This window comes from Knoellia aerolata DSM 18566 (genome assembly GCF_000768695.1).
Taxonomy (GTDB): Bacteria; Actinomycetota; Actinomycetes; order Actinomycetales; family Dermatophilaceae; genus Knoellia; species Knoellia aerolata.
This window is the reverse complement of sequence record NZ_AVPL01000028.1, coordinates 1-43,625: the sequence shown is the minus strand read 5'-3', so window position 1 is coordinate 43,625 and position 43,625 is coordinate 1. Positions and strand designations below refer to the sequence as shown.

General features: G+C 71.4%; 37 protein-coding genes and 1 pseudogene. 21 read left to right on the top strand and 17 right to left on the bottom strand.

The window, feature by feature from the left end; all coding sequences use genetic code 11:
• Positions 1 to 251 precede the first annotated feature (251 nt).
• Genes N801_RS11335 through N801_RS11315 form a run of 5 tightly spaced genes read left to right on the top strand, consistent with a single transcriptional unit; the run spans position 252 to position 5,266 of the window.
• Positions 252 to 1,259, top strand: coding sequence for a glycosyltransferase family 2 protein (locus N801_RS11335; protein ID WP_052112890.1), 1,008 nt, complete (start codon positions 252 to 254; stop codon positions 1,257 to 1,259).
• Positions 1,259 to 2,458 carry a glycosyltransferase gene (locus N801_RS11330; protein ID WP_052112888.1) on the top strand — a complete coding sequence of 400 codons (1,200 nt, stop codon included), beginning with the start codon at positions 1,259 to 1,261 and terminating at the stop codon, positions 2,456 to 2,458. Before N801_RS11335 ends, N801_RS11330 begins: the two co-directional genes overlap by 1 nt.
• A gap of 60 nt (positions 2,459 to 2,518) precedes the next feature.
• Positions 2,519 to 3,406 carry an ABC transporter permease gene (locus N801_RS11325; protein WP_052112887.1) on the top strand — a complete coding sequence of 296 codons (888 nt, stop codon included), beginning with the start codon at positions 2,519 to 2,521 and terminating at the stop codon, positions 3,404 to 3,406.
• Positions 3,384 to 4,187, top strand: a complete 804-nt coding sequence (locus tag N801_RS11320) for an ABC transporter ATP-binding protein (RefSeq protein ID WP_052112886.1) — start codon at positions 3,384 to 3,386, stop codon at positions 4,185 to 4,187. The genes N801_RS11325 and N801_RS11320 overlap by 23 nt, the downstream gene beginning before the upstream one ends.
• Positions 4,184 to 5,266, top strand: coding sequence for a glycosyltransferase (locus N801_RS11315; RefSeq protein ID WP_052112885.1), 1,083 nt, complete (start codon positions 4,184 to 4,186; stop codon positions 5,264 to 5,266). Before N801_RS11320 ends, N801_RS11315 begins: the two co-directional genes overlap by 4 nt.
• Here N801_RS11315 and N801_RS21050 read toward each other — a convergent pair.
• Both N801_RS21050 and N801_RS11305 read right to left on the bottom strand, forming a co-directional pair.
• Complete coding sequence (locus tag N801_RS21050) at positions 5,247 to 5,726, bottom strand: hypothetical protein (RefSeq protein ID WP_035937763.1); 480 nt, start codon at positions 5,724 to 5,726, stop codon at positions 5,247 to 5,249. The two genes, N801_RS11315 and N801_RS21050, sit on opposite strands and share 20 nt — an antisense overlap.
• Positions 5,723 to 7,024, bottom strand: coding sequence for a glycosyltransferase family protein (locus N801_RS11305; RefSeq protein ID WP_245618400.1), 1,302 nt, complete (start codon positions 7,022 to 7,024; stop codon positions 5,723 to 5,725). Before N801_RS11305 ends, N801_RS21050 begins: the two co-directional genes overlap by 4 nt.
• A gap of 182 nt (positions 7,025 to 7,206) precedes the next feature.
• Between N801_RS11305 and N801_RS11300 the strand changes: the two genes are divergently transcribed.
• Genes N801_RS11300 through N801_RS11290 form a run of 3 tightly spaced genes read left to right on the top strand, consistent with a single transcriptional unit; the run spans position 7,207 to position 9,886 of the window.
• Positions 7,207 to 7,806 (top strand): acyltransferase, encoded by a 600-nt coding sequence (locus N801_RS11300; protein WP_035937761.1) that lies wholly within the window; start codon positions 7,207 to 7,209, stop codon positions 7,804 to 7,806.
• Positions 7,803 to 8,900: a DegT/DnrJ/EryC1/StrS family aminotransferase gene (locus N801_RS11295; RefSeq protein WP_035937759.1), complete on the top strand. Its 1,098-nt coding sequence runs from the start codon at positions 7,803 to 7,805 to the stop codon at positions 8,898 to 8,900. Before N801_RS11300 ends, N801_RS11295 begins: the two co-directional genes overlap by 4 nt.
• The gene (locus N801_RS11290) at positions 8,900 to 9,886 is read left to right on the top strand and encodes a Gfo/Idh/MocA family protein (protein WP_035937757.1); all 987 of its coding nucleotides are present in this window, start codon (positions 8,900 to 8,902) and stop codon (positions 9,884 to 9,886) included. The genes N801_RS11295 and N801_RS11290 overlap by 1 nt, the downstream gene beginning before the upstream one ends.
• 4 nt (positions 9,887 to 9,890) lie before the next feature.
• On the opposite strand, the gene wecB is transcribed toward N801_RS11290, so the two are convergent.
• Positions 9,891 to 10,958 carry a non-hydrolyzing UDP-N-acetylglucosamine 2-epimerase gene (gene wecB, locus N801_RS11285; protein ID WP_035937755.1) on the bottom strand — a complete coding sequence of 356 codons (1,068 nt, stop codon included), beginning with the start codon at positions 10,956 to 10,958 and terminating at the stop codon, positions 9,891 to 9,893.
• A 100-nt stretch (positions 10,959 to 11,058) separates the two neighbouring features.
• Between wecB and N801_RS20240 the strand changes: the two genes are divergently transcribed.
• Entirely contained in the window at positions 11,059 to 11,733 is a 675-nt protein-coding gene (locus N801_RS20240) for a class I SAM-dependent methyltransferase (RefSeq protein WP_169744255.1), read from the top strand.
• A complete protein-coding gene (locus tag N801_RS11275; protein WP_035937754.1) occupies positions 11,733 to 12,476 on the top strand; it encodes a hypothetical protein in 744 nt (247 codons plus the stop codon). The genes N801_RS20240 and N801_RS11275 overlap by 1 nt, the downstream gene beginning before the upstream one ends.
• Before the next feature lie 7 nt (positions 12,477 to 12,483).
• Here N801_RS11275 and N801_RS11270 read toward each other — a convergent pair whose 3' ends face one another.
• From N801_RS11270 to N801_RS11260, 3 genes are read right to left on the bottom strand one after another with little or no spacing between them, the layout of a single operon-like run.
• Positions 12,484 to 13,929, bottom strand: coding sequence for a glycosyltransferase family 4 protein (locus N801_RS11270; protein ID WP_169744254.1), 1,446 nt, complete (start codon positions 13,927 to 13,929; stop codon positions 12,484 to 12,486).
• Between the two features lie 2 nt (positions 13,930 to 13,931).
• Entirely contained in the window at positions 13,932 to 15,662 is a 1,731-nt protein-coding gene (locus tag N801_RS11265) for a glycosyltransferase family 4 protein (protein ID WP_035937751.1), read from the bottom strand.
• Between the two features lies 1 nt (position 15,663).
• Complete coding sequence (locus tag N801_RS11260) at positions 15,664 to 16,911, bottom strand: hypothetical protein (RefSeq protein ID WP_052112882.1); 1,248 nt, start codon at positions 16,909 to 16,911, stop codon at positions 15,664 to 15,666.
• Positions 16,912 to 17,087: 176 nt separating this feature from the next.
• On the opposite strand from N801_RS11260, the gene N801_RS11255 reads away from it, so the two are divergent.
• Positions 17,088 to 18,398 carry a nucleotide sugar dehydrogenase gene (locus N801_RS11255; RefSeq protein ID WP_035937749.1) on the top strand — a complete coding sequence of 437 codons (1,311 nt, stop codon included), beginning with the start codon at positions 17,088 to 17,090 and terminating at the stop codon, positions 18,396 to 18,398.
• Between the two features lie 44 nt (positions 18,399 to 18,442).
• Positions 18,443 to 20,995, top strand: coding sequence for a glycosyltransferase (locus tag N801_RS11250; RefSeq protein WP_035937784.1), 2,553 nt, complete (start codon positions 18,443 to 18,445; stop codon positions 20,993 to 20,995).
• A 21-nt stretch (positions 20,996 to 21,016) separates the two neighbouring features.
• Here the strand turns inward: N801_RS11250 and N801_RS19775 are convergent, their stop codons facing one another.
• The 3 genes from N801_RS19775 to N801_RS19770 form a co-directional block, all read right to left on the bottom strand.
• A complete protein-coding gene (locus N801_RS19775) occupies positions 21,017 to 22,270 on the bottom strand; it encodes an FG-GAP repeat domain-containing protein (RefSeq protein ID WP_052112880.1) in 1,254 nt (417 codons plus the stop codon).
• 282 nt (positions 22,271 to 22,552) lie between these two features.
• Positions 22,553 to 22,762 (bottom strand): hypothetical protein, encoded by a 210-nt coding sequence (locus N801_RS11240; protein ID WP_035937747.1) that lies wholly within the window; start codon positions 22,760 to 22,762, stop codon positions 22,553 to 22,555.
• Entirely contained in the window at positions 22,711 to 23,658 is a 948-nt protein-coding gene (locus N801_RS19770) for an acyltransferase (RefSeq protein ID WP_052112879.1), read from the bottom strand. The genes N801_RS11240 and N801_RS19770 overlap by 52 nt, the downstream gene beginning before the upstream one ends.
• Positions 23,659 to 24,040: 382 nt before the next feature.
• Between N801_RS19770 and N801_RS19765 the strand changes: the two genes are divergently transcribed.
• Positions 24,041 to 25,753 (top strand): FG-GAP-like repeat-containing protein, encoded by a 1,713-nt coding sequence (locus tag N801_RS19765; RefSeq protein WP_211254719.1) that lies wholly within the window; start codon positions 24,041 to 24,043, stop codon positions 25,751 to 25,753.
• A 15-nt stretch (positions 25,754 to 25,768) separates the two neighbouring features.
• Here N801_RS19765 and N801_RS11225 read toward each other — a convergent pair whose 3' ends face one another.
• Both N801_RS11225 and N801_RS11220 read right to left on the bottom strand, forming a co-directional pair.
• Positions 25,769 to 26,413, bottom strand: a complete 645-nt coding sequence (locus N801_RS11225) for a CoA transferase subunit B (protein ID WP_035937744.1) — start codon at positions 26,411 to 26,413, stop codon at positions 25,769 to 25,771.
• A 1-nt stretch (position 26,414) separates the two neighbouring features.
• Positions 26,415 to 27,197: a CoA transferase subunit A gene (locus tag N801_RS11220; RefSeq protein ID WP_035937742.1), complete on the bottom strand. Its 783-nt coding sequence runs from the start codon at positions 27,195 to 27,197 to the stop codon at positions 26,415 to 26,417.
• A 294-nt stretch (positions 27,198 to 27,491) separates the two neighbouring features.
• Here N801_RS11220 and N801_RS11215 point away from each other — a divergent pair, with 294 nt between their 5' ends.
• Entirely contained in the window at positions 27,492 to 29,339 is a 1,848-nt protein-coding gene (locus tag N801_RS11215) for a peptidoglycan-binding domain-containing protein (protein WP_035937739.1), read from the top strand.
• Between the two features lie 3 nt (positions 29,340 to 29,342).
• Here N801_RS11215 and N801_RS11210 read toward each other — a convergent pair whose 3' ends face one another.
• Both N801_RS11210 and N801_RS11205 read right to left on the bottom strand, forming a co-directional pair.
• Positions 29,343 to 30,050, bottom strand: coding sequence for a TIGR03089 family protein (locus N801_RS11210; protein ID WP_035937737.1), 708 nt, complete (start codon positions 30,048 to 30,050; stop codon positions 29,343 to 29,345).
• Positions 30,051 to 30,116: 66 nt separating this feature from the next.
• Positions 30,117 to 31,058, bottom strand: a complete 942-nt coding sequence (locus N801_RS11205) for a hypothetical protein (protein WP_035937735.1) — start codon at positions 31,056 to 31,058, stop codon at positions 30,117 to 30,119.
• Between the two features lie 172 nt (positions 31,059 to 31,230).
• Between N801_RS11205 and N801_RS11200 the strand changes: the two genes are divergently transcribed.
• Positions 31,231 to 33,336, top strand: a complete 2,106-nt coding sequence (locus tag N801_RS11200; protein WP_035937732.1) for a hypothetical protein — start codon at positions 31,231 to 31,233, stop codon at positions 33,334 to 33,336.
• 1 nt (position 33,337) lies between these two features.
• On the opposite strand, the gene N801_RS11195 is transcribed toward N801_RS11200, so the two are convergent.
• Together N801_RS11195 and N801_RS11190 are read right to left on the bottom strand one after the other, a co-directional pair.
• Positions 33,338 to 34,126 carry an inositol monophosphatase family protein gene (locus tag N801_RS11195; RefSeq protein ID WP_035937775.1) on the bottom strand — a complete coding sequence of 263 codons (789 nt, stop codon included), beginning with the start codon at positions 34,124 to 34,126 and terminating at the stop codon, positions 33,338 to 33,340.
• A gap of 44 nt (positions 34,127 to 34,170) precedes the next feature.
• Positions 34,171 to 34,938, bottom strand: coding sequence for an alpha/beta hydrolase family protein (locus tag N801_RS11190; RefSeq protein WP_035937728.1), 768 nt, complete (start codon positions 34,936 to 34,938; stop codon positions 34,171 to 34,173).
• Positions 34,939 to 34,981: 43 nt separating this feature from the next.
• Here N801_RS11190 and N801_RS11185 point away from each other — a divergent pair, with 43 nt between their 5' ends.
• From N801_RS11185 to N801_RS11160, 6 genes are all read left to right on the top strand, one after another.
• Entirely contained in the window at positions 34,982 to 35,611 is a 630-nt protein-coding gene (locus N801_RS11185; protein WP_052112877.1) for a trimeric intracellular cation channel family protein, read from the top strand.
• 90 nt (positions 35,612 to 35,701) lie between these two features.
• Positions 35,702 to 36,760, top strand: a complete 1,059-nt coding sequence (locus tag N801_RS11180; RefSeq protein ID WP_245618398.1) for a glycosyltransferase family 2 protein — start codon at positions 35,702 to 35,704, stop codon at positions 36,758 to 36,760.
• A complete protein-coding gene (locus N801_RS11175; protein WP_035937726.1) occupies positions 36,753 to 38,690 on the top strand; it encodes a glycosyltransferase family 4 protein in 1,938 nt (645 codons plus the stop codon). Before N801_RS11180 ends, N801_RS11175 begins: the two co-directional genes overlap by 8 nt.
• Before the next feature lie 12 nt (positions 38,691 to 38,702).
• The gene (locus N801_RS11170) at positions 38,703 to 39,632 is read left to right on the top strand and encodes a lysylphosphatidylglycerol synthase domain-containing protein (RefSeq protein ID WP_035937722.1); all 930 of its coding nucleotides are present in this window, start codon (positions 38,703 to 38,705) and stop codon (positions 39,630 to 39,632) included.
• The gene (locus tag N801_RS11165) at positions 39,629 to 40,450 is read left to right on the top strand and encodes a class I SAM-dependent methyltransferase (RefSeq protein WP_035937719.1); all 822 of its coding nucleotides are present in this window, start codon (positions 39,629 to 39,631) and stop codon (positions 40,448 to 40,450) included. Before N801_RS11170 ends, N801_RS11165 begins: the two co-directional genes overlap by 4 nt.
• A complete protein-coding gene (locus N801_RS11160) occupies positions 40,447 to 41,451 on the top strand; it encodes a DNA-3-methyladenine glycosylase family protein (protein ID WP_245618396.1) in 1,005 nt (334 codons plus the stop codon). The genes N801_RS11165 and N801_RS11160 overlap by 4 nt, the downstream gene beginning before the upstream one ends.
• A gap of 83 nt (positions 41,452 to 41,534) precedes the next feature.
• Here N801_RS11160 and N801_RS11155 read toward each other — a convergent pair whose 3' ends face one another.
• Together N801_RS11155 and N801_RS21045 are read right to left on the bottom strand one after the other, a co-directional pair.
• Positions 41,535 to 43,088, bottom strand: coding sequence for a vWA domain-containing protein (locus N801_RS11155; RefSeq protein ID WP_052112876.1), 1,554 nt, complete (start codon positions 43,086 to 43,088; stop codon positions 41,535 to 41,537).
• A 96-nt stretch (positions 43,089 to 43,184) separates the two neighbouring features.
• Positions 43,185 to 43,625, bottom strand: a pseudogene (locus tag N801_RS21045) (hypothetical protein); the annotation flags it as partial.

Sequence of the window (43,625 nt, the reverse complement as noted above, 5' to 3'; positions counted from 1 at the left end):
CCCGGCGGGGGGGCCTGGCGGCCGGCGCGCGTCGCCGGCCGCGGGTGTCGACGGTGAAGACGCCGTCGGCGTCGTCGAGGTCGGGCCGAGGCGCGCGCGGACGTCCCTGCCGAGGGATCGGCCGGGCGTCGTCGTCGCGGGTCGGGCGTTCGGGCATTCGTCCATACTCCGCTCCGGGCCGCCGCCGACGCAAAACGGCGCGCCGACCCTGTGTGCGTCGTCCACGGCGGCGCTGGGGGATGATCGTCGCGATGAGCGAGCCCTCCCCCCCTGACGACGCCTCGGTCGGGACCCCTCCCGTGAGCGTGGTCGTCCCCGTGCTCAACGAGGGACGTCATTTGCGTGACGCGGTGGCGCAGGTGCTGTCGCAGGCGTATGCCGGCGAGCTCGAGGTGGTCCTCGCGCTCGGGCCGTCGGCCGACGGCACCGACGCGGTCGCCGCCGACCTCGTGGCCTCCGACGCCCGGGTGCGCACCGTCGCCAACCCGACCGGTCGCACCCCGGCCGCCCTCAACGCGGCGATCCGCGCGGCCCGCCACGACGTCATCGTCCGGGTCGACGGGCACGCGGAGATCCCCTCCGACTACGTCGCGACGGTGGTGCGCACCCTCCGCGAGACCGGGGCCGACAACGTGGGCGGGCTGATGAAGGCCGTCGGCCGGTCGGCCTTCGAGCGGGCCGTCGCGTGCGCGATGCGCAGCCGGATCGGCGTCGGCGGTGGCACGTTCCACGTCGGTGGGGGCGCCGGACCGGTCGACACGGTCTACCTCGGTGCGTTCCGGCGCAGCGCCCTCGAGCGCGTCGGCGGCTACGACGAGCGCTACACCCGCACCCAGGACTGGCACCTCAACCTGCGGCTGCGCCAGAGCGGCGGCACCGTCTGGTTCACACCCGACCTCGAGGTGACCTACCGGCCGCGCTCCAGCGTCACGGCCCTGGCCCGGCAGTACTTCCAGTACGGCCGGTGGCGGCGCGTCGTCGCCCGCGAGCACCCGGAGACCGTCAACGCCCGCTACCTCGCCCCGCCCGTCATGGTGGTCGGCACGACCGCCGCGACCCTGCTGGGTCTCTTCTGGCCGCCCGCGCTCCTCGTTCCCACGGCCTACGCGGTGGGTGTCGTCGTCGGTGGCGTGGCCATCAGCGGCGGCGAGCCACCCCGGACCCGGGCCCTCACGCCCGTGGCCCTGGCGACGATGCACTGGTCCTGGGGGGTCGGCTTCCTCACGAGCCCGCGGTCCCTGGGGCGGGGGAGCGCCTGATGCCACCCCCGCCCGGAGCCGGCCTCTCGGGGCGAACGGTCCTCATGCTCGTCTGGACCGGCGTCGCCACCGACACCCGGGTCCTGCGCGAGGCCGCCACCCTCGTCGCCGCGGGTGCGCGGGTGCACATCATCGGGCGTGCCGTCCCCGAGGACTTCGTGCCCCCGCGGGGCATCACCGTCGAGGGCGCGGGCCGGGCCCCGCAGGCGGCGACCCGCTCGCGGCGCCTGTCGCGGCCCGAGCGCGCCGGCCGCTGGCTCCTCCTGCCGCTCCATGTCCGGCGTCGCTACCTCGCGTGGCAGCGCGAGGCCACGGACCGCGCCTTCGAGTGGTCGGGTGCCACCGGGCTCGTGCCGGACGTCGTCCACGTCCACGACTTCACCGCCCTCGGGGCGGGCCACACCCTCGCCGACAGCTGGGGAGTGCCGTTCGTCTACGACACCCACGAGTACTGGGTGGGGCGGCCGGTCGAGGGGCGCCCGGCCCCGCTCCTGCGACGTCGCGAGCGGCTCGAGGAGCACCGCCTCGCCCTCGATGCGGCCGCGGTGGTCACCGTCGGCGACGGCGTCGCGGACGCGCTGCGCGCGGACCATCCCGACTGGCCGGAGGTCACCGTCGTGCGCAACACGTTCCCGCTGCGCGACGACGTCGCACCGGCGTCGACGGTGACCGGCCCCCCGACGGGACTGGTCTACGGGGGCCGGCTCGCGGCATACCGGGAGCTCGAGGTCATCGCGGACGCGAGCCGGCGCTGCGCGCTCCCGATCACCGTCGTCGGCCCCGGCGACGACGAATGGCTGCGCACGTTCGACCCCGGACGGGTGGAGGTGCTGCCCGCCGAGCCGCTCCCCGCGCTCGACGAGCGGCTGCGCCGCGCCGGCGCCGCCCTCGTCACCCACAGCGACGCCTGGCTCAACCACCGCCTCGCGATGCCCAACAAGCTCTTCCACGCCGTGAGCCTGGGGCTCCCCGTCGTCGCGACCGACGTCGGCGACCTCGGCGCCCTCGTGCGGGCCCACGACCTCGGCACCCTCTACGCGCCCGGCGACGCGGACGGCCTCGTCCGCGCGATCGACCGGCTCGTCGAGGAGTACCCGCGGTTCGTCCGCGCCGTGGCGGCGGCGCGGCCGTCCCTGTCGTGGTCCGCGGACGGCGACGCGCTGCTCGCCGCGCACCTCAGGGTTCTCGGTCCGGGGTGAGACTCCACTACACTCGCTGGGTCGAGGGGCGCTGCCGCTCCGACCGAGAGAGCGAGGACGATGAGCACCGACAAACAGGTCGTGGACAGTGAGCGTGAGAACGAGTTCACGACCACTCACCACGTCTACGTGCCGCACAAGGCCGGGATCCCTCCGCTCGCCAACTATGCCCGAGAGCTCTGGCGCCGCCGCGAGTTCGCAACGGAGATGTCGCGCGCCAGCCTCCGGGCGGCCAACACCCTGACCCTGTTCGGCCAGGTATGGCTCGTCCTCAACCCCCTTCTCCTCTCGGGCGTGTACTTCCTGCTCGTGCAGGTGCTGTCCGGTGGACGGCACGGCTGGGAGTTCTTCGCACAGCTCACCGCCGGCCTGTTCACCTTCTACTTCATCTCGGGCTCCATGGGCACGGGCGCGTCCTCCGTCGTCGGCGGCGGCAAGCTCCTGCTCAACACGGCGTTCCCGAGACTCCTCATGCCCTTCTCGGCCATCCGGACAGCGTTCTTCAGGTTCTTGCCCACGCTGCCGGTCTATCTCATCTTCCACGTCATCGCCGGGCTCGGTTTTCACTGGGCCGTCTTCATTGCGGTGTTCTTCCTCTTCCTTCTCGTCGTCTTCGCACTCGGCCTCGCGGCGCTGTTCGCCACCCTCCAGGTCTACTTCCGGGACACCACGAGCTTCCTGCCGTACCTCACCCGCATCTGGCTCTACGCATCGCCCGTCCTCTGGTCCATCGAGACCATTCCGCCCCGCTTCGAGAAGGTCATCACCGTTCTCGAGTTCGTGAACCCGTTGCACTCGCTGCTGGGCGGATTCACCCAGTGTCTCGTCAACGGGGACATTCCGTCCTTCACGACGTTCGCGACGGCCACCGTATGGGCCTTCGGGGTCTTTGCCATCGGGTCGTTGTTCTTCATGTCAAGGGAGCGTGAGTTCGCTGTCCGCCTCTGAGTCCGTCCCGACCAAGGGTCTTTCCGTAAAGGTCGAGAACCTGTCGGTCACCTACCGCACGACCTTCGAGCGAGTTCCCACGTTCAAGAACGCCATCACCCGCTTCGGCCGTGGGCAGCGTGCCGTCCGTGAGGTTGAGGCGCTCAAGAACGTCACGTTCGACGTCCCGGACGGAACCGCCCTCGGGATCATTGGAAACAACGGTGCCGGCAAGTCGACCCTCATGCGAGCACTTGCGGGCATCCTCCCGCCCACCGAAGGTCGGATCGAGGTCAACGGGCGAATCAGCCCGCTGCTCTCCCTCGGCGTCGGTTTCAACCCCATGCTCTCGGGTCGCGAGAACATCATCCTGGGCGGCCTGGCGAGTGGTCTGTCCCGTGCCCAGGTCGTGGCTCGCGCCGAGGAGGTGACGGCTTTTGCTGGGCTCGAGGAGTTCATCGACGCACCCATGCGCACCTACTCCTCCGGCATGTACAGCCGCCTCGCCTTCTCGGTCGCGGTCCACATGGACCCTGACATCCTCATGATCGACGAGGCGCTGTCGGCCGGTGACGCCACCTTCAAGACCAAGGCGGCCGAGAAGATGGGTGAGCTTCGCGAGAGTGCGCGGGCCTTCTTCCTCGTCAGCCACTCGCTGGCGTCGATCAAGCAGCTGTGCAACGACGCGATCTGGCTTCACAAGGGCACCCTCATGATGCGAGGCACTCCCGAGGAAGTCACCGCGGCCTATGCGGACTTCGTCAACGTCGGGGAGTCGGCGGTCATCCTCGAGGACCTGTGACGCGGACGGTCGACGTCAGCTTCGTCACGAGTGGTCACGACGTCGCCGATGCCCGGCTTCACCGCCTCGTCTCGGCGGCCCGTGCCGCCGACCTCGAGGTCGAGGTCCTCGGCCTCGGTGACGTGTGCGACGGTCCGCCCGGCGTCCGTGTCCACACGGTCGCCCGAGGCAGTATGGCCGGTCGTGTCATGACCGCGCTCCGGTACGCACGCGCCGCCCGGGGCTCGGTGCTGGTGGCCCTCGACCCCGACTCGTTGGTCGCCTGCTCGGTGGTCGCCCGGGTGCGGAGGCGCCGCTTCGTGGCCGACGTCCACGAGGACTACCTCGCGCTGCTGCGAGATCGGGCCTGGGCCCAAGGGTGGAAAGGAACCCTCGGTGGCGCGCTCGTCCGCGTGGCCACCGCCGTCGCCGCCCGTGCCGACCTCGTGGTCGTCGCCGACCACCACGTCCCGCCCGTCGAAGCCCGGCACCGTTTGGTCGTGACCAACCGCCCCGACGTCGAGATGCTGCCCGGTCCCACTGATCGCTCACCAGAACCTCGAGCCATCTACGTCGGAGACGTCCGGTCCAGCCGCGGCCTGTTCACCATGGTTGAGGCGGTCAGGCTGGCACCAGGCTGGCGCCTCGACATCGTGGGTCCTGTGGCCGCGGCTGACCGAGAGGAGCTGGACGTGCGCCTCGGGGATCCTGAGCTGGCGGCCAGAGTGCGTCTCGTCGGTCGCAAACCCCCGCGCGAGGCGTGGGAGCACGCCCGGGGTGCGTGGTGCGGGCTCGCCCTGCTCGACCGAACCCCCGCCTTCGTTGACGCACTCCCGAGCAAGCTCTCCGAGTACCTCTCGGCTGGGCTCGCCGTCATCGTGTCCGACCTGCCGCGACAGGCCGAGCTCGTCCGGGCGAGCGGGGCGGGAGCCGTCGTCGAGGCCGATCCGGCGCGGGTCGCCGAGGTGCTCCGCGACTGGGCCGCTCACCCCGATGTCGTCGACGAGCACCGGAGCGCGGCCCGGAGCTGGGTCAAGCGGGAACTTCCGCCCAAGCCCTACGCAGTCCTCGGAGAGAGCCTCAGGAAGCTGGCTCGCTGACTCCGGGTTCCGTCCCCCGGGCGTGAACCTGCGCCACGATGCGGGCGCCAGCCGAGGTGCCGGCCACGACTGCACAGGAGCGCGGCAGGCGTCGGGCCACGAGCCACGCTGCGAGGTGGGTGTCGGCGTCGGCCGCCACGACGAGGTCGGCCCCATCGAGAGCAGCCCTCGGGCCCGGGCCGAGCACCTCGCGCGCGAACCTCAGGGCTGAGACCCCGGGTGAGACTGCACGCACCGCCCTGCGCACCCGCTGAGCGGCCGATCGCGACGCGGGCGCGGCCGGCCGCGACACCAGACCTCCGGCGGGGACGGGTGCTGGCGTCGCCCGCGCCCGCCCACGCGTCCGGGCGCCGCCGGACTGGCGGACGACCACGAGCTCGTCCTCGTCGTTCAGTCCGAGCTCGGACGCGCCAGCCGTGGGTGGTGCGGAGCGCAACGACGAGAGGAGGACGACCTTCACGTTGGGTCACCCCCGCCCGTCACGTGCTCACGCAGCCGGTGCACCCTGGGGACGAGCTGCCTGTCCCGCGAGTAGTCCCGTGCGAAGTCCCGGCAGGCTGCGCGCTCGGCGGGGGTCGCCTCACGGGCCGCGGCGGCTGCCGCCTCCAGGACTCGGGCCACCGACTCCGCGGACAGGTCGGTGACGGGAAACCACAGGGGATACCCCGCGAGGATCCTGCCGACGGCGTTGCCCGGGTCGTGCACCGAGACGATGGGGAGCGCGCTCGCGAGGTACTCGAAGACCTTGCCGCTCGTCACATAGCGGCCGGCTCCAAGGATGAGGAGCAGGCAATCGAAGGTCTCGTAGACGGAGGCCACGTGCTGCTTGGGGAGCGGACCGGCGTACGACAGGCCCGAGTCCGCGTGGCTCTCGATGACATCGAGCAGAGCTGGGTTCGGGGCGGCGTAGAACCCGAGATAGCCCCAGATCTGGGCAGAGGCCCCGTGGAGTCGGGCGCTCCGTGATCGGGCCCGGACCCAACCGTCGACGAACTCGCTGATCGGGACCTTCGCGCTCACGGTCCCGATGTAGCCGAAGGTGAGGGGAGCGTCCCGCTCGCGGGATTCCAGGCGTGGGTGTGGCGCGAAGTCGGAGTCGTAGCCGTTGGCGACGACGTGCATCCGCTCGCGCGCATCGGGATAACGTTCCGCGTGCCAGGCGTGGATCGGCTCGTTGACGAACCACACCTCGGTGGCGCTGGTGACGAGGGCGGACTCGAGCCGTCCGACGCGGGACTCGCGCGGATGGACCTCGCGCCCGTTGAAGACGTCGAGGGACCACGCGTCTCGGTAGTCCATGACGTAGGGCACGCCTTGGGTCCGGTGCAGGTGGTCGGCGGCCATGAAATCGACATTGGGGTTGGCCGAGGCGACGACGAGATCGACCGGTCGCGCGGCGTGGACGCTCGCTGCGGCACGCTCGAGTCGTCGTCGCCACGGGCCGTACCCGACCTCGGGGAAGTCCTTGACGTCACGCCGCCTGCGCCACTGCCACCACACCCGAGGGAGGAACGCCCGCACCGGACTCCACTGTCGGATGTCCGTGTCAAGGGCGGGCCAGTCGAAGGGCACGCGGACGACATCGATGCGGTCGTCGATCAGCTCCTCGAGGGAGGGATCGGAGCCTGTGTACTTCTCAAACGTCTCCCGCGTGGCCGTGAGGACGGTGACGGCCCAGCCGTCGTCGGCGAAGGCGCGTGCTGTGGCGAGGGCGCGGTAGACGCCGCCGCTGCGGCTGGGTGGGAACCCCCAGGCCACGTACAGGACATGCGGTCGACGTTCGGTGAAGCTGATGGCTCCTCCTCCTCTCGCGGCATGCAGGCCGACGCGTTGGCGAGGCCGGGAGACCGAGGTTAGTCGAACGGGCGTCACGCAGGCTCGACTAGGGTGGCCTCGCCGGCCATCGGGCGCGGCGGGGCGACAACCAGGAAAGGTCCGGCATGGCGATACGAGTCGTGGACAGTGCGGACGTCTCACCCGACGCCCACCTCGGCGACGGCACCTCGGTGTGGCACCTCGCGCAGGTGCGCGAGCAGGCCGTCCTCGGCGAGAACTGCATCGTCGGTCGCGGCGCCTACGTCGGCACCGGCGTACGGATGGGCGACAACTGCAAGCTGCAGAACTACGCCCTTGTCTACGAGCCGGCCGTCCTCGAGGACGGCGTCTTCGTCGGGCCGGCCGTCGTCTTCACCAACGACTACTTCCCGCGGGCCGTCGAGCCCGACGGCACCCTCAAGCGCGGTGACGACTGGGAGGCCGTCGGGGTCACGTGTCGCACCGGCTCCTCCATCGGCGCCCGGTCCGTGTGCGTCGCGCCGGTGACGATCGGGCGCTGGGCGCTCGTCGCCGCCGGGTCGGTCGTCACCAAGGACGTCCCCGACTTCGCCCTCGTCGCCGGGGTCCCCGCCCGGCGGATAAGGTGGGTCGGCCGCGCCGGCGTCCCCCTCGAGGCCGGAGACGCGCCGAACACGTGGGTCTGCCCCAAGACCGGCGAGACCTACATCGAAGACCACGAGAGCCTGACGGAGGCCCCGAAGTGAACGAGTTCATCCCCCCGGCCAAGCCCCTCATCGGTGACGAGGAGCGCGCCGCCGTCGACCGCGTCCTGCGCAGCGGCATGCTGGCCCAGGGCCCCGAGGTCAAGGCGTTCGAGGAGGAGTTCTCCGAGCACTTCAACCTCGGTCGCGCCTGCGTCGCGGTCAACTCCGGCACGAGCGGCCAGCACCTCGGCCTGCTCTCGAGCGGCGTCAAGGCCGGTGACGAGGTCATCGTCCCGTCCTTCACCTTCGCTGCCACGTGCAACTCGGTCGCCCTCACCGGTGCCGTCCCCGTCTTCGCCGACATCGACGCCGACGACTTCTGCATCTCGCCCGCCGCCATCGAGGCCGCGATCACCGAGCGCACCGTCGGGATCATGCCGGTCCACCTCTACGGCCACCCGGCGAAGATGAACCAGATCATGGCCATCGCCGACAAGCACGGCCTGCAGGTCTACGAGGACGCGGCCCAGGCACACGGCGCCTCGCTCGGCGGCACCCCCGTCGGCGCGTTCGGCACCTTCGCGATGTTCTCGCTGTACCCGACGAAGAACATGACCTCCGGTGAGGGCGGCATGGTCTCGGTGGCCGACGCCGAGGTCGAGCGCCTCATGCGCCTCTACCGCAACCAGGGCATGGAGAAGCAGTACCACAACGAGGTCGTGGGCTTCAACACCCGCATGACCGACATCCACGCCGCCATCGGTCGCGTCCAGCTGACCAAGGTGGGCGCCTGGACCAAGGCCCGCCAGGACAACGCGGCCTTCCTCACCGCCAACCTCGAGGGCGTCACGACGCCGCCGGTCGCCGAGGGCGCCGTGCACGTTTACCACCAATACACGGTGCGCATCCCCGAGGGCCGCGACGGCTTCGCCGCCGCCCTCAAGGAGCAGTACAACGTCGGCTCCGGGATGTTCTACCCGGTGCCCAACCACCAGCTCAAGCCCTTCGCCGGCACGGCGAACGACGCGGACCTGCCCGAGACGATGAAGGCCGCCGCCGAGTGCCTCTCGCTCCCGGTGCACCCGAGCCTGAGCCAGGGTGACCTCGAGCGCATCGTCGAGGCCGTCAATGCGCTCGCCAAGGCCGGTGCCTGATGGCGAACCTGCGTGCGGGCCTCATCGGCCTCGGCATGATGGGGCGCCACCACGGCCGCGTCCTCGCGAGCCTCCCGGGTGTGGACCTCGTCGCCGTCGCCGACCCCGGGGGTGACGTCCACGGCGTCGCCGGCGGCCGCCCCGTCCTCGAGAGCGTCGAGCAGCTCATCGAGCAGGGCATCGACTACTGCATGGTCGCGGTCCCGACCATCTACCACGAGGCCGTCGGTCTCGCCCTGGCCGAGGCCGGGGTCCACGCCATCATCGAGAAGCCGCTGGCCCAGGACACCCCGGCCGCGACAAAGGTCGCGGAGGCGTTCGAGGCCAGGGGGCTCGTCGGCGCCGTCGGGCACATCGAGCGCTACAACCCGGCCCTGCAGGAGGCGCGTCGCCGCCTCGAGGCCGGGGACCTCGGTGACGTCTACCAGGTCTCGACCCGTCGCCAGGGCCCGTTCCCGGCCCGGATCGCCGACGTCGGCGTCGTCAAGGACCTCGGCACCCACGACATCGACCTCACGGCGTGGGTCACGCAGCAGACGTTCACCGCGGTCGCCGCGCGGACGGCATACAAGAGCGGTCGTGAGTTCGAGGACCTCGTTGCGGTCACCGGTCAGCTGTCCAACGGTGTCGTGACCAACCACCTCGTCAACTGGCTGTCCCCGCTCAAGGAACGGGTCACGATCATCACGGGCACCAAGGGGGCCTACGTCGCCGACACCCTCACCGCGGACCTCACCTTCTACGCCAACGGCGAGGTGCAGACGACGTGGGACGACATCGCGAACTTCCGCGGCGTCTCGGAGGGCGACGTCGTCCGCTACGCGATCGCCAAGCCGGAGCCGCTGCGCGTCGAGCACGAGCAGTTCCGCGACGCGGTCCTCGGCAAGGACGCCGACATCGTCACGATGACCCAGGGCCTGCAGACCGTGCGTGTCGCCGAGGCGTGCATCGAGTCGGCGAGGACGGGCCAGACCGTCACGCTCTAGCGGTTCAGGCGCGCGGCCGGGCCCGCTCCGCGAGGGTGGCGACGGTGGCCTCGGCCGCGTGACCGTCGCCGTACGGCGTGGCGTCGGTCGGTGCGGGCGCCGGGCGCTCGACGAGCGCGCCGAGCCCGTCGAGGTCGAGCGCAAGGACGTTCCAGCCGAGGTCGACCGTCTCGGTCCACTCGGTCTCCGTGCGCACCGTCGTGCACGGCGTGCGCAGGAGGAACGCCTCCTTCTGCAGCCCACCGGAGTCGGTGACGACGTGCGCGGCCGCCCGCACCGCGGCGACCATCGTCGGGTACTCGACCGGGTCGACGGTGTGCAGCGAGCCGCCCGTGAGGTCGAGCCCCTGCTGCTTGGCCTTCGCGACGAGCCGCGGGTGCGCCGTGAGGACGACGGGGCGGGACAGCCCGGCGAGGCCCTCGACGATGGCGCGCAGGCGGACCGGGTCGTCGGTGTTCTCGGCACGGTGGATCGTCGCGAGGATGAAGTCGTCGCCGACCTCCGAGGCGAACGGCAGGGGACGGCCGTCGGACTCGGAGGCGACCCGCAGGCAGACGTCGGTCATGACGTCACCGGTGAGGACGGCGCGCTCGGCGAGCCCCTCGTCGGCGAGGTGGCGCATGGCGACCTCGGTCGGCGCCAGGCACAGGTCGGCGGCGTGGTCGGTGAGGACCCGGTTGTGCTCCTCGGGCATGCGCCGGTTGAACGAGCGCAGCCCCGCCTCGAGGTGGGCCAGCGGGTAGTGCAGCTTCACGGCCGAGAGCGCCCCGGCGATGGTGCTGTTGGTGTCGCCGTAGACGAGCACCCAGTCCGGGTCGTGCTCCTCGATGACGGCGTCGAGCTGGGTGAGCATCGAGCCGGTCTGCACCCCGTGCGAGCCGGAGCCGACGCCGAGGTGGACGTCGGGGGTGGGGATGCCCAGGTCGGTGAAGAAGACGTCCGACATCTTGGCGTCGTAGTGCTGGCCGGTGTGGACGATGACGTGGTCGTGACCGGCGGCCGCGAGGGCGTGTGCGATGGGCGACAGTTTCACGAACTGGGGGCGCGCGCCGACGATGGACAGGACTCGCATGGGGCCTTCCGGTGGGGTGCTCGCAGCGGATGTCGGCGAGCGGGTTCTTAGGCTAGCGTGTGGCCCGTCCGACACCGTGCACACGTCAGGGGGCGCGCCCGTGCCCGACAGCCCATCGAGCGGCCCCGACGTGCCCACGCTTAGCCCGACCGACTCCCGGGCGTACTGGGACCGCCGCCATCGCCGCCAGGACAACCTTGCCGCGGGCGGGCACATCGGCTTCGACAGGGGGACGAACGCGATGCTGTATGCGGTCCGATCTGCTCGTCTGGTCGAGGTCCTTGGCGCCGCGAACGACGTCGTCGCCCCGTTGCGGGTGCTCGACGCTGGCTGTGGGCAGGGCCTCTTCGCACGGACGCTGGGGTCGTTCGGGCACACCGTCGATGGCATCGACACGAGCACCTACGCCATCGACGTGTGCCGAGAGCTGGCCGGACCGAGCGAAAGCTACGAGATGAGCGCCCTCGTGGACTGGCAACCGTCGCACCTCTACGACGCCGTGCTGAGCATCGATGTGCTCTACCACCTCATGGATGACGACGAGTGGGCGAGCAGCGTCGAGAACCTCGCCTCGCTCGTGCGGCTCGGTGGCCTCATCGGCCTGGTCGACCATGACGCGGACGTGGCCAGGGTCTGGGCCGAGTACCAGAAGACCCGCCCCACGAACCAGTACCGCGACCTGCTGTCCGGGTGTGGTTTCGAAATGCGCCGGAGCGTCCGCAACGACTTCCGCACCGACCCGTCGATCATGCACGTTGCTGTGAGGGTGGCCTGATGGATCTCGTCGACATCGTCTCGAGTCACGCACCGGACGCGCGCCCCGTCTTCGCGACGGCGGAAGCCATGGCCTTGGTTGCCCGTGTCCCCGGTGCGCAGCCGGTGCCGGCCGCCCGCACGGCCTCCGCTGTCGTAGTCCACCGGGCGGCCTCGGGGTCCGAGACCGGCGCGCTGACCGTGCTGGCGGAGTTGCTCGGAGACCACGGGATCGGCGTCCTGGTCCTCGACACCGCGCTGACCTCGCTGCCGTTGGGCGCCGTGCTTCGGACGCTGGGTGAGGGTCGGCTTCGAGCCCTCGCGGTGCATTCGATGTCGAGCTCGGGGGCCAGGGCAGCTGTGGTGGTGACCCGCGACCTCGAGGTTCCCCTGCGCAGCCACGTCCTCGGCGAACCGTTCCCCACGTCCGGACCCGACGCGAGCCTGCGTCGCGACAACGAGCTCGTCGTCGAGGCGGTGGTGGCGCGAGCCATGCGCGCTGAGCTCGAGCGGCGGCTTCGGGTGGCGGCAGAGGAGGAGCGACGGCTGCAGGCCCAGGTGGAGCAGATGCGCGGTGAGCTGGCCGCCGAGAGTAAGGCCGTCACGCAGGCTCGCGCAGAGGTCGGCCGGCTCGAACGTGCCCTCGTCCTCGTGGAGCGCAGAAGCCCCGGCTACCGCGCCGCCCGCCTGGCCTCGGCCATCCGTGACGACGCCGTCGGAGCCGGGCGCCGGCTCCTGGATCGCTGGGGTCCCAAGCGGCCTTGAGGCCTGGTCACCGGGCGCTCGGGAGGACAACCTCCTCGGCGTCCCAGCCCATGACCTCCGCGGGCGTTTCTGGGGAGATTCCGGAGATGCGCTCGTAGGTGGCCTCGAGAACCCGCGCCTGACGCTCCCAGGAAAGCTCGTCGAGGAGCCCCTCGGAGATCGCGCCCCGCATCGCGTCGGCGTTCTCGAGCACCTCCGTGGCGGCGCGCGCGAAGTCAACCGGGTCGCTGGGATCGAACACCGCCCCGACGCCGGTCCGCTCGATGAACTCGGCCGTCGTCCGCATCCGGCTCGCCACGATGGGCAGGCGGGCGTGGAGGTACTCGGCGAACTTCGTGGGCAGCGACGACTGGTGGTTCGGGTCCGGGTGGTGCGGCGTGAGCCCGAGGTCGGCGCTGGACAGGTAGGTGGGAACGGCGAACGGCGACACATAGGGGGCGATGTGCACACGGTCGTGGACACCGAGCCGCTCGGCCCGCTCGAGAAGGGCGGCGAGAGTGGGGTTGACCTTGTTGGCGACGATCGCAAGGTGCACCCCGTGAAGGTGGGGGAGCGAATCGATCGCCACGTCGACCCCGCGTTCGGGCGAGATGTAGCCGGAGTAGACCATGAGCGGTGTGCCGGAACTCAGGCCGCAGACCGAACGGATGGAGTGCTCGGAGTGGGGGGCCTGCGCGACTGGCGCGTTGGCGACGACCTCCGGCACCCGGTCAAGGGCATACTCGTCACGCATCCGCTCGGCGATCGACTGGCTCACCGTGACGACAGCGTCGGCCCGGCCGATGTACTCGCGCTCGAGCTGGCGGTAGGCGGCCGACACCTCAGGGCCGCCCCAGTTCACCTCTGCCACGAGCTCGTGTGCGTCGTAGAGCCACGACACGGTGTGGCCGGCGAGCCGCAGGTCCGACGCGGCCCGGGCGACCACCATGAGCATCTGGACGTCGTTGGCGTGGATGACATCGGGTGCGAGGCGCACGAGCTCGGGGCCGAACGACAGCCACCAGTCGGTCAACACCGGCCAATCACGCCGCCACTCGATCTCGTCGACGGACACTTCGGGCAGGACGGGGCGACGCAGGTCCGGCGGCGGGACGTTCGCATGACGCCGGGCCGAGACGAGAACCCGCGTGGCGTGGGTCCGGCCCCTCGGCAGCCGCGCCGCCGCGGCGTCGGCTGTCTCCAGCACCGCGGAGAGGCGTGAGGGCAGCGCCTCCGTGGCCCACCGGGCGCGCCGGGTCGCCTCGTAGCGGTCGTGGAGCGTCCGCAGCAGGGGGACACGGATGACGCGGATGGGGCCCAGGCGCGACTCCTCGCGCCGGCGGCCGCTGCTTCGTCCCAGGAGGGTCACCTGCCACCCGGTGCGGGCGGCGCTGATCGCGGTCTTGAGGACCCGCGAGTCGCCGGTGACGTCGTTGTTGACGACCACGACGAGGTGTCGCGAAGTGTTGTCCACGTTCATCCCCTGACCAGCAGCTCGTTGACTTCGGTGGCCCCGGGCTCCCAGGCCTGGGGAGGCAGGTCCCCTAGCAGCGTGGCATAGACCTCGCGGAGCAACTCGGCCTGGACGCGCCACGAGAAACGCGTCTGGAGTGCGCTGTCGGAGCTGATCCGGGTCCGCAGCTGCTCCACACGCCCCAGAACATCGGTAACGGCCCGGGCGAGGTCCGCCGGGTCGTCAGCGCGGTGCACCGCGCCGAGGTCGAGATCCTCCACCAGTGCGGCCTGCTCCGGTGTGTCGCTCGTGACAATGGGCAGCCCGGCGTTGAGGTACTCGCAGAACTTGTTGGTGATCGCGACGTCGTGGTTGACCGCCCGCAGCAGCGGGCTGAGCCCGATGGTGGCGGAGGACAGGTATCTGGGCACGAGCGCGAACGGCACGAAGGGCGCGAAGTGCAGGCGGTCCGAGGCCCCGATCCGCTTGGCCCGTTCGTCGAGGTCCTGGGTGACGTAGCTGCGCCGCTTGACGACGACGACCAGGTGAACGCCCGGGAGGTCGGCGAGGGCCTCCACGGCGGTGTGCACGCCGCGAGCCTCGTGGACGCCGCCGCCATAGACGAGAAGCGGGACGTCGGGTCCGAGGCCGCAGACCTCGCGAACCCCGATGACGTTGAGCTCTCCGCGGTCCTCGACCGGTGCGTTGAGGACGACGGACGGGGTCCGGTGAAGTCCATGCTCGGCGACGAGGAGGGCCGCCAGCGAGGGGGAGACGGTGATGACGTGGTCGGCCGAGTGGATGAACTCCCGTTCGAGGGCCGCATATGCCGCGAGCTTGCGCGGTGCGACGACGGGGACTCCCGGGATGAACTCGTGAGCGTCGTAGATGACCTTGACGTCGCGACCGGCCAGGGCGGCGCGCTGGGCCGCGTGCACGCCGATGCCGAGCATGAACACGTCGTGAACGTGGATGACGTCGGGCTCGAGCGCGTCCAGGACGGGCCCGACTGCGAGCTCCTGGTCGAGGATCTCCGGAAGGACCTCCTCCCAGCGGGCCAGCGCCGGCAGCCGACGGTAGGCCGAGAGCTGTCGCGTGCGTCGCGCCCCGACACCGTCCCCTCGGACGCGGCGATCCCGCCGCTTCACCCGCAGCCCGGCTGACTGAAGGTCGAGCAGCCGGCGCCGCAGGCGTAGGCGGCGCCAGCGTGCCGCGCGAGCGAGCTTCTCGGCAGTGGAGAGTCGGGGCGGGAGATGGTCCTCGCTGCGCATCGCGGCGCGGGCGTCGGCCCCGCGATCGGCACGCAGGGCCCGGGACTCCAGCTCCCAGCGGCTCAGGGCCGCTCGCCGGTCATCGTCACGGAGGAAGAACGGCGATAGTGCAGAGGCGACCTCACGAGCGCCGGTGCCAGCCCTTCCGAGGCGTCCACGGAGCCCTGCGCGACCGACGCGGTTGCGGGGCAGCACTCGTCGGATCGTGACCGAGCCAACGTGTTCCTCGGGTGCGTCACCGCGGCCCCGCAGTCCGACGGCCACGACGTCCATCCCGAACTGCGACACCGTCGTCATCGCCTTGAGCACCCTCGCGTCGATGGTGATGTTGTTGCCGGCGAGCATCACGACCCTCGGTCCCGAGCCGGCGTGGGTGGAAGGGTCGAGCTCGGCGAGCTCGGGGGTGTCCGCCGACCAGCCGGCGACGGCGATCAGATCCTGCGAACGGGGGTACGTGGGCGTGTTTCCGGCGTTGTCCGTCATGTCACACCTGCGCCAGGAGCGGAGTGAGGGCGTCGGCCGACAGTCGACCGGAGTGGACGGCGACGACGAAGTCGCGCGCAGCCCTGGCCGTCGCGGCCGCGTCGTCCGGCGCTCGCACCAGGTCGCGGAGCACCTCCTCCAACGAGTCAGGGGTCGCCTCGACGATCGGCAGCTCCAGGCCGGTGGCCATGAACACCCGCCGACGCACCGACGGTGCGACGTGCCCGACCACGATGCGGGAAGCCGCCATCCCTTCGCACGCGGCCACCCCGTAGCTGCCGAGCCGGAACTGGTCGAGCACGATGTCGGCCGTCCGGTACACCTCGGGCATCTTCGAGGGCGGCACGTCGTGGATGCGCCGATAGTCGACCAGGCCCTCGTCGGCGAGCCGTTGCACCACCGGGTCGATGAGATCCGAGCCCTTCATCCGTGAGCTGCTCGGCGCGTGGGCCACGATCGGACGAGCGCGACGCATGGGCTCCGTGGCGCTGTGCCAGCGTGCCGCGTCGACGACCACGGGACACCATCGCGCACCGGGGACGTCGTCGAGGAGGTCGGGCGTCGAGACGAGCACCGGTCCGTCGAACCCGTTGAGGAGTGCGGCATTGCGCGTCGCGTTGTACTGGAGGGTGGGGACGATCTCCCAGTCCGTCTCGCGGAACGGGGACCACTCGTACAGCTCTGCGTGGTGGCTGGGGATACGCACGTCACTGCCATGCGCGATCAGCCCGACCCGGAGGCCATGCTCGCGTAGCGGACCGATCTCCGTCGAGGCCTCCGGGCCGAACAGCGAGCCGAACAGGGGCCGTTCGGCCTCGATGAGCACGTGGGTGTAGGTCCGGACGACGTGGTCGAAATGGGCGCGCTGCCACGCCTCGGTGGCCGCCTGGTTGCGGCTCGCGGAGTAGCTGACGGGGAAGTCGAACTTGCCGTTGAGCACGGCGAAGGAGTGCGCCGCGACCCCTGGGATGAAGCGCCGGGCCGACTCGGCCCACTGCTCGCCCTGACCGGCGAAGTTGGCCGGTGCCACGAGCACCCGGACCGGAGCCTGGGCTCGGGGCGGGAGCTCGCTGCCGCAGAACTCGGCACGCAACGCCTTGGCCTCCTTGGCCTTGCGAACCTCCTCGCGCACGGCGACAGGGCCCGCGGTCAGTGCGTTGACGCCCTTCTTGGCCGCTGCTTTGACCGGTCGAGGGAGCCGTCGCTTGACGGCGCGGGCGATCCGCCGAGGCTGAGCGCTGGCTCCCAAGACCACTCCTTGCAGTGAACCCCGTTGGGTGGTGTGAGTCCGACACCCGACGGGCTACGGTGGCTCGCAGTATTTCACAGGAGCACCCGCCCCCGACCACTGCCGCGGGCGAGGTGCTGCCCCGAGCCACGCCGTATGCTGAACACTGCTCTTGCCCCCGAACCGAGGACTGACGAGTGAAGATTTGTGTGATCGCGCTGGGCAAGATCGGCCTTCCGTTGGCTGTCCAGTTCGCCTCCAAGGGTCACGACGTGGTCGGGGTGGACGTCAACGCCCGAACCGTCCAGTCGGTCAACGAGGGGCGTGAGCCGTTCCCGGGAGAGGCGCACCTGCAGGAGAGGCTGACCGAGCTCGTGCCGGCCGGGCGCCTGCGGGCCACCACCGACTACGCCGACGCGGTCGCGGGCGCCGATGCGATCGTCCTCGTCGTGCCCCTCTTCGTGGACGACGACGGCAAGCCCGACTTCGGCTGGATGGATGGTGCCACCCGCGAGCTGGCAAAGCACCTCACTCCAGGAACGCTCGTCTCCTACGAGACCACGCTGCCGGTGGGCACCACGCGCAATCGCTGGCGACCGATGATCGAGGAAGGATCCGGTCTCGTCGAGGGAACGGACTTCCACCTCGTCTTCAGCCCCGAGCGAGTCCTCACCGGCCGCATTTTCGAGGACCTGCGCAAGTACCCCAAGCTCATCGGCGGCCTCTCCGAGGTCGGCGCCGCGAAGGCCCGAGAGTTCTATGAGGCCGTTCTGGACTTCGACCACCGTCCCGACCTCGAGCGTCCGAACGGCGTGTGGGACCTCGGCTCCGCCGAGGCCTCGGAGCTCGCCAAGCTGGCCGAAACGACGTATCGCGACGTCAACATCGGCCTGGCCAACCAGTTCGCGCAGTTCGCCGCAACCCAGGGCATCGACGTCTTCCAGGTGATCGACGCGAGCAACAGCCAGCCGTACAGCCACATCCACCGGCCGGGCATCGCCGTCGGTGGCCACTGCATCCCGGTCTACCCACGTCTCTACCTCCACACCGACCCGGCGGCGACCGTGGTGAGCGCGGCACGGGCCGCGAACGCCGCGATGCCGGCGTACACGACCAACCTGCTCGAAGGCGCGCACGGGGACCTCGGGGGCGCCAAGGTGGTCGTCCTCGGAGCGGCGTACCGCGGCGGAGTGAAGGAGACCGCGTTCTCGGGCGTCTACGCCACGGTGAGCTCGCTCAAGGAGCTCGGCGCCGACGTCGTCGTGCACGACCCGCTCTACACGGACGACGAGCTCGACGTCCTCGGGTTCACGGCATACCACCTCGGTGAGCCGATCGACGCGGCCGTCATCCAGGCCGACCACGCCGAGTACCGCGACCTCACACCGGCGGACCTACCGGGCATCAAGACGCTCGTCGACGGCCGCCGGATGACCTCGGCCACGGACTGGCCGGGCGTGACCCACCGTACGGTGGGTGTGGCCCCGGCGGACGTCGCCCCGGCCTGATGACCGCGGGGTTCGGGGCCGGCGACCGCGCCGGTCGTGTCCTGATGATTGTCGCGAACGACATCAGTCACGACACCCGGGTGCTCAAGTCCGGCCTGGCCCTCACCGACGCCGGCCTCGAGGTCACCCTGCTCGGTCGCAGCACCAGCTCGCGACGCGAGGAGTCCACGCTGGGCCCGTTGAGGGTCGTCCGGGTGCCGGTGCCATGGACGCTCAAGGAGGCGCGCGACGACGCCCGCCTCCGTCGGCGCCGACCGAGGCTCTCACTTGAGCTGAACCCCGCCGAGCGCGCCCGCCATGACCTCCGTGACGGCCTCCGGCGGCGGGAGCTGGCCCTCGACGAAGGCAGGAGCGCGCGGTTGCGGGAACGCCTGCTCGACGCCCGACACCAAGGGGTCCGGTCCCTGGTCGAGATCGACCGGCGGCTCGGGCACGCCGAACGGTTCGTCTGGAAGGTGGTGGACGCAGCGGTGCATCGAACGCCGGTCGCCGCCTCCTGGCGCTCCGAGCTGCCGGAGATCGACGACTACGAGCTGGGGATGGCGCCGGCGATCGACCGCCTCGACTGGGACGTGATCCACGCCCACGACGTGCAGCTCGTCGGGGTGGCGAGCCACGCGGTCGCCCGTCGGCGCAGGGACGGGCGGAAGGCGGACTGGGTCTACGACGCCCACGAGTACGTGGCCGGGCTGTCACTCTACGGCTCGCGGACCAGACGACGTCGAGCGGCATACCTCGACCTTGAGCGCGAGTTCATCGGCGACGCGGGTGCTGTGGTCACCGTGACCGAGCCGCTCGCCGAACGACTGCGTCGCGACCACCGACTCAGCTCACGACCGACCGTCGTGATGAACTCACCCGAGCTGACCGGCCCCTTACCCGAGTCGACCGGCGTGCGCGAGACCCTTCGTCTCGCCGCGAACGTCCCACTCATGGTCTACAGCGGAGCGGTGACCCACGCCCGGGGGATCGACACCGTGGTCGCGGCCCTCCCCGATCTCCCCGGCGTGCACCTCGCCGTCGTCTGCGTCCCCGGGCCGCACACCGTCGTCGCGCAACAGCTGGCGGCCCAGGCCCGAAAGCTCGGCTGCGAGGACCGAGTCCATCTGCTCGAGCCCGTGCGCCCACACGAGGTGACTGGCTTCGTCGCGTCGGCCGACATCGGTCTCCTTCCACTGCGTCGCTTCGGCAGCCACGACGTCGCCCTCGCCAACAAGCTCTTCGAGTACCTCTACGCCGGCCTACCGGTTCTCGTGAGCGACTGCCCCGCACAGCGGGACTTCGTGGTCGAGCACCGCGTCGGGGCCGTGCACCTGGCCGGGGACGTGGCGTCGTTCACCGAGCAGGCGCGGCAGCTGCTGGTGCGACGGGACGAGGTGCGCGCTCTCATCGGGCAGACCCCGGACCTGCTGCGTCCCTATGCATGGTCCGTCCAGCAGCGCAGCCTCCGACAGGTCTACCGGGACCTGTTCGGGGGGGAGAGGGTGAGTGAGCCCGCGACGACCACCCGTCTCGACGAGGTGGTCGAGACGACCGTGGCTCACCCCGAGCGCCCGTCGGTCGTCGGCATCGGTCCGGCCAACATGGCGGGTCAAGGCTGGGAATGGGCCAAGGCGCTTGAGCGCACCATCCCCGGACTGAGCACTCGTGTCATCTGCATCGACCGCGGCTCGCCTTTGATGTACCCGGCCGACACTGTCGTGCCGCAGAAGCAGTTCGCGGGAGACGCCGAGTGGGCTGCCGCGCTCGAGTCCGATGCCCTGGACACCTGGACGCATGCACTGATCGAGGCAGGCCGCCCCCTGTTCGGGCTTCGCAACGGCCGCGACTTCACCGGGGACGCACGCACCCTGCGTTCGCTCGGAGTCGAGGTGGGCCTGCTGTTTCACGGATCAGAGCTGCGCAACCCTCGGGACAACGCACTCCGCACACGGTGGTCACCCTTCCGCGACCCACGTGAGGCCCTGACTCGGCGCCTCCAGCAGCAGCGCGACCACCTCTTTCCGCTCATCGCACGGTTCGATGGTCCAGTGGGCGTCTCCACCCCCGACCTCCTGCTCGACCTGCCCTCCGCTACGTGGGTGCCGGTCGTCGTCGACCTCGGTCGCTGGGGGACGCGCGCGCCACTGCTCGAGCGGGCGCGTCCCCGAGTCGTTCACGCGCCGAGCCGGGCGAGCCTGAAGGGCTCGGACCACGTCGATGCCGCTCTCGCACCGTTGGTCGCCGAAGGCCTGATCGACTACCAGCGGCTCGAGAACGTGCCCCCTTCGGAAATGCCGGACTGCATCGCAGGGGCCGACATCGTGGTCGACCAGCTGTCCATCGGGATCTACGGAGTCGCGGCCGCCGAGGCCATGGCGGCGGGTCGAGTCGTCGTCAGCCACGTGATGCCCGAGGTCCGGGCCCTGTGCCCCGAGGAGCTTCCCGTCCTCGAGGCCACACCGGACGATGTGGCGGACGTCGTACGCCGGGTCGCCGACGACCGCGCGGCGGCACGTGGGACGGCGGCGGCGGGAGTGGAGTACGTGCGGGCGTGGCATGACGGCCGCCGTTCGGCGACCGTCATGCGGGAGCTGTTCGGCCTTCACGGCCGCTGATCGGACTCCTGGGCTCCCGGCTCAGAAGATGAACTTCATCGCGCCCCAGCCGGTGCCGATGACTGTCCCCCCTGCCACGCCTCCACCGCTCACGCCGCGGTACATCTTCAGGTCGCCCGCGACCGTGCGGCTTACGAGGTCACCGAACCCGTCCCCGGTGAGGTCACCCGGGCTCGATACCAGGTTCATCGTGTCCCATCCACACCCGACCTGGCGGTGGTTGCGCAGCGTCGTCGCGGTCCCGAGGTAGGAGAACATGCAGCCGTCAGACACCCTGACGGCCACGACGTCACCGATCCGGTCGCCGTTGAGGTCGCCTGTCCCGGTGATGTGGGTCATGGTGTCGAAGCCCGTGCCCACCGTCCGGACCTTGCGGAGCGAGCCGTTCGCGGCGAAGGCGTACTGCTGCAGCTGACCACCTGCGTCAAGTCCGAGCAGGTCGGGGCGCCCGTCGCCGGTCATGTCACCAGGTGTGACGAGTGCGCTGAAGATGTTCCAGCCGTTGCCGATGACCCGCCGGGTGGCGAAGCGCGCATCTCCGGCGCCGGAGTAGAGGTAGAGCGTGCCGGCGGAGTCGATGCCCAGAAGGTCGCTCCTGCCGTTGCTGTCGACGTCGCCGGGGGAGCCGGCCCACCGGAAGGTCCCCCAGCCGGGACCGATCCGCCGGCCCGACGTCACCGTGCCGGTGCCCGTGCCGGGATACATCCAGAGGTCGCCCGAGGAGTGGATCGCCATGACGTCGGTGCGACGATCCCCGTTCCAGTCCCCGCGGACCGACCCACCGGCGACGCAGGTGTAGACGCGGACCTCGTCGATGCGCAGCGACGAGGAGGCCGCGGCGTTGCCGGTCGTGTCGTTGAAGAAGAAGACGTCGAGGTACCCGGCGTTGGTCTTGGCCTCGGACGTCACGTTGAGCGCCACCCGCCGCCACGTCGACGAGGGAACCAGAGTGCCTCCCGAGTTGTTCACCGCGAATCCGGTGGTGTCGTCTCCGGTGCCCATGTACGAGAAGGAGAGGCCAAGGGTCGACCCCGAAGGGACGGCGACGTGGGTGGAGTTGAGATAGGTCAGAATCCGGTATCCCGCGCTGATGTTGGACGAAGCGTTCCAGCTGCCATAGGTCGCACCCCCGCTCGTGGTGCGTCCGAACCCGTAGGAGTCGGCGGGGTATGGCAGGGCCGTCTCGAAACTCTCCAGGGCAATCAGCGTGCCGGGCACCATGCCGGTCGGGCAGTAGCTTGCGAGCTCAGGGGTGGTCGCGGCCCGTTCGGACATGGCCCCTCGAAGGGCGGGTCCCCCCGGCGACGGAGCGTCGTGGCGGGCGAGCGCCGGCGCACGGTTCGACGTGACCGAGTTGCCCGACGGGGGGGCACTGGGTACGACCGGTTCGGCTGACGCAGGCGATGCTGCACCGACGAGCGCAGGGACAGCGAACAGCATGGTGGCGACGAAGGCGCAGCGCAGAGACGGCATCGTGACTCCGGACTCAGGTGTGGGACACGGTTGGCACCGCGTGACGGTCAAGGTATCAGCGATGCGCCGGGAAGCCGAGGCTCGTCACAGCAGTGCTCTGACGACAGGAACTCGGCGCAGGACCAGGACCACGGCATAGGTCGCGACGAACACGACGAGGACCCGGGCGAGCATCTCGGCACCCGTCGGGCTCACCGCGGTGCCTCCGATCCACGGGAGCTCGAGGACGACGTAGAGGACCGTCAGGTGAAGGGCGAAGACGCCGAGAGTGGCGTCCCCGAGCTTCCGTCCCACCGCCGCCGCGCGCGGCCCCGTGAGCGCCGAGAGCAGGCCGCCGGGCGGACCAGGGAGTGCGCGGTCACGAAGACGCCGGTCGAGTAGAGCAGCACCGAGAGCGAGTAGTAGCTCACGGGTGAGATCGTCTGCAGCCACGACGGCGCCTCGGGATTGCGCCATTGCCACGCGAGGGTGAACCCCAGAGCCGTGGACCCCAGGCCCACGACTGCCAGGGACCAGCCGTGGAGGAGGGCTCCCCGGCACGCCCAGCCCAGCAGGAAGAATCCCAGGTAGGGCAGCCACCACGTCCAGGCCAGGTCCGTGAGCACCGTCGAGACGCCGCGGAGCCGCATCGTCGCGATCGTGACGACAGGGATGGCAGCGAAGCCGAGGCCAGCGACCAGGGCACCCTTCGCCCCGCTGTCGGCGATGAACGGGATGAGGACCGGCGCGATGAGAGACAGTCCGAGGACGATCCAGAAGAAGTAGAGCGCGCTGTAGAGGTTGCCGTTGATGGCGGCGACGAGGGCTGCCTTCGGCGTCATGGGCACGTCCATGACCACCACGATGAGCACGTAGTACCAGAGGTGCCACACGACGAGGGGGACGACGATGCGCCAGATCCGGCGTCGGAGGAACGCCTGCGCCCCGCGGTACCGCGTCGGGTCCAGTACGAGCGCGCCACTGATCATGACGAACACCGGAACGGCGAAGATGGCGCCGATGTCCAAGAGTATGGCGGCCTGTCCCCGCACGGTCTCGCGGGCCCCGGGCATCGACGCGGTCCCGCCCACGGTGTGGATCGTGACCACCCCCGCGATGGCCACGACCCGGAGCCAGGAGATCCAGGCAGTGGAGGCGTCGTGGCCAGTGCTGCCGTGCAGGGGCGCGCTGCGGCGGGTGTCGGCGGTCACGAAAGCAGAGTGTCGCACAGGGCTTCGCGGCACGTCGACGCCCGCCGCCCCCATGTTGGTCAGGCGCTATAGCTCGATCAGGCTATCCAATTGTGCCCAAAGTGACTAGTGTGACCGTCGATCCATCACCACGAAAGGCTGCCCCGTGTCTCCACGCTCTGCGACACTGACCCTCTGTCTCTCCGTGCTCGTGGGTGCCGTTGCACTCGGGTCGGGCGGGGGCGCGCACGGAGCGACCCTCGCCCGGTCCTCGCCGTCCGCCGTCTCTGCCGGTGAGGCAGGCGCCGAGACCGCGCCCTTTGTTCGCGTGACACGCCCTGACCTGACGAGGATCGACAGCGCGGACAGGCGGGCGGCGACGGGCCACGACGTGGAGCCGACGGTGGCGGCCGCCACTGCCCCGTTGACCGTGGAGGACGGCGCCACCGCACTGGGTGTCGAGTGGTCCGGCCAGGCCGGACCAGTACTGGTCCAGTGGCGGTTCACCCCGCGCGGCGGCTCGGCCTCGGCGTGGAGCGAGCTGCCCGTCGAGGAGCACGGCCCCGATCCGGGGACGGCCGAGTCGCGCAGCAGCCGACGGGCCTCCGACCCCGTGCTGACCACCGATCCCGGATCAGTGGAGTTCCGGATCCTCGGCGCTTCGGTGGCGCGCGGCATGCAGGCCTTCCGCCAGCCGGTCCCGTCCGCTTCGACCCTGCGCTCCGCTGCGGCCGCAGCAGCAGTCGAGTCCGTCGGGACCTCAGCGCCAGCCATCCGTTCGCGGGCCGCATGGGGGGCGGACGAGTCGCTGCGCAGGGGCGGACCGTCGTACGGCGCAGTCAAGGGTGAGGTCGTGCACCACACGGTGAACGCCAACACCTACGCCGCCGACGACGTCCCGGCGCTCATTCGCGCGATCTACCAGTACCACGTGGTCAAGAACGGCTGGAACGACATCGGCTACAACTTCCTCATCGACCGGTTCGGCCGCGTGTGGGAGGGCCGGCACGGCGGTGCGGACCGCCCGGTGGTGGGCGCTCACAGCCCGGGGGTGAACTCGTGGACGACCGCGGCCGCAGCGATCGGTGACTTCAGCCGCAGTGGAACCACCGTCCCGGCAGCGGTGACGACGGCATACCGCGACCTGTTCGCGTGGAAGGCAAGGCTGCACCAGCTCGACCCTGACTGGACGGTCAACCTCGGCGGCGAGACGCAGCGGTCGATCTCGGGCCACCGCGACAACACGGGCACCGAGTGCCCCGGCGCCGCGCTGTATGCACGCATCCCGGCGATCACGTCGGCGACGAGCGCTGCGACGCCGAACTCGCCCGCGTTGACGGTGAGGCGCGACGCCGACAACGGTGGGGGCAACGACGTGCTCGCCCGTGATGGGCAGGGGAGGCTGGCGCTCGCCACGGCGGACGAGACCGGTGCCCTGCAGGATCCCCGGACCAAGACGACCCTCGACCCCGCCGGGCTCGACCAGTTGAGGATTGCGGGTGACTGGGACGGAGACGGTGCAGTCGACGTGCTCGGACGCGTCGTGAGCAGTGGAGACCTCAACCTGTATGCCGGCGACGGCGCGGGTGGCTTCAAGCCGCCGGTGCGTGTCGGCAACGGATGGAACACGATGCGCATCATGACGACGGTCGGCGACCTCACCGGTGACCGCCATCCGGACATCGTCGCCGCGACCAAGGTGGACTCCGAGCTGCGCGTCTACCCGGGCAACGGCCGAGGTGGCTTCCTGGCACCTCGGGTGATCGGCAACCGGTGGAACGGGGTGGCCTCACTCGTGGGCGTGGGCGACTGGGACCGTGACGGAGACTCCGACCTCATGGGCGTGACCACGCGGGGCGTTCCGATCGTCTACGCGAACTCAGGTACGGGACTCCTGGCCAATGGGCCGCAACTGAACTTCCAGGCCCCGAGCGGTGCGATCGTGACCGCGGTGGGAGACGTCACCGGTGACGCCCTGGTCGACCTGGTCGTCAAGGATGCAGCCGGCACGGTTCGCGTCGCGGCGAGCACCGCGGACCGCGCCGTCATCCGATGGGTTGCCCAGAGTGCCGAGACGGCGCTGGCCTGGCAGGACCTGACCCCCTACGGGGGCTGACGCGCCATAGTCGGGTCAGGGTCGGGCCAAAGCGAAGGTCAGCTCCGGGCCGGTCTTTTCGCGCAGCTCGTCCTCGGTCACGTCGGGGGCGAGCTCGCGCACCACGAGCCCGTCGGCGGTGACGTCGATGACCGCGAGGTCGGTGATGATCCGCTGGACCACGCCGAGCCCGGTGATCGGGAGGTCGCACTCGTCGACGATCTTGTGGCTGCCGTCCTTGGCGACGTGCTCCATGAGGACGATGACCTTCTTGGCGCCGTGGACGAGGTCCATCGCGCCGCCCATGCCCTTGACCATCTTGCCGGGGATCATCCAGTTCGCGATGTCGCCGGCGCGCGAGACCTGCATGGCACCGAGGATCGCGGCATCGACCTTGCCGCCGCGGATCATCCCGAAGCTCGTGGCGCTGTCGAAGTAGCTGGCGCCACGCCGGGTCGTCACGGTCTCCTTGCCGGCGTTGATGAGGTCGGGGTCGACGGCGTCCTCGGCGGGGTAGGCGCCGACACCGAGGATGCCGTTCTCGGACTGGAGGACGATCTCGACGTCGTCCGGGACGTGGTTGGGCACGAGCGTGGGGAGGCCGATGCCGAGGTTGACGTAGGAGCCGTCGGTGAGCTCGCTGGCCGCTCGGGCCGCCATCTGGTCACGGGTCAGGGGCATGTCAGTTCTCCTCGGCCGTCGAGCGGACGGTTCGCTTCTCGATGCGCTTGTCCGCGGCCTGCTCCGGGGTGAGCGGCACGACGCGCTGGACGTAGATGCCCGGAAGGTGGACCTCGTCGGGGTCGAGGTCGCCGGGCTCGACGAGCTCCTCGACCTCGGCCACGGTGATCCGCCCCGACATCGCGCAGAGCGGGTTGAAGTTGCGCGAGGACTTGTTGAACACGAGGTTGCCGTGACGGTCGCCCTTCCAGGCGCGCACGAGCCCGAAGTCGGCGGCGATGCCCTCCTCGAGGACGAAGGTGCGCTCCTCGCCGCCGAGCGCGAACGTCCGGGTCTCCTTGGGGGGCGAGGCGAGGGCGACGGAGCCGTCCGCGGCATACCGCCACGGGAGCCCGCCGTCGGCGACCTGGCTGCCGACCCCGGTGGGGGTGAAGAACGCGGCGATGCCGGCGCCGCCGGCACGCAGCCGCTCGGCGAGCGTCCCCTGCGGGGTGAGCTCGACCTCGAGCTCACCTTCGAGGTACTGCCGGGCGAACTCCTTGTTCTCGCCGACGTAGGAGGAGACCATCCGGCGGATCTGCTTGGCACCGAGCAGGATGCCCAGGCCCCAGTCGTCGACACCGCAGTTGTTCGAGTAGACCTCGAGGTCACGCACCCCCCTGGCGTGCAGCTCGGCGATGAGAACGCTGGGGATGCCGCAGAGCCCGAACCCGCCGACGGCCAGGCTCGCACCGTCGCGGACGTCCTCGAGGGCTGCGGCTGCAGAGGTGACGACCTTGTCCATGGCGGTGACTCTAGCCACCTCGCGCCGCCCCGCCGATGTGGCGGGGGTCCAACGGGAGGGCTAGCCCATGGTGCCTGGACATCCGCCGCAGGATCTCCTGACTTTTTCCAGAAAGGCCGAAGGATCTTCGCCCGTATGCGGCGTCACCTGAAGTACATGCGTGTAATTACCTAGTCATTACTTGCGCAACCCGTGGGACCAGTGGGACAACTGTCCAGCCGATGTGTCTGAAGTGACGTCTGTGACGCCAGTTCGGGCACGACCCCAGTCTCAGCCGCCCCTGAGGAGCTTCCGTTGACGCGGATCACCCTGCCTGCCACGACGCCGTCCCGCGGACCGGTCCGCGCCCTCGGGGCCGTGACCGTCTCCCTCCTGTCGATCCCGATGGGCCTGTCCCTGAGCGGGGGCAGCGCCTCCGCCCTGGCGACGGGCGTGCCGCTGCCGCCGACCAAGGTCCTGCCGGCAGAGCTCGACATCGCGCCGAAGTACCAGGAGGGCTACCGCTGCCTCAGCGGGAACCTGCCCGGTCCGACGGCCTTCGCGAAGCTGCTCAACGGCCACTACGGCACGCACATCTACGGGATCAACCGCACGTGCGCGGCCGAGCACGGTGAGGGCCGCGCCCTCGACTGGATGGTCAACGCCTACACCGCCGACGGGCTCGCCCTCGGCAACGCCATCACCCGGTGGCTGTCCGCGCCGGACGCCCAGGGACGCCCCGGCGCCATGGCCCGCCGCTTCGGCATCAACTACATCATCTGGAACCGCCAGATGTGGCGCGCCTACGACCCCGCCCGGGGCTGGGCGCCCTACAGCGGCGTCTCCCCGCACACCGACCACATCCATCTCTCGTTCACGTGGGACGGTGCCTACCAGCAGACCTCGTGGTGGACCGGCAAGGCGCTCCTGGAGGTGCTCCACACGGGCCCCACGACGAGCGCGACCACCCCGACCCCGATCGTGACCACCCCGACGCTGACGGCGAGCGGCTACCCGCTCCTCAAGCGCGGGGACAACCACAAGGACGTCATGCTCGCCCAGGGCGTCCTCGGGCTCGCCAAGGACGGGGTCTTCGGGCCGACGACGGAGACCACCCTCGCGTCCTGGCAGTCCCGTCAGGGCGTCCCGGTCACCAAGCAGCTCGACAACGCGACGTGGACCAAGATGATCGCGCTCAGGCTGGTCCCGGCCCGCAACGGCAGCAGCACGACCACGTCGAGCCCGCTGTCGGCCTACGTCGACACCGTCCTCCAGCGAGGGTCCGCCGGACCGGCGGTCGTCGCCCTGCAGAAGGCGCTCGGCATCACGGCCGACGGAGCGTTCGGCCCCGGGACCGAGACCAGGGTCAAGGCCTACCAGAGCACCAAGGGCATCCGTCCGACCGGCGTCGTCGCCAAGTCGACGTGGCTCGCGCTGATGGGCACCGCGCCGGCGTCGCCGACAGCGCACCCGCTCCAGCAGTTCGCGTCGCTCGTCCTCAAGCGCGGCTCCACCGGACACGCCGTGGTCGCCCTGCAGAAGGCGCTCGGCATCACGGCCGACGGAGCGTTCGGCCCGGGTACGGAGACCAAGGTGATCGCCTACCAGAAGACCAGGGGCATCGCCGCTACCGGCGTCGTGGCCGCGTCGACGTGGGCTGCGCTGATGGGTCAGTCCTCCACGGGTACGCCGACCACGACGACGCCTCCTGCCCCGGTGGTCAACCCCGTCCTGGTCACCGCGTTCACCCCCTACAAGGCCACCGTGCTCCGCGCAGGATCGAAGGGCACTGCGGTCAAGGTCCTGCAGGCAGGTCTTGGAGGGTTGGCGGTCGACGGAGCCTTCGGCTCCGCAACAACGAAGGCCGTGATGGCGCTGCAAGCCAGATGGCGCATCCCGGTCACCGGGGTGGTCGACCTCACGACATGGAACCGTCTGGAGCTCACCGTGCACCCCCTCTTCGCGTACTGGCCCACGGTGGCCAAGCGAGGCGTTTCGGGCGCGAACGTGGTCGCCCTGCAGAAGGCGCTGCGAATCACCGCCGATGGTGTCTTCGGACCGGGGACGGAGACTGCGGTCAAGGCGGCCCAGACCCGAGCAAAGATCGCCACCACCGGTGTCGTGGCGACGCTGACGTGGAAGGCCATCGAGCTGCAGATGTGAGCCTCAGGGGCCGACCGCACCCTCGGTGCGGGAGCGCTCCACCAGGACGTCCGCCGGCGCCTCGCCGCGACTGAGCACGACCGAGCCGTCTGCCGCCCACAGGGCGAGGCAGGCGCGGAGGAAGTCGGCCGTGCTCGTCGTGGTGAGGTGCCGGCGTTCGGCTCCGCCCGCGTGCGGCACGACGAGGTCGGCGTATGCCGTCCGCTCGCCTCCCGCGACGAGCGCCACGTCGTCGTCGGCGGGCTCCTCCCACGCGACGAACTGGTCGCCGTGGGTGCTGAGCTCCTTGGCCTCGTCCATCACCCCGGACGGCACCGCGAGGCCCGCGGACCGGGCGAGACCGGCGAGGGTGACGAGGACGCCGGGACAGCCGGCGGTCACCGCGGCGGCCGGGTCGGTCGTGACGAGCACGTCCGGGTCCGAGCCGTCGGCGTCGACGGAGACGGTGCCGCCCACCGACCACGTCGCCAGCGCCCAGTAGGCCGTGCGCCAGTGGGGCGGGAGGTCGAGGCGCACGACCGAGCCGGGCGCGACGTCGAACTCGTCCTGGAGGGCGTTCGCGGCCTTGCTCACCCAGTTGTCGAGGACGCGCGCGGACAGCTCGATCCGCTCACCCCGGGTCGGGCCGTCGGTGTCGTCGTAGGTCGTGATCCGCGGCTTCGCGGAGTCGGAGCGGAGCATCTGCCGGAGCACGTCAGCGGGTCGGGTCACCCGGTCATCGTAGAGAGGATCGGCGAGGTCGCCTCGATGGACGGAGGGCGGTACCGATGAGGAAGGTCATCCCCCGATGCGGATGCTGCGCCCGGACACGCTGATCCTGATCTTGGACAGGGGGGCGACGAACTGATCCAGCTCGCGGGACCGGCGCGCGAGGGTCAGGCGCAGGTCGTCCGCCGGGACGGGCGAGGTGTGCGCCGGCTCACGGCCGGCCCGGACCTCCGCCTCCTGCTTCTCGTTCCAGTCCTCGATCAGCTTCTCGACGAGCTTCTGACAGGGCTCCGTCTCCTCGAGGAGCTTCTCCAGGGGCGTGTCGCCCTCTGCGCCGAGGCAGGACGTGACGCCTCCGGCGAGCTGCTCCGAGGCTGATTCCGTTGCCGGTGGGGCGTAGGGAATCTGGCTCACGAGCCTTCCCATCGCCCGGGTCTGCGCCACCCGCTGTCCGTGCTGGAAGTCGGTGAACACCCTGAACTCGGTGATCCGGCCGGCATCCTCGAGACGCGTGCTGAAGCGTGCGGGAAGCCACAACGCGTCGTTCGCCTCCCGGACGAGGAGCCCGCTCTGCCGGAGCAGCGACTGCGCCAGCTCGGTCTCACCGATTCCGAAGAAGCTCGCCCTTGGCCACCCGACGGTGTCGAATCCCAGGGTGGTGCCGCTCGTGTTGACGAACGTGATGGTGGCGTTGTCGGCCGCTCGGCAGACGCGCAGCAGCGTCTGCAGGTCCGGCGGCTGGGGCACCTCGGTCTCGCCCGTCCGACACGTCGGCGCGGCGGGGAGCCACTGCCCGAGGGCGATCGGCGGAATGGTGACCGGTGCGGGGTCGGGCGTCGTGGGCTCCGGCGTCGGGGGTGGCGTGGGCGTGGGCTCGGTGGCCTCAGACGTGGTGGTGGTGGTCGCCGGACCCGGGTCGGGGTCGTCGGGTTCGTTGGGGCCGCAACCGGTGGTGAGGACGAGCACCGCCACGGCGACCGACCCCAGCCGGCGGCGTGCGGACAGGGTCATGCGTCCCCCAGCGCCGCACCCGTGTGCCTGCATGGACGCAGCGTCCCAGTCGCCCCGGGCGCGGGCCATGACCCGTTCGACCCCGCAGAACTGCTACCGACGACCCATCTCGTCACGCCCACCGTGGTGGCGTCCGGTGATGCGCGTGGGCACCCGGATAGCGTTGCCGACCATGACCCGCCCGCCCCAGACCGCCGACGAGGACCTGCCGACGTCGGGCCTCGAGCGGAGCGTCGGGCGCTGGCTGCAGACCCTCGTCCTCGGGGCGGCCACGTGGATCGTCGTCATGTCGCTGCTCGCCGTCGTCCTCGCAGGACTCGGCCTGTGGTTCCCGTGGCTGGTCCTGCCGCTGTCGGTCCTGGCCGCGGCCGGCTGCGGATGGTGGGCGGACGGCATACCGGCACGGGCCCTGCCGGTGTGGACGGCCGCGCTCCTGCTCGTCGTGGCCGCGGGCGCCGGGATCTGGACTTCCGCAACGCATTCGGAGCAGGTGCTGCCGCGCCGGGACTCGGGCAGCTACCTGCAGACCGCGATCTCCATGGCGCAGGCGCACGAGAGGGTGGTGCCGGCCGATCTCGAGCGCTTCGGGGGCGAGGACCTGCTCGACATCGACGGGATCACCCTGGACAGCCCCGCCTTCTACGAGGTGGGGACCCGGGAGGGGCCGGCCGTCCAGCCGCAGTTCGTCATCGGCCCGGGAGCCGTCTGGTCGCTGGGCGTCTGGGCCGGCGGACCGGCGGGGGCGATGCTCCTCCCGGCGCTCTTCTCGGCCCTGGGCATCCTCGGCATCGGCCTCCTCACGGCGCGGATCGGCGCCCCTCGCTGGTCGCCGCTGGCCTCGCTCGGTGTCGCGCTGCTCTTCCCGGTGCTCCACACCGCCCGCTCGACCTACTCCGAACCGCTGGCGACGGTCACGCTCGGGGGAGGGCTGCTCGCCCTCGTCGTCGCCGCCCGTCAGGGCAGGGGCGGCGGCGTCGGTCGCGCGGCGCTGCTCGCCGGGATCCTCGTCGGGGGAACGGCGTTCGTGCGGATCGACGGGTTGCGCGAGACCATCCTGCTCCTCCCGGTGGCCGCGCTCGCGCTGGCCCAGGGGCAGCGCTGGCCGCGCGCGACGCTGCTCGGCGCGGGCGTCTCGACGCTGCTCGCCGGCCTCGCCGCACTGTGGCTGTCGAACCAGTACCTCGCCACCATCGCCGCCAGCCTCGTCCCGCTCCTCGCCCTCGGTGTCCTCCTGGCTCTCGTCACCGTCGGGCTGCTGTGGTGGCAGCGCCGTGGCGGCGCCCTGCCACCGCGGCTGTCCCGGGTGCTCCCGGACGTCGTGGGGGCCGGCGTCGTGGTGACCGGGCTCTTCCTGGCGAGCCGTCCGCTCTGGCAGACCGTGCGCCAGTCGCCGGACGACCCCGGCTCGCGCGTCGTCGCCGGCCTGCAGCTGCGCCAGGGCCTGACCGTCGACGGGGGCCGGACCTACGCCGAGCAGACCGTCGCGTGGCTCTCGTGGTGGGTCGGCGTCCCGGCGCTCGTCGTCGCGCTGACCGCACTCGCCTGGGCGCTGCGCCAGGCGGCCGCTCGATGGACGGCCGGAGTGCTCCTGCCGGCGTGGACCGGGCCGCTGCTCGTCGCGAGCGGGTCGACCGTCCTCACCCTGTGGCGGCCGGGGATCACGCCGGACCACCCGTGGGCCGAGCGCAGGCTGCTCATCGTCCTGCCGTTCGTCGTCGTGCTCTGCGTGGCGGCAGCGGCGTATGCCGTCCGCCACCTCGCCCGCCGCGCTCCCGTCGCGCTCGCCGCTGCTGCCGGAGTCGCCGTCATCGGGGCTACCCTCGTCCCGACGGCCGCCGCGACGTGGCCGCACCGCGCCGAGCGCGTCGAGCTCGGTGAGCTCGACGCCGTGGAGGCCCTCTGCCGCCAGCTCGGCGAGGACGACGTCGTCCTCGGGGTCGACTCCCGCGCGGCCAACGAGTGGCCGCAGGTGGTCCGTGGGCAGTGCGGTCGGCCCGCCCTGTCGACGACGTCCGCCCTGCGCAAGGACGAGGCCGCGCTGGCGGAGGCGGTCACGGCGGTGGCGGCGCGCGTCGAGGAGGGCGGTGGCCGGCTGCTCCTCCTCGCGGCGGACTCACCGGACGTGCTGGAGAAGCTGGCGCCGGGCTCGGTCCGTCCGGCGCTCGACGTGAGCGTCCTCGAGGACCAGCGACTGCTCGAGCGACGCCCCGACCACCTCGTCACGCTCCCGCTGCGGGTGTGGGTCGGCGTCGTGCCGGGGGCGAGCCGGCAGGGGTGACTCAGCGGGAGGCGAGCTCCTGCGGCATACGCCGCTGGACGGCCCGGTAGGTCGCGCGGTCGGCCGCGACGACCATCCCCGGCCGGGTCGAACGCGGGCCGTAGGTGGTGCCGTCGAGGTGGCCGACGAAGCCACCGACCTCGGTGACCATGAGCGAGCCCGGAGCGTGGTCCCATGCGTTGGAGCGGCTGTAGAGGATGTAGTCGATCTCGCCCTCGATGAGCTTGGGGTAGTCGACCCCGCAGCAGACCCACGACGGCTTGAGCGCGGGCAGGCCGTCCAGGGTGTGCCCGCGCAGGGACCAGATCGAGGTCACACCGCGCGGGTCCTCCTCGTCGCCGACGGGACGGCGCGTGACGCGCTCGCCGTTGCGTTCGACGCCGGCGCCGCGCTCGACGACCCACGCCACCTCGTGCTCGGGCTGCCAGATCCAGCCGCGCACGGTCTCGCCGCCCACGGTCTCGGCGATCATCACGGCGTGGTCCGGGTTGCCGTGGACGAAGTTCTTGGTGCCGTCGACCGGGTCGACGGTGAACGCGTGCTCGGCGGCGAGGTAGCGGTCGAGGACGCTGTGGTCGGCGGCGTGCGCCTCCTCGCCGAGGACCACGGCGTCGGGGTGGGCGGCGAGGAGCGCCCGGGTGATGAGCACCTCGGCCTCGCGGTCCGCGACGGTGACGAGGTCACCGGGGTTCTTCTCGATCACCTCGCCGTCGGCCAGCGCCCGGAACCTCGGGGTGATGACCTCGGCGGCCACCTGCTTCATGAGCTCGAGAACTGCGAGTGTGTCCACGGTCACACACGCTTCCACACCTCGTGGTGGGACGCGTCATCGGGTCAGAGCGCGAGGTACTGGTCGGCCCAGGCACTGATGATCCGCGCGGCCCGCTTCGCCTGCCCGGGAGCGGTGAGCAGGTGGTCCGAACCCTCGAGGGAGATGAAGTTGCGGGGGTGGCGGGCGGTGCGGAAGATGTCGCTCGCGTTGGCGATGCCGACCGTGTTGTCGGTGGGGGAGTGCATGACGAGCAGCGGACGACGCAGCGTCGTGATGCAGGCGCGCAGGTCGGCGCGGCGGACGTCCTCGACGAACTCGCGTCGCAGCGTGAGGGCCTTGTTGCCGAAGGTCACCGACGCCTCGCCCTCGGCGATGACGCGCTCGACGACGGCGTCGTACTGGTGCTCGATGTGCGACGGGTCGAACGGCGCCCCGACGGTCGCGACCGCCCGGACGTGCGGGGTGTCGGCCGCGGCGGCCAACACCGCGGCGCCGCCGAACGAGTGCCCGACGAGCAGCTCGACCGGCCGGTCGCTGGCGGCCATGAAGCGCGTCGCCTCGACCGTGTCGGCGACCTTGTGCGAGAAGGACCCGTCGCCCCAGTCGCCCTCGGAGTCCCCGAGCCCGAGGTTGTCGAACCGGAGCATGCCCACGCCCTCGGCGGCCAGCTGCTTGCAGATGCGGGAGGCGGCCGGGCAGTCCTTGCCGAGGGTGAACCCGTGCGAGAAGACGCCCCAGCCCCGGACCGTGCCGTGCGGCAGGTCGACGATCCCGGCGAGCACCTCGCCGGAGGAGCTGGGGAACCGGACGCGCTCAGTGCTGCTCGCCATGAGGGCATCCTCGCACTGGAGGCGGGTGCCCTAGCCTGCACGGGTGAACTCGCTCGCGATCCCGCTCTGGCTGGACGTCGTGGCGGTCGGGTTCGGCGGGCTGGCCGGTGCGCTCGCGGCCCGGCGGCGCGGGTTCGACATCGTCGGGGTCCTCTTCCTCGCCGTCATCGGCGGGCTCGGCGGGGCGCTCCTGCGCGACCTGCTCCTCCAGGTGCCCGTGCGGGCCCTGACCTCGCCGTGGCTGCTCCCGTCGGCCTTCCTCGGCGGGCTGCTCGTCGCCCCTCTGCTCGCCCTCGTCGGCCCCCTGCGCTTCCGGCGGGACGTCGCGTTCACGCTGCTCGACGCCATGTCGCTGGCGATGTACTCCGTGCTCGGGACCGACCGCGCCATGACCGTCGGGCTGCCGCCGATCTCGTGCGTCTTCGTCGGCACGGTGGCCGGAGTGGGCGGGGCGCTCATCCGGGACGTCCTCATCAACGAGCAGCCGGAGCACTTCAAGCCCGGCTCGTTCTACGTGCTCGCGGCCGTCCCGGGCTGCATCGCCTACTTCGTCATGCGCACCCTCGAGCTCCCGGTGCTCGTCTCCGCCGTCGTCGCCGTCGGGGTCGTCATCACCGTGCGCATGTCGTCCTGGTCGCTCAACTGGCAGACCGGCCGCCGTCGGAGTGCGTGATGGTCGTCGGCACCTCGCCCGGGCCGCCGGCGTGTCGCGGACCCAACGGGGGAATTGGCGAGTTGGGCCCGGCGGGTACGCTCGACAGCGATGAACGAGCACCGTGAGACCTCCGCCCTGACCGAGCGCATCCCCGTCCGCACGGGGGAGCTCGCGGGCGGCAGCGACGACCCCGGCGAGACGGGCACGGTCGCCGCGCGGCGGGCAGACGAGACGCCCGAGACCGAGACCCGGTCGGCGGTGCTCGCCGACGGTTCCCCGCGGCCCTACGTGACGATCGTGCTGCCCTGCTTCAACGAGGGCGCGCACGTCCTCAAGGAGATCGACCGCATCACGGCGGCGATGAACAGCAGCGAGTTCACCTACGAGCTGCTCTGCATCGACGACGCGTCGACCGACGACACCCTCGCGGTGCTCCAGGACGCGGCGACGCGCTACGCGAACCTGCGGATCATGCCGTTCCGCCGCAACGGCGGCTCGGGCACGGCCCGCCGGATCGGGACGCAGCAGGCGCACGGCGAGATCGTCGTCTGGACCGACGCCGACATGACCTACGAGAACGAGCGCATCCCCGAGCTGGTCCGCATCCTGCGCGACGACGCGAGCTACGACCAGGTCGTCGGGGCCCGGACCACCGAGGAGGGCACCCACAAGTGGGCGCGCGTCCCGGCCAAGTGGTTCATCCGCAAGGTCGCCGAGTGGCTGACCAAGACGAAGATCCCGGACCTCAACAGCGGCCTGCGGGCGTTCCGCCGCGACGTGAGCCTGCCGTACCTGCGGCTGCTGCCGGCCGGTTTCTCCTGCGTCACGACGATCACCATCGCGTTCCTGTCCAACCAGCACGACATCCGGTACGTCGAGACGTCGTACGCGAAGCGCGCCGGGGTCAGCAAGTTCCACTTCGTCAACGACGCCTACCGCTACATCCTCCAGGTGCTGCGGATGGTCATGTACTTCGACCCGCTCAAGGTCCTCATGCCGCCCGCGCTGTGGATGATCGTCCTCGGCTTCGTCAAGGGCGTCGTCGACATGGTCCGCCACCCGTTCTACTTCCCGGCCTCGACCGTCCTGCTCATCGTCAGCGGGATCATGATCGCCTCGCTCGCGCTCCTCTCCGACCTCGTGGTGAGGTCCAGGGACGGTGTCTGACAGGGACAACTCCGCGTCGCTCCGGCTCGCGGTCGTCGGCCCCACCCACCCCTACAAGGGCGGCGTCGCCTCGCACACCACCGAGCTGTGCCACGAGCTCGCCGAGGCGGGCCACGACGTCACCCTCGTCTCGTGGAGACACCTCTACCCGACGCTGCTGTACCCGGGGGATCAGGGCGTCCCGGGTGGAGCGCCGGACGTGGAGCCGTTCCCGCGGACCGTCCGCTCGCTGTCCTGGGCCCGCCCGGACACGTGGGTGCGCACCGGCCGCCGGCTGCGCGACGTGGACGCGGTCATCGTCGTCCACGTCATCCCGCCCGTCGTGCCGGCACACCTCGCCCTGCTCCGCGCCGCCGGCGTCGGTCGCACGTCCGGGTCGGCGGTGGGCCCGCGCTCGATCGTCATCACCCACAACGTCCTGCCGCACGAGCCGCGCCCGGGTGACCGGCGGCTCATGCAGTCGCTGTTCTCGCGCGTCGACTCGGTCGTCGTCCACTCGGACTCGCAGGCCCGGCTCGCCACCGAGCTCGGCGCCCTGCACGTGCGCGAGCTCGACCTGCCGCCGCACCTGCCCGGGGGAGACCCCGAGCAGCACGTCGACTCGAGCGGCCCCACGCGGCTGCTCTCGCTCGGCATCGTGCGCGACTACAAGGGCATCGACCTCCTCCTCGACGCCATGCTCGACGTCCCCGACGTCCGGCTCACGATCGCCGGGGAGATGTGGGGCGACAGCGGCCGCCGCGTCAAGGAGCTCGCGGCCGACCCGCGCCTCGCCGACCGGGTCGAGGTGCACAGCGGCTACGTCCCCGCGGACCGGATCGCCTCGCTGCTCGCCCGCCACGACGCGCTCACCCTGACCTACCGGTCCGCGACGGCCTCGCAGAACGTCCTGCTCGCCCGCCGCCACGGCCTACCGGTGCTCGCGTCCCGGGTCGGCACGTTCGGGGGCCAGGTCCGCGACGGGATCGACGGGCTCCTCGTCCCGCCCAACGACCGGGACGCGCTCGTCGAGGCGTTGCGTCGCCTCTCCGACCGTGCGTATGCCGGCCGGCTCCGCTCCGCCGTCCGTCCTCCCGACCTCAGCGGCCCGTGGGCGCACTACGTCGGGGGGATCGAGGCGCTGGCCAGCGCGGAGTCGAACGCCCTGCTCGACCCCGACCCCGACCCGGCCGCCCTGGCTGCACCGGAGGGCCTCGTCCAGCGCGCCAAGGACCTCGTCACCGCGACGCGGATGCGCCGCCGGCACCGGCTCACGCTGCGGCCCGGTGACATCCCCGAGTCGGTGCGCGCGTCCGACGTCCTCGCGCTCGACAGCGACGCCCTCGACGCGCAGGCGACGGCCCGCCGGCTCGGGCTGCCCCGGTGCTCCGACGCCGTCGCGGCCTGGGTCGCCCTCGGCGCCCTCGCCGCGGTCCTGCGGATCAAGGACGACGGACGCCGCAGCGCCCTCGTCGTCGACGAGTCGGGGACCGGCAGCCCCTTCGCCCGGTGGCTTCGGGCGCTCGGGTTCGAGCCGGTCGAGCTCGAGGTGACCGGCCGCCGCACCTCCGTCGAGGTCCTCGACGTCGACACCGCGAGCCTCGACGTCATCTCCCGCCTCCACCCCGGCGGCTGCAGCGCCGACGACGTCGACCACACCGTGTCCCAGGCGTCCTGGGCGCTGCGGTCCGGCGGCCTGCTCCTCCTCACCCTCCCGATCGGTGAGGACGACCCCGAGTGGGCGGTCACTCCGGCCGGGATCCGCGGCGTCCTCGCCCGCGCCGACGACCTCGGGCTCGTGCTCGTCGGTGACGTCGACGGCGACATCACCGAGCGCATCCGTCAGGCCTCGGCCTCCGCGCGGGAGCTGCGGGGCCTGCGACCGGAGGGACGCAGCGAGGGTGCGACGCCGGCATACGGGATCCTGCGCCTGACGTTCCGGCGCCGGTGAGCCGGTGAGCCGGTGACGCGCAAGCGGTGGCTCGACGTCGTGCGCGTCGTCGTCGCCCTCCTCGTCACGGCGGCCGTGACGCTGGCGGTGTGGCGCAACTGGAGCGAGGTGTCGGCGCACCTGCGCGAGATCGACCCCGGCACCCTCGTCGGCGCGTTCGCGCTCGCGCTGCTCGCGCCGGTCTTCAGCCTGCTCGGGTGGAGGGTGCTGCTGGCCGACCTCGGCACGCGCCTCCCGCTCCCGCCGAGCGCCAGCGTCTTCTTCGTCGGCCAGCTCGGCAAGTACCTGCCCGGGTCGGTCTGGAGCGTCGTGGCGCAGGCAGACCTCGGCTCGCGCCTTGGCGTGCCGCGGCGGCGGATGGGCGTCGTCGGGCTGTTGTCGATCCTGCTGTCGGTGATCACCGGCGCGATCATCGGCGTGCCGGCGGTCCCTCTGCTGCTGGCGCGCTCGGAGGACTTCCGCTGGTGGTGGTTCCTCCCGGCGCTGCTGCTGCTCCTCCTCCTGTGGCCGCGGCTGCTCAACTGGGGGATCGCGCTGCTGCTGCGGGTGCTGCGGCGCGAGCCGCTCGAGCACCGGCTCACGACACCGGCGATCGCGCTGACGGCGATGTGGTTCGTCCTCGCCTGGGCGGGCGCCGGGCTGTCCGTGCTCGTGCTCGCCCACGCCATGTCGCCGTCCACCTCGGTCGGGTCGCTGGTCGTCACGACGGTCTGCGGCTTCACCCTCGCGTCGGCGATCGGGATGTTCTCGATCATCGTGCCGGCGGGCGTCGGCGTGCGCGACGGGATCCTCGCGCTGCTGCTCGGTGCGCTCATGCCGTTCCCCGCCGCGATCGCCGTCGTCGTCATCGCGCGGTTCTTCTCGGTGGTCGCCGACGTCGTCGTCGCCGCGGTCGGGTGGGGCTGGGCGCGGTCGCACCACCTCCTAGGATCACGGGCATGAGCGAGCGTCCCCGCGAGGAACAGCTGGCCTACTCCGAGCTGATGGACAAGATGCTCGACGAGCAGGGTCGGCGGCAGAAGGCCGCCAAGCTCATCTCGGTCATCTCGCACGGGCTCGGCCGGCTCGCCTCCGACGACGGCGGGCCGCTGGCCGGCCTGCGCGCCGTCGACGTGGGCTGCTCGGCCGGCTTCATCGCCGACGAGCTCGCACTTGCCGGCGCGACGACGACCGGCGTCGACATCGACGAGCCCGGGCTGGCCAAGGCGCGTGCCCGCTTCGGCGAGCGGGTCGACTTCCGGCTCGCGCGCGGCGAGGACCTCCCGTTCGAGGACGGCTCGGTCGACGTCGTCGTGCTCAACCACATCTACGAGCACGTCGTGGACCCCGTGGCGGTCGTCGCGGACATCCACCGCGTCCTGGCGCCCGGTGGCGTCCTCTACCTCGGCATCGGCCACCGGTGGCAGGTCATCGAGCCGCACCACCGGCTGCCGTTCCTGTCGTGGCTCCCGCAGCGGGCGGCCGACCGCTACATGCGCCTCACGCGCAAGGGCGACCACTACTACGAGCACTACTCCACGCCGGCCGGGCTGCGACGGATGTTCGCAGCGTTCGACGTCTGGGACTACACCCTGCCCGTGCTCGCCGACCCGGCGGCGTTCGCCGGCGGCGACGTCGTGCCCGCGTGGGTGGGTCGACTGCCCGAGAAGGCGCTCGCCGCAGCGCTTCCGCTCGTGCCGACCTATGTCTGGCTCGCGTTCAAGGAGCCCGCGCGGCCGGCTGGTCCGCCGCTGCGCGTTGCTCCGCGTCACGTCGGATGAGCGGCTCGGGCGGCTCGGGCGGCTCGGGCGGCTCAGCGGGCTCGGGCGGCTCGGGCGGCTCAGCGGGCTCAGGTGGCTCGGCCGGTCTGGAGCGCACGTTCCGTCCGGGACGGCCGTTGCAGCTGGGCAGTGTCGTCAGCACCTTCCGTCGTGGGTCCGGTGACCCGACGTCGTGGAGCGACCGGGCCGGCACGTGGGTCTTCGCGTGGCGCGCGCCGACGGGGCCGGTGACGCTACGGCTCGTCGACCGGCACCGGCTCGGTGAGGTCGAGGCACACGCGTGGGGCGACGGCGCCGAGTGGGTTCTCGACCGGCTGCCGCACCTGCTCGGCGAGCACGACGACGACGAGGGCTTCACCAGCCACCACGACGTCGTGGCGCAGGCCCGGCGCCGCTTCGCCGGGTGGCGGGTGCCGGCGTCCGGCCTCGTCGTCCAGGCGCTCATCCCCACGATCATCGAGCAGCGCGTCACGGGCAAGGAGGCGTTCGCTGCCTACCGGATGCTGGTGCGCCGCAACGGGTCTCCAGCGCCCGGGATCGGCGCCGACCTGCGGCTCGTCGTGCCCCCGGAGCCCCGGACGTGGGCCCTCATCCCGTCGTGGGAGTGGCTGCGTGCCGGCGTCGACGGGGCCCGGTCCCGCCCCGCCGTGACCGTCGCCACCCGGGCCGGCCGGCTCGAGGACGTCGTGGACGTGCCGCCGCTCGAGGCCCGTCGCCGCATCGAGTCGCTGCCCGGGGTGGGCCGGTGGTCGAGTGCCGAGGTGGCGCAGCGGGCGCTCGGGGACCCGGACGCGGTGAGCTTCGGCGACTACCACGTGGCCAAGAACATCGGCTGGGCGCTCACCGGGACGCCCGTCGACGACGACGGTCTCGCCGAGCTTCTCGAGCCGTATGCCGGGCACCGCTACCGGGTGCAGCGCCTGCTCGAGCTCTCGGGCGCGATGCGTCCGCGACACGGTCCCCGGTTCACCCTGCCCACGCACCTGCCGGGTCGCGGCTGACCGCAGTGGCGGCGTGAGGTGTGGCGCGCGGTGGTGGGGCTCCGCGGCGCCCGTCCCCGAGCGGCCATGCGTCGGGCCTCCCTTCAGCGAGCGGCGACCACGTCCGCGAGCAGCCCGGCGAGCTCGGACGCTCCCGGCGCCTCCTGCTCGACGAGGGTCTCCACTCGCCGCTCGAGGGAGCTCGGGGTGCGCTCCTCGCCGTCCTTGACGAGCTGTGCGAGGTCGGCGACCGCCGCCACCACTCCGAGTGTCCCCGACGGCGGCTCCGAGGCGCCCAGGGCCAGCGCCAGGGCGTCCTCGCGCTGGTCGTCGCCCTCGACGGAGCGCCACCGCACGCGGACCGTACCGATGCTGTCGCCGACCTCTGCCTGCCCGGTGGGGCGCACCTCGTAGAGGGCGGTGACCCGGTGCCCTGAACCGACCTCGCCCGCGTCGACGGCCACGTCCTCGAAGTCCTCGTCGGCCAGCGCACGGTTCTCGTAGCCGATGAGCCGGTAGGCCGAGACGGTCCTCGGGTCGAACTCGACCTGGATCTTGGTGTCCTTGGCCACCGGTGTCAGGGTGGCTCGGAGATCGTCGACGAAGAGCCGCTCGGCCTCGTCGAACGTGTCGACGTAGGCGTAGAAGCCGTCGCCCTGGTCGGCGAGCTGCTCCATGAGGTGGTCGTTGTAGTTCCCCATCCCGAAGCCGACGGTGACGAGATGCACTCCGCGTCGTCCGTTGTCGCGGATGGCCGAGGCGAGCCGACCGCCGTCGGTCACCCCGACGTTGGCGACTCCGTCCGAGGCGAGGATGACGACGTTCGTCGCGTCCGCCCTGTGGGCGGAGCGGGCCTGGTCGTAGCCGAGGAGGAGCCCGGCTTCGAGGTTGGTGCTGCCACCGGCCTGGAGCCGGTCGATGGCGGCGAGGATCTCGTCCGCCCGCCGCACGGGCGTGGGCTCGAGCAGCGGCGTGGCATCGGTCTCGTAGGTGACGATGGCGATCGTGTCGCTCGGGCGCAGACTCCCGACGAGCACTGCGAGAGAGGCCTTGACGAGGCCCAGGCGTTCACGGATGTCCATCGATCCCGACGTGTCCACGACCATGGTCAGCGCCACGGGCCGCCACTCCTCGGGGCCGATGTCGCGCGCCTGGAGACCGATCCGCACCAGCCGGGTTCCGTGCGTGCCGGATGGCGCAGCGGACTGGTCGGAGCGCAGCTCGAGGTCCTGGCGCTCCGGGAGGGGGAAGCCGCTGTCGAACGAGTTCACCCACTCCTCGGCTCGCACGGACTCAGGCGGGGGGAGGTGGCCCTCCGCGAGCAGGGTCCGGGCCGCGCGGTACGAGCCGGTGTCCACGTCGGCCGCGAACGTCGACAGCGGATCCTCACGGGTGTCGACGAACCCCTGCGTGCCCGCGTCGACGAAGGTGTTGTCGTCGAGGAGCCCGGGCTCGCGCGGTGGTGCTGGCTGTGGCAGCACGGTGCCGCCCGAACCGTTCTGGCCCGTCGCGGGTCCGGCGGCCTGCCCGGAGACGCGCCCTGACGTCGGGTCACCCTGCTGCTCGGAGTAGGTGTCGTAGTACCTCCTCGCGTCCGGGGACCCATCGTTCCCACCTGTGGTCGAGCACCCTGAGGCGACGACGACGATGCTGACCATCCATGCTGCGTGACGGGGTCTCATGCGTCTGGGACGAGGTGATGGTCGCCGGGGTTCCGGCCGTTGCCGAACCGCAACACGGGGGACTGCCGCGGTTCAGAACGGTGGGTCGTCCGAGGCGTCCGGTGGAGGGCTGGTCGTGGTGGGGATGTCGACCGTGACGGGCTGGATGTCGGTGAGCCAGTCGATGCGCACGGGTGGGCGGGGTCGGGTGTGGGCCTCGGCGAGGTCGAGCAGCCGGGTGAGGCTGAGCTCGAGGAGGGTGGGGAGGAGGGCGGGGTCGTCGGGTCGGGCGACGGGCGCTGTCGTGGTGGGGGGTCCGGCGGCTTCCCGTCCGGCGTCGCTTGGGCTGTGGTCGTCCGCGGCTGCCGCCGCGCGGGTTGGTGCGGGCGTGGGGTGGTGGATGCGGTCGAGGTGGTCGACGGGGTGGGTGTCGGTGGTGCGGCCGGCGGGGTCGGTCCAGTGCACGGTGCCGTCGGGGTTCAGGCGGGCGGTCCAGCCGGGTCGTTGCTTGACGCGGTGGTGGCGCCGGCACAG

What these genes read in the sequence shown, in the direction of transcription:
- N801_RS11200 (WP_035937732.1), top strand. Translation starts at nt 31,231, where the DNA reads ATGACCCGCCCGCCCCAGACCGCCGACGAGGACCTGCCGACGTCGGGC.
- N801_RS11290 (WP_035937757.1), top strand. Translation starts at nt 8,900, where the DNA reads ATGGCGAACCTGCGTGCGGGCCTCATCGGCCTCGGCATGATGGGGCGC.
- N801_RS11330 (WP_052112888.1), top strand. Translation starts at nt 1,259, where the DNA reads ATGCCACCCCCGCCCGGAGCCGGCCTCTCGGGGCGAACGGTCCTCATG.
- wecB (WP_035937755.1), bottom strand. Translation starts at nt 10,958, where the DNA reads ATGCGAGTCCTGTCCATCGTCGGCGCGCGCCCCCAGTTCGTGAAACTG.
- N801_RS11165 (WP_035937719.1), top strand. Translation starts at nt 39,629, where the DNA reads ATGAGCGAGCGTCCCCGCGAGGAACAGCTGGCCTACTCCGAGCTGATG.
- N801_RS11160 (WP_245618396.1), top strand. Translation starts at nt 40,447, where the DNA reads ATGAGCGGCTCGGGCGGCTCGGGCGGCTCGGGCGGCTCAGCGGGCTCG.
- N801_RS11325 (WP_052112887.1), top strand. Translation starts at nt 2,519, where the DNA reads ATGAGCACCGACAAACAGGTCGTGGACAGTGAGCGTGAGAACGAGTTC.
- N801_RS11155 (WP_052112876.1), bottom strand. Translation starts at nt 43,088, where the DNA reads ATGGTCAGCATCGTCGTCGTCGCCTCAGGGTGCTCGACCACAGGTGGG.
- N801_RS11265 (WP_035937751.1), bottom strand. Translation starts at nt 15,662, where the DNA reads ATGACGGACAACGCCGGAAACACGCCCACGTACCCCCGTTCGCAGGAT.
- N801_RS19775 (WP_052112880.1), bottom strand. Translation starts at nt 22,270, where the DNA reads ATGTCCGAACGGGCCGCGACCACCCCTGAGCTCGCAAGCTACTGCCCG.
- N801_RS11220 (WP_035937742.1), bottom strand. Translation starts at nt 27,197, where the DNA reads ATGGACAAGGTCGTCACCTCTGCAGCCGCAGCCCTCGAGGACGTCCGC.
- N801_RS11335 (WP_052112890.1), top strand. Translation starts at nt 252, where the DNA reads ATGAGCGAGCCCTCCCCCCCTGACGACGCCTCGGTCGGGACCCCTCCC.
- N801_RS11275 (WP_035937754.1), top strand. Translation starts at nt 11,733, where the DNA reads ATGGATCTCGTCGACATCGTCTCGAGTCACGCACCGGACGCGCGCCCC.
- N801_RS11205 (WP_035937735.1), bottom strand. Translation starts at nt 31,058, where the DNA reads ATGACCCTGTCCGCACGCCGCCGGCTGGGGTCGGTCGCCGTGGCGGTG.
- N801_RS11180 (WP_245618398.1), top strand. Translation starts at nt 35,702, where the DNA reads ATGAACGAGCACCGTGAGACCTCCGCCCTGACCGAGCGCATCCCCGTC.
- N801_RS11190 (WP_035937728.1), bottom strand. Translation starts at nt 34,938, where the DNA reads ATGGCGAGCAGCACTGAGCGCGTCCGGTTCCCCAGCTCCTCCGGCGAG.
- N801_RS11250 (WP_035937784.1), top strand. Translation starts at nt 18,443, where the DNA reads ATGATTGTCGCGAACGACATCAGTCACGACACCCGGGTGCTCAAGTCC.
- N801_RS11225 (WP_035937744.1), bottom strand. Translation starts at nt 26,413, where the DNA reads ATGCCCCTGACCCGTGACCAGATGGCGGCCCGAGCGGCCAGCGAGCTC.
- N801_RS11300 (WP_035937761.1), top strand. Translation starts at nt 7,207, where the DNA reads ATGGCGATACGAGTCGTGGACAGTGCGGACGTCTCACCCGACGCCCAC.